Annotated in this window: 54 protein-coding genes, 2 pseudogenes and 1 riboswitch (2 of these 57 only partly in view); of the genes and pseudogenes, 27 read left to right on the forward strand and 29 right to left on the reverse strand. The window is 72.3% G+C overall.

What is annotated here, in order from left to right; all coding sequences use genetic code 11:
• The 4 genes from QQZ14_RS04475 to QQZ14_RS04490 all read right to left on the reverse strand — a co-directional run.
• Positions 1-179, reverse strand: partial view of a PKD domain-containing protein gene (locus QQZ14_RS04475; protein WP_284532977.1) — the 5' portion only. It extends 3445 nt beyond the left edge of the window; only the first 179 of its 3624 coding nucleotides appear in the window; it begins with the start codon at positions 177-179; its stop codon lies beyond the left edge, outside the window.
• Positions 180-330: 151 nt separating this feature from the next.
• On the reverse strand, positions 331-1344 hold the full coding sequence (locus QQZ14_RS04480) for a hypothetical protein (protein WP_284532978.1): 1014 nt from the start codon (positions 1342-1344) through the stop codon (positions 331-333).
• Between the two features lie 168 nt (positions 1345-1512).
• Positions 1513-2598, reverse strand: coding sequence for an inositol-3-phosphate synthase (locus QQZ14_RS04485; RefSeq protein ID WP_284532979.1), 1086 nt, complete (start codon positions 2596-2598; stop codon positions 1513-1515).
• A gap of 59 nt (positions 2599-2657) precedes the next feature.
• Positions 2658-3317, reverse strand: coding sequence for a PadR family transcriptional regulator (locus QQZ14_RS04490; RefSeq protein WP_284532980.1), 660 nt, complete (start codon positions 3315-3317; stop codon positions 2658-2660).
• Between the two features lie 173 nt (positions 3318-3490).
• Between QQZ14_RS04490 and QQZ14_RS04495 the strand changes: the two genes are divergently transcribed.
• Positions 3491-5839, forward strand: a complete 2349-nt coding sequence (locus QQZ14_RS04495) for a transglycosylase domain-containing protein (protein WP_284532981.1) — start codon at positions 3491-3493, stop codon at positions 5837-5839.
• Positions 5839-7299, forward strand: a complete 1461-nt coding sequence (locus tag QQZ14_RS04500) for a glycosyltransferase family 87 protein (protein WP_284532982.1) — start codon at positions 5839-5841, stop codon at positions 7297-7299. The genes QQZ14_RS04495 and QQZ14_RS04500 overlap by 1 nt, the downstream gene beginning before the upstream one ends.
• Here QQZ14_RS04500 and QQZ14_RS04505 read toward each other — a convergent pair.
• Both QQZ14_RS04505 and QQZ14_RS04510 read right to left on the reverse strand, forming a co-directional pair.
• Positions 7260-8330, reverse strand: coding sequence for an alanine racemase (locus QQZ14_RS04505; protein WP_284532983.1), 1071 nt, complete (start codon positions 8328-8330; stop codon positions 7260-7262). The genes QQZ14_RS04500 and QQZ14_RS04505 overlap by 40 nt on opposite strands.
• A complete protein-coding gene (locus QQZ14_RS04510) occupies positions 8327-9442 on the reverse strand; it encodes a lipid II:glycine glycyltransferase FemX (protein WP_284533091.1) in 1116 nt (371 codons plus the stop codon). Before QQZ14_RS04510 ends, QQZ14_RS04505 begins: the two co-directional genes overlap by 4 nt.
• Positions 9443-9636: 194 nt before the next feature.
• Here QQZ14_RS04510 and QQZ14_RS04515 point away from each other — a divergent pair, with 194 nt between their 5' ends.
• The 8 genes from QQZ14_RS04515 (at position 9637) to QQZ14_RS04550 (ending at position 17836) form a co-directional block, all read left to right on the forward strand.
• Entirely contained in the window at positions 9637-10236 is a 600-nt protein-coding gene (locus tag QQZ14_RS04515; RefSeq protein ID WP_284532985.1) for an RNA polymerase sigma factor, read from the forward strand.
• Positions 10233-10694, forward strand: a complete 462-nt coding sequence (locus QQZ14_RS04520; RefSeq protein WP_284532986.1) for a hypothetical protein — start codon at positions 10233-10235, stop codon at positions 10692-10694. Before QQZ14_RS04515 ends, QQZ14_RS04520 begins: the two co-directional genes overlap by 4 nt.
• Positions 10695-10710: 16 nt before the next feature.
• Positions 10711-12279, forward strand: a complete 1569-nt coding sequence (locus tag QQZ14_RS04525; protein ID WP_284532987.1) for a S8 family peptidase — start codon at positions 10711-10713, stop codon at positions 12277-12279.
• Positions 12280-12286: 7 nt separating this feature from the next.
• Complete coding sequence (locus tag QQZ14_RS04530) at positions 12287-14728, forward strand: CHAT domain-containing protein (protein ID WP_284532988.1); 2442 nt, start codon at positions 12287-12289, stop codon at positions 14726-14728.
• 120 nt (positions 14729-14848) lie between these two features.
• The gene (locus QQZ14_RS04535; RefSeq protein WP_284532989.1) at positions 14849-15163 is read left to right on the forward strand and encodes a hypothetical protein; all 315 of its coding nucleotides are present in this window, start codon (positions 14849-14851) and stop codon (positions 15161-15163) included.
• Between the two features lie 75 nt (positions 15164-15238).
• Positions 15239-15931, forward strand: coding sequence for a PadR family transcriptional regulator (locus QQZ14_RS04540; protein WP_284532990.1), 693 nt, complete (start codon positions 15239-15241; stop codon positions 15929-15931).
• A 136-nt stretch (positions 15932-16067) separates the two neighbouring features.
• Entirely contained in the window at positions 16068-17063 is a 996-nt protein-coding gene (locus QQZ14_RS04545; RefSeq protein ID WP_284532991.1) for an ATP-binding cassette domain-containing protein, read from the forward strand.
• Complete coding sequence (locus QQZ14_RS04550; RefSeq protein WP_284532992.1) at positions 17063-17836, forward strand: ABC transporter permease; 774 nt, start codon at positions 17063-17065, stop codon at positions 17834-17836. The genes QQZ14_RS04545 and QQZ14_RS04550 overlap by 1 nt, the downstream gene beginning before the upstream one ends.
• On the opposite strand, the gene QQZ14_RS04555 is transcribed toward QQZ14_RS04550, so the two are convergent.
• From QQZ14_RS04555 to QQZ14_RS04575, 5 genes are all read right to left on the reverse strand, one after another.
• Positions 17821-19029, reverse strand: coding sequence for a bifunctional glycosyltransferase family 2/GtrA family protein (locus QQZ14_RS04555; RefSeq protein ID WP_284532993.1), 1209 nt, complete (start codon positions 19027-19029; stop codon positions 17821-17823). The two genes, QQZ14_RS04550 and QQZ14_RS04555, sit on opposite strands and share 16 nt — an antisense overlap.
• Complete coding sequence (locus QQZ14_RS04560; RefSeq protein ID WP_284532994.1) at positions 19026-21026, reverse strand: ArnT family glycosyltransferase; 2001 nt, start codon at positions 21024-21026, stop codon at positions 19026-19028. The genes QQZ14_RS04555 and QQZ14_RS04560 overlap by 4 nt, the downstream gene beginning before the upstream one ends.
• A gap of 215 nt (positions 21027-21241) precedes the next feature.
• On the reverse strand, positions 21242-21658 hold the full coding sequence (locus QQZ14_RS04565) for a VOC family protein (RefSeq protein WP_284532995.1): 417 nt from the start codon (positions 21656-21658) through the stop codon (positions 21242-21244).
• A complete protein-coding gene (locus tag QQZ14_RS04570) occupies positions 21655-22470 on the reverse strand; it encodes a deoxyribonuclease IV (protein WP_284532996.1) in 816 nt (271 codons plus the stop codon). The genes QQZ14_RS04565 and QQZ14_RS04570 overlap by 4 nt, the downstream gene beginning before the upstream one ends.
• Before the next feature lie 58 nt (positions 22471-22528).
• A complete protein-coding gene (locus QQZ14_RS04575) occupies positions 22529-23119 on the reverse strand; it encodes a TetR/AcrR family transcriptional regulator (protein ID WP_284532997.1) in 591 nt (196 codons plus the stop codon).
• A 39-nt stretch (positions 23120-23158) separates the two neighbouring features.
• Between QQZ14_RS04575 and QQZ14_RS04580 the strand changes: the two genes are divergently transcribed.
• Positions 23159-23566: a nuclear transport factor 2 family protein gene (locus QQZ14_RS04580; RefSeq protein WP_284532998.1), complete on the forward strand. Its 408-nt coding sequence runs from the start codon at positions 23159-23161 to the stop codon at positions 23564-23566.
• Here the strand turns inward: QQZ14_RS04580 and QQZ14_RS04585 are convergent.
• Positions 23563-23952, reverse strand: coding sequence for a DUF4406 domain-containing protein (locus QQZ14_RS04585; RefSeq protein ID WP_284532999.1), 390 nt, complete (start codon positions 23950-23952; stop codon positions 23563-23565). The genes QQZ14_RS04580 and QQZ14_RS04585 overlap by 4 nt on opposite strands.
• 67 nt (positions 23953-24019) lie before the next feature.
• On the opposite strand from QQZ14_RS04585, the gene QQZ14_RS04590 reads away from it, so the two are divergent.
• Positions 24020-24778 (forward strand): DeoR/GlpR family DNA-binding transcription regulator, encoded by a 759-nt coding sequence (locus QQZ14_RS04590; protein WP_284533000.1) that lies wholly within the window; start codon positions 24020-24022, stop codon positions 24776-24778.
• A gap of 76 nt (positions 24779-24854) precedes the next feature.
• Here QQZ14_RS04590 and QQZ14_RS04595 read toward each other — a convergent pair whose 3' ends face one another.
• A complete protein-coding gene (locus QQZ14_RS04595; RefSeq protein WP_284533001.1) occupies positions 24855-25781 on the reverse strand; it encodes a serine/threonine-protein kinase in 927 nt (308 codons plus the stop codon).
• Positions 25782-26105: 324 nt separating this feature from the next.
• On the opposite strand from QQZ14_RS04595, the gene rpsF reads away from it, so the two are divergent.
• The 4 genes from rpsF to rplI all read left to right on the forward strand — a co-directional run bounded on the left by rpsF (position 26106) and on the right by rplI (position 27928).
• Entirely contained in the window at positions 26106-26396 is a 291-nt protein-coding gene (gene rpsF, locus QQZ14_RS04600) for a 30S ribosomal protein S6 (RefSeq protein ID WP_284533092.1), read from the forward strand.
• A 137-nt stretch (positions 26397-26533) separates the two neighbouring features.
• Positions 26534-27094 (forward strand): single-stranded DNA-binding protein, encoded by a 561-nt coding sequence (locus tag QQZ14_RS04605; RefSeq protein ID WP_284533002.1) that lies wholly within the window; start codon positions 26534-26536, stop codon positions 27092-27094.
• 136 nt (positions 27095-27230) lie between these two features.
• Positions 27231-27467, forward strand: coding sequence for a 30S ribosomal protein S18 (rpsR, locus tag QQZ14_RS04610; protein ID WP_011758085.1), 237 nt, complete (start codon positions 27231-27233; stop codon positions 27465-27467).
• A 14-nt stretch (positions 27468-27481) separates the two neighbouring features.
• Positions 27482-27928: a 50S ribosomal protein L9 gene (gene rplI, locus QQZ14_RS04615; RefSeq protein WP_284533003.1), complete on the forward strand. Its 447-nt coding sequence runs from the start codon at positions 27482-27484 to the stop codon at positions 27926-27928.
• 128 nt (positions 27929-28056) lie between these two features.
• Here rplI and QQZ14_RS04620 read toward each other — a convergent pair whose 3' ends face one another.
• The 3 genes from QQZ14_RS04620 to QQZ14_RS04630 all read right to left on the reverse strand — a co-directional run bounded on the left by QQZ14_RS04620 (position 28057) and on the right by QQZ14_RS04630 (position 31212).
• A complete protein-coding gene (locus QQZ14_RS04620) occupies positions 28057-29247 on the reverse strand; it encodes a hypothetical protein (protein ID WP_284533004.1) in 1191 nt (396 codons plus the stop codon).
• Positions 29248-29323: 76 nt separating this feature from the next.
• Positions 29324-29860: a hypothetical protein gene (locus QQZ14_RS04625; protein ID WP_284533005.1), complete on the reverse strand. Its 537-nt coding sequence runs from the start codon at positions 29858-29860 to the stop codon at positions 29324-29326.
• The gene (locus QQZ14_RS04630) at positions 29857-31212 is read right to left on the reverse strand and encodes an MATE family efflux transporter (RefSeq protein ID WP_284533093.1); all 1356 of its coding nucleotides are present in this window, start codon (positions 31210-31212) and stop codon (positions 29857-29859) included. Before QQZ14_RS04630 ends, QQZ14_RS04625 begins: the two co-directional genes overlap by 4 nt.
• Positions 31213-31857: 645 nt before the next feature.
• Between QQZ14_RS04630 and dnaB the strand changes: the two genes are divergently transcribed.
• The gene (dnaB, locus tag QQZ14_RS04635; RefSeq protein ID WP_284533094.1) at positions 31858-34203 is read left to right on the forward strand and encodes a replicative DNA helicase; all 2346 of its coding nucleotides are present in this window, start codon (positions 31858-31860) and stop codon (positions 34201-34203) included.
• A gap of 322 nt (positions 34204-34525) precedes the next feature.
• Here dnaB and abc-f read toward each other — a convergent pair.
• Positions 34526-36159, reverse strand: a pseudogene (gene abc-f / locus QQZ14_RS04645) (ribosomal protection-like ABC-F family protein).
• 339 nt (positions 36160-36498) lie between these two features.
• Between abc-f and QQZ14_RS04650 the strand changes: the two are divergent.
• Both QQZ14_RS04650 and QQZ14_RS04655 read left to right on the forward strand, forming a co-directional pair.
• Positions 36499-37707, forward strand: a complete 1209-nt coding sequence (locus QQZ14_RS04650; protein ID WP_284533008.1) for a uracil-DNA glycosylase — start codon at positions 36499-36501, stop codon at positions 37705-37707.
• A gap of 949 nt (positions 37708-38656) precedes the next feature.
• Positions 38657-39175, forward strand: coding sequence for a hypothetical protein (locus tag QQZ14_RS04655; RefSeq protein ID WP_284533009.1), 519 nt, complete (start codon positions 38657-38659; stop codon positions 39173-39175).
• A gap of 46 nt (positions 39176-39221) precedes the next feature.
• Here QQZ14_RS04655 and QQZ14_RS04660 read toward each other — a convergent pair whose 3' ends face one another.
• Positions 39222-40805, reverse strand: a complete 1584-nt coding sequence (locus QQZ14_RS04660) for an MFS transporter (protein WP_284533010.1) — start codon at positions 40803-40805, stop codon at positions 39222-39224.
• Positions 40806-41021: 216 nt separating this feature from the next.
• On the opposite strand from QQZ14_RS04660, the gene QQZ14_RS04665 reads away from it, so the two are divergent.
• Positions 41022-41933, forward strand: coding sequence for an RNA polymerase sigma-70 factor (locus QQZ14_RS04665; RefSeq protein WP_284533095.1), 912 nt, complete (start codon positions 41022-41024; stop codon positions 41931-41933).
• 78 nt (positions 41934-42011) lie between these two features.
• Positions 42012-42914 (forward strand): arginase family protein, encoded by a 903-nt coding sequence (locus QQZ14_RS04670; protein ID WP_284533011.1) that lies wholly within the window; start codon positions 42012-42014, stop codon positions 42912-42914.
• Between the two features lie 39 nt (positions 42915-42953).
• On the opposite strand, the gene QQZ14_RS04675 is transcribed toward QQZ14_RS04670, so the two are convergent.
• Together QQZ14_RS04675 and qcrB are read right to left on the reverse strand one after the other, a co-directional pair.
• On the reverse strand, positions 42954-43304 hold the full coding sequence (locus QQZ14_RS04675) for a hypothetical protein (RefSeq protein ID WP_284533012.1): 351 nt from the start codon (positions 43302-43304) through the stop codon (positions 42954-42956).
• A 194-nt stretch (positions 43305-43498) separates the two neighbouring features.
• Positions 43499-45253, reverse strand: coding sequence for a cytochrome bc1 complex cytochrome b subunit (qcrB, locus tag QQZ14_RS04680; protein WP_284533013.1), 1755 nt, complete (start codon positions 45251-45253; stop codon positions 43499-43501).
• Between the two features lie 207 nt (positions 45254-45460).
• Between qcrB and QQZ14_RS04685 the strand changes: the two genes are divergently transcribed.
• The 4 genes from QQZ14_RS04685 to QQZ14_RS04700 all read left to right on the forward strand — a co-directional run bounded on the left by QQZ14_RS04685 (position 45461) and on the right by QQZ14_RS04700 (position 48021).
• Positions 45461-45862, forward strand: a complete 402-nt coding sequence (locus QQZ14_RS04685; RefSeq protein WP_284533014.1) for a hypothetical protein — start codon at positions 45461-45463, stop codon at positions 45860-45862.
• A 49-nt stretch (positions 45863-45911) separates the two neighbouring features.
• On the forward strand, positions 45912-46733 hold the full coding sequence (locus QQZ14_RS04690) for an NAD(P)H-binding protein (RefSeq protein WP_284533015.1): 822 nt from the start codon (positions 45912-45914) through the stop codon (positions 46731-46733).
• A 71-nt stretch (positions 46734-46804) separates the two neighbouring features.
• Complete coding sequence (locus tag QQZ14_RS04695; protein WP_284533016.1) at positions 46805-47266, forward strand: GNAT family N-acetyltransferase; 462 nt, start codon at positions 46805-46807, stop codon at positions 47264-47266.
• Between the two features lie 119 nt (positions 47267-47385).
• On the forward strand, positions 47386-48021 hold the full coding sequence (locus QQZ14_RS04700; protein ID WP_284533096.1) for a dihydrofolate reductase family protein: 636 nt from the start codon (positions 47386-47388) through the stop codon (positions 48019-48021).
• A 27-nt stretch (positions 48022-48048) separates the two neighbouring features.
• On the opposite strand, the gene thiD is transcribed toward QQZ14_RS04700, so the two are convergent.
• The 7 genes from thiD to QQZ14_RS04735 form a co-directional block, all read right to left on the reverse strand.
• The gene (thiD, locus tag QQZ14_RS04705) at positions 48049-48858 is read right to left on the reverse strand and encodes a bifunctional hydroxymethylpyrimidine kinase/phosphomethylpyrimidine kinase (protein WP_284533017.1); all 810 of its coding nucleotides are present in this window, start codon (positions 48856-48858) and stop codon (positions 48049-48051) included.
• Positions 48855-49433, reverse strand: coding sequence for a thiamine phosphate synthase (locus tag QQZ14_RS04710; protein ID WP_284533018.1), 579 nt, complete (start codon positions 49431-49433; stop codon positions 48855-48857). The genes thiD and QQZ14_RS04710 overlap by 4 nt, the downstream gene beginning before the upstream one ends.
• On the reverse strand, positions 49430-50203 hold the full coding sequence (locus QQZ14_RS04715) for a thiazole synthase (RefSeq protein ID WP_284533019.1): 774 nt from the start codon (positions 50201-50203) through the stop codon (positions 49430-49432). The genes QQZ14_RS04710 and QQZ14_RS04715 overlap by 4 nt, the downstream gene beginning before the upstream one ends.
• A gap of 4 nt (positions 50204-50207) precedes the next feature.
• A complete protein-coding gene (gene thiS, locus QQZ14_RS04720; RefSeq protein ID WP_284533020.1) occupies positions 50208-50408 on the reverse strand; it encodes a sulfur carrier protein ThiS in 201 nt (66 codons plus the stop codon).
• 6 nt (positions 50409-50414) lie between these two features.
• Positions 50415-51548 carry a glycine oxidase ThiO gene (thiO, locus tag QQZ14_RS04725; RefSeq protein WP_284533021.1) on the reverse strand — a complete coding sequence of 378 codons (1134 nt, stop codon included), beginning with the start codon at positions 51546-51548 and terminating at the stop codon, positions 50415-50417.
• Positions 51545-52171 (reverse strand): thiamine phosphate synthase, encoded by a 627-nt coding sequence (thiE, locus tag QQZ14_RS04730; RefSeq protein WP_284533022.1) that lies wholly within the window; start codon positions 52169-52171, stop codon positions 51545-51547. The genes thiO and thiE overlap by 4 nt, the downstream gene beginning before the upstream one ends.
• Positions 52168-53511 carry a cytosine permease gene (locus tag QQZ14_RS04735; RefSeq protein ID WP_284533023.1) on the reverse strand — a complete coding sequence of 448 codons (1344 nt, stop codon included), beginning with the start codon at positions 53509-53511 and terminating at the stop codon, positions 52168-52170. The genes thiE and QQZ14_RS04735 overlap by 4 nt, the downstream gene beginning before the upstream one ends.
• Positions 53501-53613, reverse strand: a riboswitch (TPP riboswitch). (Overlaps the previous gene by 11 nt.)
• Positions 53614-53682: 69 nt before the next feature.
• Here QQZ14_RS04735 and QQZ14_RS04740 point away from each other — a divergent pair.
• Positions 53683-54315 carry an SCO6745 family protein gene (locus QQZ14_RS04740; RefSeq protein ID WP_284533024.1) on the forward strand — a complete coding sequence of 211 codons (633 nt, stop codon included), beginning with the start codon at positions 53683-53685 and terminating at the stop codon, positions 54313-54315.
• Positions 54287-54574: pseudogene (locus QQZ14_RS04745) on the forward strand (helix-turn-helix domain-containing protein); the annotation flags it as partial. The gene QQZ14_RS04740 and the pseudogene QQZ14_RS04745, both read left to right, overlap by 29 nt.
• Before the next feature lie 22 nt (positions 54575-54596).
• Here QQZ14_RS04745 and QQZ14_RS04750 read toward each other — a convergent pair.
• Together QQZ14_RS04750 and QQZ14_RS04755 are read right to left on the reverse strand one after the other, a co-directional pair.
• Complete coding sequence (locus tag QQZ14_RS04750; RefSeq protein WP_284533026.1) at positions 54597-55253, reverse strand: haloacid dehalogenase-like hydrolase; 657 nt, start codon at positions 55251-55253, stop codon at positions 54597-54599.
• Positions 55250-55285: the 3' portion of a GntR family transcriptional regulator gene (locus QQZ14_RS04755; RefSeq protein WP_284533027.1), read on the reverse strand. The gene runs 705 nt beyond the window's last position; only the last 36 of its 741 coding nucleotides appear in the window; its start codon lies off the right edge, out of view — the gene reads right to left on this strand; the stop codon is at positions 55250-55252. Before QQZ14_RS04755 ends, QQZ14_RS04750 begins: the two co-directional genes overlap by 4 nt.

Here is a 55285-nt window from a genome sequence, read left to right on the forward strand (position 1 = left end):
TCGAGGCCGCCGACCGTCACGGTGCTGACGGCCGGGGCGGCGGGCGGGGCGGCCGCGGCGCGAGCGGCCGGTGCGGCCGAGGCCGCGCTCGGGAGGAGCGCCGCGGAGAGTCCGGTGGTGACGGTGACGGCGAGTGCGGCGGTGATCGCCGCGGTGCGCCAGGTTCGCAGGTGTGTCATGGGTGGACGCAATCTCGGGAGGGGTCGCGGGTTGGCGACGCGGTGCCACCCCAACGACGGCCCGGCCGCAGTGGTTACGAGCCGTGCCCCACGTCCGGTTCGCCGTCGAGACACCAGGAATGGCTGTGACCGGGCTGGGCCCGCAGCCATCTCAGGTGTTTCGACGGGCCCGGGCCGCGTCCCGGCGGTCCAGGATCTCGTCCAGCGACGGGGAGGTGGGCGCACCGACGACCCACCGACGGGTCAGCAGCCGAGCCCGCTCCGCGGCCTGCTGCATGCGCCGGACGACCCGATGCGGCTCGCGCAGGTCGCGGCCGACGACCTCGACGTACTCCAGGCCGACGTCGCGCAGGTCCGCCTCGCGCGCGATGTCGCTCTCGTGGCGGTCGATGTCCCGGTGGTCGGCGCCGGCGTACTCGCCGACGACGCCACGCGCCGGGTCGAGCAGGTCGGGCACGGCGACCGGCCGGCCGTCCAGGTCGAACACAGGCCGGTTGCAGAGCGGCCGGCCCCATCCGGCGTCGCGCTCCCAGATGAGCCGGAACCGGTCCTCCTGCGGTGACCGGCAGCCCTCGACGGCAAGCTCGACCGCCTCGCGGACCATCCGGACGTCGCGGTACCAGCGCCTGGTCGCGGCGTACAGCCGCATCCGCTTCACCGACGTGAGCCGGGCTGCGCAGGCCGAGCCCACCGCGACCGCCATCTCGCGGACCTCCCCGATCCGGCGCATCTCGTCGAACAACGCGCGCTCCACGGTCGCGCAGCGGATGCCGTGGACCACGACGACCTCGTCCGGTGGGATCCGGTCCTCGACCACCTGGATCCCGTCCCGGCTGCGGAGCCGGCCGCCGTTGCCGGCGATCGGGACCGGGAGCCGGGTGCAACCGTCGCGCGCGAGCCCGTCGAAGAACGCCGCGCCGTGCAGCCGCAGCGCCGCCCAGCCGGTCACCACGGCGTGCTCGCCGCCCCTGGCCGCGGCCTCGAGGATGCGCTGCTCGACCAGGTCGTCGCCGACGGTGGCCGGTACGACGAGCCCGGGCGAGGTGATCCGCCAGTGGGGACCGCGCGCCTGGCCACGGGTCGGGCCGGCTCGTCCGGTCGGGTCGATGCGGACCGGCACGACGAGGCCGCTGACCGGCGGCGCGATCGGGTCCCAGCGATGCATGCCGGATGGCCTGCCCGCCGTACCTGTGGAGGAACCACCGGCCGGGGCTGGCTGTGGACGAGTGTCGAGACACCAGAAATGGCTGCCGGGACCGGGGTCCTGACAGCCATTCTGGGTGTCTCGACGGTCTCCGCGTCAGCGGAGGACCGCATCAAGCTGCGGAGAGAGTCACTCCTCGCCCTTGATGAAGGCCTCGACGCGGCGGCGACCCTCGTCGTCGGGGAGCTGCACCGGCGGGGACTTCATCAGGTACGACGACGCCGAGATGATCGGGCCACCGAGGCCGCGGTCCTTGGCGATCTTCGCGGCGCGGATCGCGTCGATGATGATGCCGGCCGAGTTGGGGGAGTCCCAGACCTCGAGCTTGTACTCCATGTTCAGCGGGACGTCGCCGAACGCGCGACCCTCGAGGCGGACGTAGGCCCACTTGCGGTCGTCGAGCCACTGGACGTAGTCCGAGGGGCCGATGTGCACGTTGCGGTCGGAGACCTTGTTGGCCAGCTCGCCCTTGAGGTTGGAGGTGACCGACTGGGTCTTGGAGACCTTCTTGGACTCCAGGCGCTCGCGCTCGAGCATGTTCTTGAAGTCCATGTTGCCGCCGACGTTGAGCTGGTAGGTGCGGTCCAGCGCCACGCCGCGGTCTTCGAAGAGCTTCGCGATCACGCGGTGGGTGATCGTCGCGCCGATCTGGGACTTGATGTCGTCACCGACGATCGGGATGCCGGCGTCCTCGAACTTCTTGGCCCACTCCGGGTCGGAGGCGATGAACACGGGCAGTGCGTTGACGAACGCCACACCGGCGTCGATGCAGCACTGGGCGTAGAACTTGTCGGCCTCCTCGGATCCCACCGGCAGGTAGGAGACGAGCACGTCGGCCTGGGTGTCCTTGAGGACCTGGACGATGTCGACCGGCTCGGCGCCCGACTCCTCGATGGTCTGGCGGTAGTACTTGCCGAGGCCGTCGAGGGTGTGACCGCGCTGGACGTCGATCCCGAGCGTGGGGACCTCGGCGATCTTGATGGTGTTGTTCTCGGAGGCGTTGATGGCCTCGGAGAGGTCCTTGCCGACCTTCTTGTCGTCGACGTCGAACGCCGCGACGAACTCCACGTCGCGCACGTGGTAGTCGCCGAACATCACGTGCATCAGGCCGGGCACCGTTCCCGTCGGGTCGGCGTCCCGGTAGTAGTGCACACCCTGGACCAGGGAGGAGGCGCAGTTGCCCACTCCCACGATTGCTACACGAACCGAACCCATCGGGCTGTTCCTTTCCGTCGTCCGCCACGGTGGTCGGACTGCTCGTCTGAGGCGAGGCGCTACTTCTGGCCGCTGACCTCGGGGGGCTGCACCGCGGCTGGTTCGGCCGCGGCGGTGGTGGCGGGCTCGACGGAGCCGCCGCTGGAGGTGCTGGTGTTGCTGGCTCTGGTGCTGCCGGGGTCGCCGCTGCGCTCGGCATTGATCAGGTCCGAGAGCCACCGGACCTCACGCTCGACCGACTCGACGCCGTGACGCTGGAGCTCGACGGCGTACCGGTCGACCTCCTTCTGGGTCATCGACAGCTGGCTCTGCACGCGCTCGAGCCGCTCCTGGAGGCGGGTACGACGTCCCTCGAGGACGCGCAGCCGGATCTCCATGTCGGTGCGGCTGAAGAACGCGAACCGGATGTCGAAGTTGTCGTCCTCCCACGCGGTGGGACCGACCTCGGTCATCAGGCGCTCGAACTCACGCTGCCCGGACTCCGTGAGCTGGTAGACGATCCGCGGGCGCCGGGTCACCGGCGTCAGCGTGGTGGTGGCCTCCTCGATGAGGGCGCCGCGAAGCATCTTCTTCAAGGTGGGGTAGAGCGACCCGTAGGAGAGAACCCGACCCCATCCGAGCATGAGGTTCAGCCTCTTGCGGAGCTCGTAGCCGTGCATGGGTCCCTCGTGCAGCAGTCCGAGGACTGCGAGCTCGATGGTCTCCGCACGACGTGCCATGCGACCTATCGTAGCGATATATCCACGCGTTGCGAATCCGCTATCGGTACGACGTGCGCATGAGACCTCGCTCACGCCCTTCCCCGTGGCATCTTGGGCGGCGCGGGCGCCACCCGTACGCTGACCGGGATCATCTGCACCGATCTCGACCCCGACCCGCGGAGCCAACGACTGTGAGTGGTAAGCGCAAGGCCGCGGGCTCGCCCGCCAGCACGACGAGCGCGAAGCCCGGCCAGAAGCCCAAGCCACCCCGCACGCGCAAGCAGAAGGTGCTGCGGGTCGGGAAGTGGCTCTCGATCGTCGGCCTGGTGTGCCTGCTGCTGATGGTCGGGGCGTTCGTGGTCCTGTACCGGGCCATCGACATCCCCGACCCGAACAAGGACTTCGAGGCCGAGACGTCGTTCGTCTACTACTCCGACGGCAAGGGCGAGGTCGGCAACTTCGCGACCCAGAACCGCGAGTCGATCTCGATCAAGCAGATGCCGCAGACGCTCCAGGACGCGGTGGTCGCCGCCGAGAACCGCTCGTTCTGGACCGACAAGGGCATCGACCCCCGAGGCATCATCCGGGCGGCCTTCAGCAACGCCAAGGGCAACGCCACCCAGGGTGCCTCGACGATCACCCAGCAGTACGTGAAGATCCTCTACCTCAACCAGGAGCGCTCCTACACCCGCAAGGCGAAGGAGGCGATCCTCTCGCTCAAGGTGCAGCGCACCCAGAGCAAGACCGAGATCCTCGAGGGCTACCTCAACACGATCTACTTCGGACGCGGCGCGTACGGCGTCCAGGCGGCTGCGCGCGCGTTCTTCGCCAAGGACGCCAAGGACCTGACGCTGAGGGAGTCGGCCGTCCTCGCCAGCGTGCTGAACAACCCCACGCACTTCGACCCGGCCAACGGCAAGGAGAACAAGCGGGCGCTCAAGGAGCGCTACGTCTACGTGCTCGAAGGGATGGCCGCCGCGGGCAACATCACCGCCGACGAGGCCGCGAAGGCCGAGAAGTCGCTGCCGAAGTTCCCGGAGATCAAGGCCCAGAGCAAGAACGGCGGCCAGCGCGGTCACATGCTCAAGCTGGTCCGCGACGAGATGCACGAGCTCGGCTACACCGACGACCAGATCGACAGCCAGGGCTACCGGATCACCACGACGTTCACCAAGAAGGCCATGGACGCCGCGGAGGCCGGGGTGCTCGAGCAGCGGCCGGAGGGCTTCAAGGACAAGGAGCTGCACATCGGGGTGGCCAGCGTCGAGCCCGGCACCGGTGCGCTCCGCGGGTTCTACGGCGGTCAGGACTTCCTCGACTCGCAGATCAACTGGGCCGCCACCGGCGGCATGGTCGGCTCGACGCTCAAGCCCCTGACCGTCGCGACCGCCCTGGAGAACGGCTTCTCGCTGAAGGACACGTTCGAGGGCAACTCGCCGTACGTGTTCCCCGACGGCCTCGACGTCGTGAACGAGGGGCCGTACGGCGGCACCGACTACGGCGACAAGGTGAACCTCGTCTACGCCACCGAGCAGTCGATCAACACGGCGTTCGTCGACATGTCGAACTCCATCCCCGACGGCCCGGAGAAGATCCTCGAGACCGCGAACAAGGTCGGCATCCCGCCCGCCAAGCCCACCCAGAAGTACCCGGGCATTCCCGACAAGAGCATCGACCTCGAGGCCGACGCGCTCATCACGCTCGGCAAGGCCCGGATCAGCCCGATCAACATGGCCAACGCCTACGCGACGATCGCCAACGGCGGTGAGCGCGCCGACGTGCACGTGATCGACAAGATCGTCAGCAAGAAGGGCAAGGTGCTCTACCAGTTCAAGCAGCACACGTCCCAGGCGTTCGACGACTTCGCCGACGGGGTCGACGTCACCACCGCGGCGGGGGAGAAGGCGACCGGCGAGGACATCGCCGCCGACACCTCCTACGCCCTGCAGCAGGTGGTCCTCAACGGCACCGGCAAGAACGCCCAGGCGATCGGCCGGCCGGCCGCGGGCAAGACCGGCACGGCCACCAACGACAACGACAACGTCTCCTCGTCCTGGTTCGTCGGCTACACCCCCCAGCTCGCCACCGCGGTGATGTACGTCCGCGGCGACGGCGACAACGCCCTGGACGGGTGGCTGCCGTCGTACTTCGGCGCGGAGTACCCGACGCGCACCTGGGCCGCGGTGATGAGCCGGGCCCTCGAGGGCACCGACGTCGAGGACTTCCCCGAGCCGGCCAACGTCGACGGCGAGGCGCCGGCCGAGGGCCACGACCCCTACACGCCCCCGCCGAAGCCGACCAAGACGCCGAAGCCGACCAAGACGCCCTCGGAGACACCCACCCCGAGCGAGACGGCGACGCCGTCGGAGACGCCCACCCCGACCGAGTCGCCGAGCAACAGCTGCGGCGTGCTCGGCTGCCCGCCCTCCGAGTCGCCGACCCCGTCGGGGAGCCCGAGTACGCCGCCCGGCGGCGGCGCGTCCCAGAGCGGCCGGGGCCACCACCGCCGGAGCCGGGGTCGCCGGGTGCGGCTCGGCTGATGCCGCCGAGCCGGCGCGGGGTCCAGGGGGACTGGGTCGACCCCACGACCGACGACCCGGTCGTCGCCGCGCTCAGTGACCGGATCGGCGGGCCCGTCGGCCCGCGAGCCGGCCGGCACTCGTGGTGGACCCCGGTGCGGGTGGTGCTCGCGCTGACCGCGATCGTGCTCGCCCTCGGGATGGTGCAGAAGAACAACTGCTACCAGGACACCTGGCAGGACGGGCAGGCCCGCTACACCCACATGTGCTACTCCGACCTGCCCTACCTCTACACCGGGCGCGGCTTCGCCGAGCTCAACTGGCCCTACAGCGACGACGCCCAGGTGCGCGCCCGCTACCCCGAGGTCATGGAGTACCCGGTCGGCATCTCCTACTGGGCGTGGGGCGCGGCGCACGTCACGCACTGGCTCAACGGCTCCCCCGACCTGACCCCCCGCTACGGGAAGTCGGTCGGTGACATGTCGGCCGAGCCTGAGGTGCACCGGGAGATGCGGATCTTCGTGATCGTCAACGCGCTCGGGTTCGCGGTGCTGACGCTGCTCGCGGCCTGGCTGCTGGCCGGCGTCTCCCCGCGCCGGCCGTGGGACGCCGCGGCCTTCGCCCTCTCGCCGGCGCTGTTGCTCACCGGCCTGGTCAACTGGGACCTGCTCGCCGTGGTCCTGGTCGCCGGGGCGCTGTGGGCCTGGGCCCGGGAGCGCCCCGTGCTGACCGGGGTCCTGATCGGCCTGGGGACGGCGGTCAAGCTGTTCCCGCTCTTCCTGCTCGGCGGGATCCTGGTGATCTGCCTGCGCCGGCGGCAGCTGCGGACGCTCGCGGTCACCAGCCTGGCCGCCGCGTCAGCGTGGGTGCTGGCCAACCTGCCGGCGTACCTGTCCGGGCCCGACGAGTGGAAGGTGTTCTGGACGTTCAACTCCGAGCGGGGTGCCGACCTCGGCTCGATCTGGCTGGTCGTCCAGCAGGCGCTCGACCGGACCGCCGACCCGTCCGCGTTCGACCCGCACACGATCAACGTCGGGTCCTGGCTGTTCTTCGGGCTGTGGTGCGTGGGCGTGCTGCTGCTCGGGCTCGCCTCGCCCGCGACGCCGCGCCTCGCCCAGCTCGGCTTCCTGGTGGTCGCCGGGTTCCTGCTGGTCAACAAGGTCTACTCGCCGCAGTACGTGCTCTGGCTGCTGCCGCTCGCCGTGCTCGCGCGGCCGCGGTGGCGCGACCTGATCATCTGGCAGGCCGGCGAGGTCCTCTACTTCGCCGCCGTGTGGTGGTACCTCGGCGGCTTCCTGGCCCCGGCCGCCGGCGGCGACGCGGGCTTCTACTGGGCCGCGATCCTGGTGCGCCTGGCCGCCGAGCTCTACCTGGTGGCCGTCGTCGTCCGCGACATCTGGGTGCCCCGGCACGACCCGGTGCGCAGCGCCGATGTGGTCGGTCAGCTCACGACGACGCGGTCGAAGGCCGTGGCGGTGTAGCGCACCCGCACGTCCACCTCGTCGCCGATGGCCGGCACGCGGGCGCCGTGGGGCAGGAAGAGCATCGACGCCTGCATGTGCGGCGGCTCGGCGAACAGCCGCTGCTTGCCATCGATCGAGAACGGCGAGCGCACGAACCCCGCCGCGTCGAGGCCGCCGCGGGCCAGCGTGGCCGCGCGGGAGCGCAGGCTCGCGTCGCCGGTGGGGGCCTCGAGCCCGATGCCGTGGGCGGTGCCACCGCTGACCACGAGGATGTGGCCGGCCTTGGGGGCGGTGCGGTGCCGGTAGCCGAACGCGTCGCCGCGCTCGACCGCGTGCACGTCGAGCACGGTCGCGGTCACCCGGAGGGCCCCACGGTCGCCGAGCCACAGGTCGGTGCCGACCCGCGGCCGGAACGTGAAGTCGGGGTACGCCGCGCGCAGCACGGCGAGCTCGTCGGCGGCCAGGTGGCTGACCCACACGGTGTCCAGCGGCAGCTCGGTCGCGACCACGTCGTTCATCAGGCGCTGCACCTCGGAGAGGTGGGCGCCGTGGGCGAGCGGCAGGTGCAGGGCCACGCCGCGCACCCGGGCCTTCGGGTGGTCGGCCAGGATCCGCGGCGTGCTCCACAGCTCGCGGGCGGTCATCCCGTGGCGCAGCATGCTGGTGGTGCGCTCCAGCACCACCCGGGCGTCGGGCTGGCGGCCGAGCAGGTCGCCGAGGTCCTCGGGCCGGCTCACCGTGTGGACGACCCGGTCGGCGAGCCGGGGGTCCAGTTCGATCGCCGCGCCGAACGGCCGCCAGGGGGTGAGCACGAGGAGGTCGCCGGCGTACCGGCTCGCGACCTCGGGCAGCTCGTCGTACGTCCCGACGGCGAGGGTGTCGACCCCGAGACCCTGGTCGGCCAGCCACTGCGCCTTGCGGGCCAGCCGGCCGAGCGTGAAGCCGTAGCCGTTGCCCTTGGCCACCGGGACCAGGCCGGGGGTCGCCTCGGTGAGGCTCCGCAGGTGGGACCGCCAGCGCTCGCCGTCGACGGTCAGGTTGAGGCTCATGCCCGCCTCTTCATGTACATGGCGAAGGCGGCGTACAGCGCGCGGTTGAGCGGGAGATCCCACTCGCCGACGTACTCGACGGCCTCGCCGCCGGTGCCGACCTTGAACTGGATCAGACCCTGGTGCGGGTCGTCCTCGTCGAGCGTGTCGGTGATGCCGCGCAGGTCGTAGACGTCGGCGCCGGCGGCGATCGCGTCGCGGATCATCTGCCACTGGATCGCGTTGGAGCCGCGCACCTCGCGCTTCTCGGTGGAGGAGGCGCCGTAGGAGTACCACGCGTGGGCGCCGACGCGGATGCCGATCGTGGCGGCGACGAGCGTGCCCTCGTGGCGGGCGGTGTAGAGGCGGATCCGGTCGGGGTCCTCGGCGCCGAGCGCCTCGACCATCGTGCGGAAGTACGCCAGCGGCCGGGGCGTGAAGTGGTCGCGCTCGGCGGTGTGCATGTAGAGCTCGTGGAAGGCCTTCAGCTCCTCGTCCCCGGACGCGGTCGAGACCACCTCGACGCCCTCCTTGGCGGCCTTCTTGATGTTGCGCCGCCAGAGCTGGTTCATGCCGGCGAGCACGTCCTCCTCGGTGCGGCCGGCCAGCGGGATCTGGAACACGTACTGCGGCTGGCCCGCGGCGAAGCCGCCCTCGACGGTCTGCGCGCGCCAGCCGAGGTCGAGCAGCTGGGAGGTGACCCGTGCCCCGGAGTGGGTGCGTTCGGTGGGCGGCAGGTCGCCGAGCCGGCGTACGGCGTCGTCGGCGATGCCGGCCTTGATCGTCGCGGCGTCCCAGCGCCGGGTCACGACCGGCGGGCCCATCCGCACGCCGAAGGCGCCGCGTCCCGACAGGTGTGCGGCCATCGGCGAGAGCCAGGCGCCCAGGTCGTCGGCCTCCCAGTCGATCACCGGCCCCTCGGGGAGATAGGCGAGGAACCGCTTGACCTTCGGCAGCTGGCGGTAGAGCACCAGGGCGGCACCCACCAGCTCGTCTCCGCGAAACCAGCCGATGGACTCGCGCCGCCACTCGGACTTGACCCGGCCCCAGGCCGGGGTCTGGAGGAAGCTCGCGGAGCGTTGGCTGCGCAGGAGCTCCAGATGGTCGTTCTCGGAGATCTCACGGACGCTCAGCACCCGGGCCACGCTACCCGGCGCCGATCGGCCGTCCGCGACGTACCCGTCCGGGCCATGGCGCCGCGGCCCCGCAAGCGCCACGATGTGCGCAACAGGTACAAACCAGGTATCTGCGCGCGGCTCCTCGACTCCTGGGAGACGTGATCCTGATCGAGCGACTAGCCGAGCGACACAAGGGAGCGACGCGATCGATGACCGGCATCGGGGCGGTCCGGCCGGCCGGACCGGCGAATGAGGTGTGGCAGCGCGCGACGGACGGGTTCAATCGCTGGGTCGCAGGGGAGTCCAGCGGTCTCGACGACCTCGTCGCGGTGATGACGCCGGTGCTGTGGCACGTGGTCCGGTCCTACCGGCTCTCGGAGTCCGCCGCCGAGGACGTCGTGCAGACGACCTGGCTGGCGCTGGTACGCCGGCGCTCGGCGATCCTGGACGCGACCGCCATCGGCGGCTGGCTGACCACGACCGCGCGCCGGGAGGCCTGGCGGGTCGCGAACGCGACCGCTGCGGCGACGCCGGCCGACGAGGAGGAGCTGGCGCCGATGCTGCCGCGGCAGCGGTCTGCCGAGGACGCCGTCGTCCAGCAGGACGAGGGTGACCGGCTCTGGGCCGCGGTCGACGGGCTGCCCGAGCGGTGCCGCCGCCTGCTGCGGATCGTCGCGTTCGAGAACCGGCCTGACTACCGCGAGCTGGCGGCCGACCTGGACATGCCGGTGGGGAGCATCGGCCCGACCCGGGGCCGGTGCCTGGCGAAGTTGCGCGTCGCGCTGATGCAGACGGGGGAGTACCGATGAGTGAGCTGAGCCGCGAGGATCTGCTGGGCGTGGTCCGCGACGTGTGGGAGCGCCACGACCCGGTGCCTGAGCACCTCGTGGCCTCGATGCAGGCGGCGGCGGCGATCGCCGCCAGCGACCTGGACGCCGAGCTGATGGAGCTCGTCGAGCGGTCCACCGAGTTGGTCGGCGCCCGCGGCGCCGGCGCGTACACGCTGCGCTTCGTGCACGGCGACACCGACCTGCTGCTGCGGATCGCGGTCGACGGCGACCGCTCCCGCGTCGACGGCTGGGTGGTGCCGCCGGAGCCGATGACCATCCGCGCGCTGCCCGGTGAGGTGCCGGCGTCGCACGCCGCCGTCGTCACCGAGTCCGGTCGCTTCGAGCTGACCGGCCTGCCGCTCGGGCTGCTGCGCCTGCGGCTCGAGCCCCACGACGCCACCCGCCCCGCGTTCGCCACCCCCACCTTCGAGATCTGACGGAGACAGAAGAACCATGGAGCAGCAGCCCGAGGAGAAGCGCCCGACCCGCAAGCCCCTGGACCGCGACCCGGCACCACCGCGGCCGTCGTCGATCGCGACGGTCGAGGGCCGGGTCCTGGACCCCGCGACGGCGATCAGCGTCAAGGGCGTCCGCCCGCGGCCCACGGTGTACGTCGGCCCGCGGCTGGTGGTCTCGAAGTCCGTCGACTTCGAGGGTGCGCTCGCGGTGCTCCGCGCGGTCGCCGAGCCGCTCGGCTGGGTGGTCGTCCCCGAGCGGGAGGACCCGCGGACTGCGAACCTGAAGTTCGGCGTGCGCCCGGTGCGGATCGACATCGGCTCCAACCGGGCCACGATCGCCCCCGACGGCTGGACGCTGCTGCAGCAGACGCGGGCGCAGTTCGGCGTCGAGGCGGTGCGCGGGGTCGGTCTCGAGCACGTGCTGGCGAGCACGACCGTGGTGGCGAACCCCATCGAGATGTCGCACCCGATCGAAATGTCCCACCCGATCGAGATGTCGCACCCGATCGAGATGTCGCACCCGGCGGCGACGTACGGGCTGCCGGGTCGCGGGGGGCGGCAGCCGGTGGCGTTCATCGGCGCCCGGCCCCGGCGGTGCGCGCCGAAGGAGCTCAACGGGCGGCGGCGGCCCGTGGTCGCCGTCCTCGACACCGGGTGCGGCGAGCACCCGTGGCTCGACGGGGTGGTGCGGACCGACGTCCGGCTCGCGGGCACGCCGATCGGCTACGTCGACGACGCCACCAACCCGGAGCTGCACCCGGACCAGAACGGACCGATGGACGGGTCGATCGACCCGACCTCGGGGCACGGGACCTTCATCGCCGGCCTGATCCACCAGGCCTGCCCCGACGCCGACATCCTCTCCTGGCGGGTCGTGCCGTCCGAGGGGCCGCTGGTCGAGTCGGACTGGATCGTCGCGATCGCCCAGGTGCTGGAGCTCGTCCGGCGCTTCACCGCCGGCGAGCCCGGCGGGCGGAGGATCGACGTCCTGAGCCTGTCGATGGGCTACTACCACGAGACACCCGACGACCACCTGTTCGATCCCGAACTCCAGAACATCCTCACCGAGCTGGGCCGGCTCGGCACGATCGTCGTCTGTTCGGCGGGCAACGACGCCACGAGCCGACCCTCGTTCCCGGCGGCCTTCGCGCCGTGGGAGGGCACGATCCCGCCCCGCGACGTCGTGCCCGTGGTTTCGGTGGGCGCCCAGAACCCGAACCTGCGGACCGACGCGCTCTTTAGCAACGCGGGCCAGTGGGTGCGGGCCTGGGCCCCCGGCGCCGCGCTGGTCAGCACCGTGCCGCCGTTCGAGGGCGGGCTCCTGCCGCTGGCCAGGACGACGGACGACGAGGGCCGGGTGCGCGAGTGCATCGATCCCGACGACTTCCGGGGCGGCTTCGCCGTGTGGAGCGGGACCTCCTTCGCCGCGCCGCTCCTGGCCGGTCGACTCGCCGCCGCGCTCGCGCCCCGGCTGCCGAAGAAGGCCGCCGAGCCCCAGCCGGTCGCCACCGTCGTCAACCGCGCGTGGAAGGTCGTGGAGGAACTGACGCCGATCAGGCGATGATGGGCTGGTGCCCACCGCGCCCGAGCTGCACCGACGTGCCGTCGAGGCGCTGAACGCTCGGCAGTTCGGGGTCGCGGGTCGGCTACTCGCCCGAGCCAGCCGGGCGACTTCTGACTTCGACCTCCTCGCCCGGATCGAGGCAAGCCTGGCGTTCCTCGAGTACGAGACCGGTAACCCCGCAGTCGGGATCGAGCGGTGTGAGCGGGCGCTGGCGAGCGAGCTCATCACTGCCGACACGCGGGGGGTCGTCCAGTGCCAGCGGGCCCTGCTCCTGCTGCGGCAGGGACAGGCGGCGCGGGCTCTCACCGCGTTCGACGAGGCGATCGGGAGCCTCGCGGACCACCAGGAGCTCGGGATCGCCCACGTGAACCGGGGCGGCGTGTACCTCGCCCAGGGTCAACCCGACCGCGCGTGCCACGACTTCCGCTCGGCTCGCGACCACTGGCACCGGCTCGGTCGCACCCACGACGTCGCGATCGCCACGCACAACCTTGGGTACGCCTGCTTCCTGCTCGGCGACCTCGTCGGCGCCCTGCACCACATGCGGGAGAGCGGCCCCGTGCTTGAGGCCTCCTCCCCCGTCATGGCCGCAACCGTCAACCAGGATCGCGCCGAGGTCTTGATGGCGACCGGACAGGTCGAGGAGGGAATGGCGGCCTTGCGCGCCGCCGCGGCGGCGTATGGGTCCCGGCGCATGCACCAGCGACAGGGCGAGGCCGAGCTCGCGCTCGCCCTCACCGTGCTGGAGACCGACACTACGGAGTCCGGAGCAGCCGCACGCCGGGCTATGCGGTGCTTCGGGAAGGCCGGGGCCGAGGCTTGGAGCGTGCGTGCAGAGGCGGCGTGGATATCTGCCGAGATCGAGCGCGGTCGGCGGCGTGGCGCGCTCCTCGCCCGCGGCGAGGAGCTGGCGTCCGAGCTCGAGGCGCAGGGTCTGCGCTGGCGCGCTGCCGGGCTGCGACGGGAGCTGGCTAGGGCCGAGCTGCGCAGCGGCGGGCCCGAGCTGGCCCGGGCCCGGCTGCAACAACCGGTGGCCGCTCGGGCGCCCCTCGCGCTGCGGCTGCTCGACCGCGACGTGCGCGCCGAGCTGGCGGCCGTCGAGGGGCGCCGTGCGCATGCGCTCCATCACCTGCGCGCGGGCCTCGCCGACCTGCACACGTGGCAGAGCTCCTTCGGCTCGCTCGACCTCCAGACCGGGGTTGCGGGCCATGGGGTCCGGCTCGGCACCCGAGGCCTCGCGCTGGCGGTCGAGTCCCGCAAGCCCGCGGTGCTGTTCGAGTGGTCGGAGCGGGCGCGGATGCTGGCCAGCCGGGTGCAGCCGGTGCGCGCGCCCGAGGACGAGCAGATCGTCGCGGACCTGACCGAGCTGCGCGAGATGGCCGCCGAGGGTGGCCGCCGCGATCCCGAGCGCGAGGTGGAGCTGCGCCAGCGGATCCGCGAGCGGGCCTGGCAGCACCGTGGTTCCGGCGCGGTGGCCGATCCGGTCACGCTCCCCGAGCTGCAGGCCGCGTTGGACGCAGCCACCGCGCTGGTGGCGTACGTCGTCGCGGGCGATCAGGTGGTGGCCCTCGTGGTCACCACCGACGCCGCGACCTGGGTCGACCTCGGTGAGCGCACGCAGATCGATGGGCTGCTCGGCGGGCTGCTGCCGGACCTCGACGTGGCCGCGGCCGAGCTGCCGGGCGCGATGGCGGGGTTCGTCCGCACCGAGCTGGCGAGCCGGCTCGCGTCTCTCGCGGAGGCCCTCGTCGAGCCGGTGCTCAAGGCCGTGGGCGAGCGGTCGGTCGTGCTGACGCCGTCCGGCGTGCTCGCCGGTGTGCCGTGGACGCTGCTGCCCGGGTTCGTCGGGCGTCCGGTCACGGTCGCGCAGTCGGCGACGTCCTGGCTGGCCCGGCGCACGACGCCGCTGCGGCTGGGCTCGGCCGGGTTCGTGGCCGGTCCGCGCGTGGCCCGAGCCGAGGACGAGGTCGTCGCCGCCGCGAAGGAGTGGCCGGACGCGACCGTGCTCGTCGGCGACCGCGCCAACGCCGCCGCGGTCTCCGAGCTCGCCGCGAGCGTGGACGTGCTGCACGTCGCGGCCCACGGCCGACACGCCGCCGAGAACGCCATGTTCTCCGGCCTCCAGCTCGCCGACGGGCCGTGGTTCGGCTACGACATCGACCAGCTCCGGCAGGTGCCCGACGTCGTGGTGCTCTCCGCGTGCGAGGTCGGCCGCTCGACGGTGCGCTGGGGCGACGAGCTGATCGGCATGGCGACCGCCTGGCTGCACGCCGGCGCCCGGTGCGTGGTCGCGTCGGCGGCCGCGGTCAACGACCGGGCGGCGTACGACGTCCTCGTCGCCGTCCACCAGCAACTCGCCGCCGGGGTCGAGCCCGCCGCCGCCCTGGCCGCGGCGGTGCCGGCCGTCACCGCCGTCACCGCCCCGGTGCCGCTGGTCCGCTTCGGCTGACCGCTGTCCGAGGTGGTTTCGAGACGGTTGCTGCGCAACCTCCTCAACCACCGTCATCTGCGCGTATCAGGCGTCCCGCGGGCCGCTCCTCATCGTCACCAGCCCGACGAGGAGACCACCATGGCGCACCGCACCGCTCGCAGCGTCGATCAAGGCATCGACCGCAGGGTCGTCGAGGACCCCCGCCCCGGGGATGTGCTCCGGGTGCCGGCCGGGTCGCGGCTGCACGTGCGGTTCCGCCGATCACTGAGCAGCTGGCGGGTCGAGGACCGGCCCGGGCACCTGGTCACGCTCGAGGAGGGCGACCACGGCTTCGAGTTCCTGGTCTTCGGTACGCCGGACGAGTCGGCGAGGCCGCTCCGGCTGGTCCGGCTGCGGGCGGACCGGAGCGGGCCCGGCGAGGTGCGGGACGTGACGGTCCTGGTCACGAACTGACCGAGCACCACCGCTTGACGCCACCCGCTCCGAGGCGAATACTCCGATCAGAGTATTCGTGATGGAGGGACACCCGTGGCCCGGAGGCGGTTCAGCAACCTGCTGGCGCTCGCCGTGCTGTCGTGTCTCTCCGAGCGCCCGATGCACCCCTACGAGATCTCCCAGACCCTCCGCGAGCGCGGCAAGGACCAGAGCATCAAGCTCAACTACGGCGCGCTGTACGCCGTGGTCGAGTCGCTCGCCAAGGCCGGTCTGATCGAGGCCCGCGAGACCGTGCGGCAGGGCCGCCGTCCCGAGCGGACGATCTACGCGATCACCGAGCGCGGCGTCGAGGAGCACGACGAGTGGCTCAGCGAGCTGATCGGCCGCCCGCTGCGCGAGTACCACTCCCTCGAGGCCGGGCTCTCCCTGGCCGCCGGGCTCCGCCCCGACGACGTCGCCCGGCTGCTGGTCGAGCGGGCCGTGCACCTGCGCGGCGAGATCGGCGCCGCCGAGGAGATGCTCAAGGCCGGGCGCGAGATGGGCCTGCCCGAGCTGCTGCTCATCGAGGGCGAGTTCCGGCTGACGATGCTCCGCGCCGAGCACGACCACGTGGTCGACCTGGCCGCCCGCATCCGCGAGCGCCGCCTCGGTGGCGTCGAGATGTGGCACAAGATCTACGAGGCCCAGGACCGTGGCATCAGCCTGGAGGAGGTCTTCGCCGACCCGGTCGCCCACCTCGGGAAGGAGGGGGAGGCCCTGGCGGCCCTCGCCGACCCCGACGCCTGACGCGACAGGAACCCGACAGAGCAAGAAACCCCGACCGGTGCGGCAACACCGGCCGGGGTCACCGCAAGCCGCCCGATGGACCGCTCACAGCGCACCCGCGAGTCTACGGCCGGCTCCTCCACCGAAGGAGTCCTCCATGCCCACACCCGACCTCGCCGTGCAGGTCCACGACCTGCACAAGACCTACCCCGGCGGCCGTGGCCACGACCCTGTGCCCGCCCTGGCCGGCCTCGGCTTCGCCGTCGAGCGCGGCACCGTCTACGGCCTGCTCGGCCCCAACGGCGCCGGCAAGTCCACCACCGTCCGCATCCTCACCACGCTCTCGCGGGCCGACTCCGGGGTCGCCCGGGTCGCCGGGCTCGACGTGGCCGTCGACCCCGCCGCCGTACGACGGCGCATCGGGCTGGTCTCGCAGCGCCCGTCGAGCGACCCCATGGCCACCGGCCGCGAGAACCTCGTGCTCGCGGGCCGGCTGCAGGGCCTGACCCGCACCGACGCCACCGCCCGTGCGGCCCGGCTGCTCGACCGGTTCCGCCTCACCGACGCCGCGGACCGGCTGGTCCGCACCTGGTCGGGCGGGATGAGCCGCAAGCTCGACGTCGCGATCGGGCTCGTGCACCGGCCCGACGTGCTGTTCCTCGACGAGCCGACCACGGGGCTCGACCCGGAGGCCCGCGCGGACATGTGGGCCGAGATCGCCCGGCTGTCCGTCGACGACGAGATGACCGTGCTGCTGACCACCCACTACCTCGACGAGGCCGACCGGCTCGCGTCGCGGCTGGCGATCGTCGACCGCGGCCGGGTCCGGGTCGAGGGCTCGCCCGAGGAGCTCAAGAGCGAGCTGCGCGGCGACACCCTCCAGGTCGAGCTGCCCGACAGCGACCAGGCCGCGCGGGCGTGCGCGGTCCTGGCCGGGGTCGCCGGCGTGACCGGTCCGGTCGCCGACGGCGCCGTCGTACGGGCCCGCGCCGAGTCCGGCGCCCGATCGATCCCGGCGCTGATGGCCGGGCTCGACGCCGCCGGGCTCTCGCCGGTCAGCGCGTCGGTGTCCCGCCCCTCGCTGGACGACGTCTACCTCCAGCACGTCGGCCGCGCCCACCGATCGACCGAGCGGGACGAGGAGGTCGCCTGATGTCCACGCTCGTCACCCACTCCGTGCTGCTGACCCAGCGGTCGCTGCGGGGCTTCGCGCGCCAGCCGATCTTCCTGGTGGTCACGCTGATCCAGCCGATGGTCTGGCTGATCCTGTTCGGCCGGCTCTTCGAGTCGGTGACCGACATCCCCGGCTTCGAGTCCGGGAGCAGCTACCTGGAGTTCCTGACCCCGGGCGTGGTCGCGATGACCGCGCTGTTCTCAGCCGCGTGGGCCGGGACCGTCTACATCGAGGACATGGACCGCGGCGTGATGGACCGGCTGCTCGCGGCGCCGGTCTCGCGCGGCGCGATGATGAACGGCACGCTGGCCTACCAGTCGGTGACCTCGGTGATCCAGACCCTGATCGTGCTGGGCGTGGCCTGGCTGATCGGCGCCCGGTTCGCATGGGTGGGCGTCCCGTTCACGATCCTGGCCGCCGTGCTGCTGACCGTCGTGTTCGCCGCGCTCTCGAACGCCGTCGCCCTGCTGGTCCGCCAGCAGGAGGCGCTGATCGGGATCAGCCAGTTCACCGCCCTGCCGCTGACGTTCCTCTCCTCGGCGGTGATGGATCCCCAGCTCGCGCCGGGGTGGATCCGGGCCACGGCGCGGTTCAACCCGCTCGACTGGGCCGTCGTGGTCGCGCGGGAGCCGCTGCTCGGGTCACCCGACTGGGACGCGGTCTGGCCACGCCTCGGCGCGCTGACGGTGCTGGCCGTGGTCATGGCCGCGGTGGCGACCCGGACGTTCGGGGCCTATCAGCGGTCCCGGTGAAAGACCCAGGCGCGCATCGCGACGAAGCGCATCACGGTGACCACCAGATTGGCGACGGTCAACACGACGACCTCGGCGCCGTGGTGGGTGTGACCTCCTGCGTGCAGCAGCCACAGCGCGCCGCTGGTCACCCCCAGCCCGATGCCGAACACCACGAGGCCACGGACCTGGTGGCGCACGGCGTGCCGCCGCCCCCGCACCCCGAACGTCAGCCGCCGGTTGGCCGCGGTGTTCGCGAGCGTGGTGACGACCAGCGCGAGCAGGTTCGCGGTGAACGCCGAGAACGGTCCGCGGAGCAGCAGGTAGAGGACGGCGTACGCCACCGTCGAGGCGACCCCGACCAGGGCGAACATCGCCAGCTGCAGCCCGAGCCGCCCGCCGCCGGCATCGGCCGACGCCCGCCCCAGGCGCTCGGCGACGTCGGCGACGGGCAGGCGGCCCGACACCAGGCCGCGACCCAGGCGGGCGATGCCGCGCAGGTCGTCGACGGCGGTGCGGACGATGTCGACGGTGCTGTCCGGGTCGTCGACCCAGTCGACCGGCACCTCGTGGATGCGCAGGCCCGCGCGCTCGGCGAGCACCAGCAGCTCGGTGTCGAAGAACCACGCGTCGTCCTCGACCAGGGGCAGCACCTCGCGGGCCACGTCGGCGCGGATCGCCTTGAACCCGCACTGGGCGTCGGAGAATCGCGCGCGGAGGGCGCCGCGGAGCAGCAGGTTGTAGCACCGCGAGATCAGCTCGCGCTTGGGCCCGCGGTCCACCCGCGACCCGTGCCCGAGCCGGCTGCCGATCGCCAGGTCGGAGTGCCCGCTGATCAGCGGGGCCACCAGCGGCAGCAGCGCGTTGAGGTCGGTGGACAGGTCCACGTCCATGTAGACCAGCACCGCGGCGTCCGACCCGAGCCAGGCCTTCTTCAGCGCCCGGCCCCGGCCCTTCTCGGCAAGGTGGACGACGCGTACGTCGGCGTACGTGTGCGCCAGCCGTCTCGCCACCACCGCCGTGCCGTCGGTGCTGGCGTTGTCCGCGATCGTCACCCGGGAGCTCCACGGCATCCGCCCCAGGTGGTCGAGCACCCGCTCGACCGAGGCCTCCAGGTCGCGCTCCTCGTTGTAGACCGGGATCACCACCTCCAGCATCGTGACCTCGGTGCCGACCTCCGCCCGCGGGCCCTCCCAGGGCTGGGCCGCGGTCACGACGTCGCCCCCGCGTCGGCACCGGACAGGTCGTAGAGCGTGACGCCGTCGACCGTGGTGGCGGTGAAGCTCTCCTCCACCCAGGTGGCGATCTCGGAGCTGGCGTTGCTGCCGCCCATCGACTGGCCGAGCCCGGAGCCGTCGATGAACCAGTGGATCTCGCCGTTCGCGACGTACTCCTGGAACTCCGCCAGCGTCGGGCTCGGGTCGGAGCCGTTGAAGCCGCCGATCGCCATCACCGGCTCCTCGGTGGCCAGCTGGTAGCCCGAGGCCGAGTTGGAGCCGACCGCGGCCGCGACCCAGGTGTAGGAGTCGGCGTCCTCGAGCAGCTGCGCGGTGAGCTCGTCGCTCGGGTCGCTTCCCTGGAGCAGCCCGCCGGCGCCGCCGCCGGTGGGCCCACCGGTCGGGCGTTGACCCTGCGCCATCCCGGGGGGCGTCTGACCCTGCGTCATCCCGGGAGGCCCGCCGAACCCGCCGCGACCGCCGGGCCCGCCGCCGGAGCCGCTGGTGACCGTCGGGCCGGCCGTGGGGATCGAGCCGGTGTGCGCGGTCGACGCGGTCTGCACGGCGTACGACGCCGGGCCGGCCAGCGAGGCGACGACCGCGAGCGCGGCGGCGCCGAGCGCCACCCGCCGCGGGAGCCGGTGCAGGCCGAGCATCACGACGGCCGCGAAGAGGCCGCCCACCAGCAGCGGGACCCGTAGCCACGGCACGAAGTCGGCGCTGCGGCCGAGCAGCACGAAGGCGGTGCCGGCTGCGAGCGCCGTCGCGGCGGCGCCGAAGCCGCAGGCGAGCGGCGAGCGGCGGTGCTGCCAGACGAGGGCCGCGCCGATGCCGACCAGCGCCGCGATCGCGGGGGCCAGGGCGACGGTGTAGTAGGAGTGGAAGATGCCCGCCATGAAGCTGAACGTGAGGCCGGTGACCAGCAGCCAGCCGCCCCACAGCACGAGCGCGGCGCGGGTGAGGTCGGTGCGCGGCCGGCGCCGGGTCAGCCACAGACCGGCGACGAGCAGCAGCAGCGCGCTCGGCAGCAGCCAGGCGATCTGGCCGCCGACCTCACCGTCGAAGAGCCGGGTGATCCCGGTCTGGCCCCACATGGAGCCGCCGCCACCGCCCGTCCCGCCACCGACCGAGCCGGTCTCGTCGCCGGTGAGGCGGCCGAAGCCGTTGTAGCCCAGGGTCAGCTCGAGGATCGAGTCGTCCTGCGAGCCGCCGATGTAGGGGCGGCTCGACGCCGGCCAGAGCGAGACGATCGCGACCCACCAGCCCGCGGCCGCGATCATCGAGCCGAACGCCACGAGCAGGTGGCCGAGCCGCTTGAGCACGCCGGTGTTCGCCGTGAGCAGGTAGACCAGCGCCAGCGGCGGGAGCACCAGGAACGCCTGCAGCATCTTGGCCAGGAACGCCAACCCCACCAGGGCTCCGGCCAGCGCCAGCCAGCGCACCGGGTGGCGCACGCCGGACTCGAGCGCGCGCAGCGTCGCGTACGCCGAGGCGACCAGCAGCAGCACCAGCATCGCGTCGGGGTTGTTGAAGCGGAACATCAGCACCGCGACCGGCGTCAGCGCGAGCACGGCCCCGGCGAGCAGGCCGGCCGCGGCCGAGCATGTCGTACGCCGGACGGTGGCGACCAGCAGCCACACGGCGAGCACGCCCTCGATCGCCTGCGGCACCAGGATCGACCAGGACGACAGCCCGAACACCCGCACGGCCAGCCCCATCGGCCACAGCGCCAGCGGGGTCTTGTCGACGGTGATCGAGCTCGCGGCGTCGGAGGAGCCGAAGAAGAACGCCTTCCACGACTCCGACCCGGCCTGCGCGGCCGCGGAGTAGAAGCTGTTGGCCCACCCCGACTCGCCCAGACCCCAGAGGTACAGCACCCCGGTGGCCAGCAGCAGCCCGGCCAGCGCCGGTCGGTACCACCGCTCCGGCTCGCGCGGCGGCGGCTCTGGGCCGGGGGAGGTCGTCGTCGGGTCGTCGAGGGTCGCGGTGCTCATGGACCCAACGTCCGTCGCCGGCTTGGCGGGACGGTGTGGGTCGTCTGTGCGTCGTCTGTGAGGGGGCGGCCAGTTTCGTCGGCCGGCCGACAGATCTCGCGCCTGGACGACGCAACTTCATCGTCCAGGGTCCAGTTTNTTCGTCGGCCGGCCGACGAAACTCGCGCGGAGCCCGCTCGGGGTGAGCGCCCAGAGCCGCTCCTAGCTCCTCGCGGTCACCCCAGCGAGAACTCCCCGGGCGCGAGGCTGCGCAGCACGCAGAACTCGTTGCCCTCGGGGTCGAGCATCACCACCCAGGTCGCGTCCGGTGGCGCCAGGTCGGTGCGCCGGGCGCCGAGCGCCTCGAGCCGCGCGATCTCGCTGTCGCGGTCGGTGTCGATCGGGGAGAGGTCGAGGTGGAGGCGGTTCTTGACCGCCTTGTCCTCCGGGACCCGCGCGAAGAAGACCGTGGGGGCGACCGGACCGGAGCGGACGTCGGCGAGCAGCCGTTCGTCGGACCGCCCGGCCGGGCCGATCTCCACGAGGTCGGGCTCCTCGTCGAGCACGACGTAGTCGAGCGCGGCGGCCCAGAACCGGGCGAGCGCGGCCGGGTCGGCGCAGTCGACGCTGATCTCGGTGATCCGCGAGGTCATCCGATCCGCTCCGTGAGCCAGGCGGCGTCGGCGCGGTGCTCGGCGGCACCGCCGGGGGTCTCCAGGATCACCGGGGCGCCGGCGTCGCGGACGACGGCCGCCAGCAGGTCGGGGTCGACCTTGCCGGCGCCGAGGCTGGCGTGCCGATCGGCACCCGAGTCGAACTCGTCGCGGGAGTCGTTGCAGTGCACGAGGTCGATGCGGCCGGTGATGCGGCGTACGTCGTCGACGATCGTCTCGAGCGAGTTGCCGCCCGCGTGGGCGTGGCAGGTGTCGAGGCAGAACCCGACCAGGTCGGCCTGCTCGGTCGAGGCGATCGCGTCCCACACGCGCTCGATGCGCTCGAGGTAGCGGGTCATCGCGTTGTCGCCGCCGGCGGTGTTCTCGATGAGCAGCGGCAGCTTGAGGTCGACTGCCTCGACCGCCTTGCGCCAGTTGTCGAAGCCCTTCGCCGGATCGTCGTCCTTGTTGACGTGCCCGCCGTGCACGATCAGCCCGCGCGCGCCGATCGCCGCCGCCGCGTCGACGTGCTGCTGGAGCAGCTTGCGGCTGGGGATGCGGATGCGGTTGTTGGTCGTGGCGACGTTGACGATGTACGGCGCGTGCACGTAGAGCCCGACGCCCGCGGCCTCGGCGTCGGCCTTGAGCGCCTCGGCCCCGCCGGCGTAGCGGAACTCGGGGCCTTTGTAACCCTGCGGATCGCCCAGGAAGAACTGCACGTGCGGCATCTCCCGGGCCTGGGCCTCCGCGATGGGGTCGGCCTGGTCGACGTGGGCACCGATGGCAGGGAGCTGGGGGCTCGTGGGGCTCATGTCAGCGAGCCTAGGACGCGGCGGCGACAGCCGTCAGGGGTGGCGTGGAGGCGGCGCGTCAGGGTGGCCCGAGCAGCAGGCCGCGCACCCCGTGCCGGAACGCGATGCCGGCGGCCCGGGGCGTCATGCGGCCGGCAGCCACCTCCCCGCCGACCGCGTGCCCCTGGGCGAGCACGGCCCGGACCAGCCAGTCGGTCGTCAGCTCCCGCGGCAGCGCGTGCTCCCGACGGGACCGGCGCACCAGTCTGCGCAGCTCACCGACGATCAGCTCGTGGGTGTCGAGCGGGTCGTCGTCCTGGCCGGTCACCGCCATGAGCGCCGGGTTCAAGAGCGCAGGTCGCCGGTCGAGCATCCCCCACACGGCCGTGCACCAGCGGTCGACCGCCTCCGGGAGCGGTCCGCGGCCGGGATCGGTGGTCGCGAGTCCCTCGGCGACCTCCTGGGTGAGCACACGCACCGCGGTGCGGAGCAGGTCATCCCGCGAGTCGAAGTGGGCGTAGACGGTCTGTCGGGTGACGCCGGCGGTGTCGGCGATCCGCCCGAGGGAGGGATCCTCGCCACGGTCGAGCAGCAGCAGGCACGCATCGAGGATCGCCGTCCGGCTGCGTACGGCGTCCGCGCGCCGCTGTGGCCGCTTCTCCTCTGACATGGTTGTCAAATCTAGCTCAGCGTGCTTACTCTGACTGGCATGTCAAAGTTAAGCGAAGCGGAGGCGGCTGCCCGGATCACCGCCTACCTGCAGAACTACCCACGAGAGGTCATCGCCGCCGACCACCCCGAGGAGGTCCTGGATCGCTACCACACGCCCGACTACGCCGTGATCACCGACGGCATCACCTTGGATCGCGAGCGGCTCCTCGCTCACGTCACCCCGGCCCGGCGTCGCGCGTCGGACGCGCGGGTCGAGGTGCACGACGTGATCTGCGCGGGCGACCGGTTCGCCGCGCGGTACACGCTCGAGGCGACGATGCGGAAGGGCGGAGTGATCTCCACCGAGATCCACGTGCTCGGCGAGCTGGCCGACGACGGTCGGGTGTGCCGCGCCCGTCAGCTCACCCGCGACGTGACGACGCGGGATCGGTCCGCGGGATCCTAGGACGCGGCTCCGACGCTCTCGACGTACCCGGGCACGTCCTCGACCCGGTGCCAAACGGGGATCCCGCGCTCCCGAGCGATCGCCACGTCCTGGTCGGCGCCGGTGGACGCGCCCGGCAGCCGCAGCACGCCGTCGCAGTGCTGCAGCAGCCGCTCGGCGGTCGGGTACATCACCTGCTCGGCCAGCGGGTCGAGCGGACCGCTCGCGCCGGCGCTGCTCAGCACCGGCAGCGCCACCCACTCCCCGATCATCGGGACGTGGCCGGCCCGGAAGAGCGGCCAGGCGGCGGTCTCGAGCGCGGCGAGGTTGGCGGCCATCCGGTCGGGGTCGTCGCCGGTGCCGGAGCGGTAGGGGCCGGCGATCAGGATCATCAGGGGCTGGGTCATGGCCCGACAATAACGTGCAGAAACATGCAGAAGCAAGATAGTTCGTGCACGGCGCTAGGGTGTGCGCGTGCTCGCCGCCCAACGCAAGGACCTGATCCTCGCGACCCTCCGCTCCGAGGGCCGCGTGGTCGCCAAGGACCTCGCGGCCGAGCTCGAGCTGTCCGAGGACACGATCCGCCGCGACCTGCGCGAGCTCGCCGCCGACGGACTGCTGCACCGCGTGCACGGGGGCGCGCTGCCCGCCTCGCCCGCGGTCGCCGACTTCACCGCCCGCAGCAGGATCGGCACCGGCGCCAAGGCCGAGGTCGCCGGCGCCGCGGCCGCGCTGGTGCGGCCCGGCCAGACCGTGGCGATCGACGGCGGTACGACGGCCCGCGAGCTCGCCCGCCGCCTGCCCGCCGACCTGCGCGCGACCGTCGTCACCCACAGCCCGACCGTCGCGATCGAGCTCGCGACCCACCCGAGCGTCGAGGTGATCATCGTCGGCGGCCGGCTCTTCAAGCACTCGGTGGTCGCGTACGGCGCGATCGCGCACGAGGCGATCGGCCGGGTCAGCGCGGACCTGTTCTTCCTGGGCGTGACCGGCATCCACCCGGTCGCGGGCCTCACCACCGGCGACGCCGAGGAGGCCGCGATCAAGCGCGCCTGGACCGAGCGGTCCGCCGAGACCTACGTGCTGGGCAGCGGGGAGAAGATCGGCGCGGCCTCGGCGTTCGAGGTGGTGCCTCTCGCGGCGGTCACCGCGGTGCTCACCGACGCGGCGGCCCCGGAGCGCGGCGTCGCCGAGCTGCGGGCCGCCGGCGTCGACGTACGGGTGGCGTCGTGACCACGGCCCCGCTGGTGCTGCTCGCGATCTCCGCGGTGCTGCTCGCCGTCGGCCTGATCTCGCTGTGGCGGGCCCGTCAGGACAGCAACAGGTAGACCGCCACCGCGCAGAGGACGATCGCGCCGAGGAAGCACGCGATGGCCAGGTCCACCCACCGGCTCGGGCGGGTGGCCGGCAGGTCGGGCAGCCGGTCGGGCACGAACGGCCAGGGCCTCTCCCCGGGTCCGCCGTGCGGCAGGTCGAGCAGGCGCAGCCGCTCCAGCGCGGCCGCGGCCGACGGCGGCCGCAGGTCCGGGTCGGCGCTGGTCATCGCCGCCAGCAGCGGGCCGAGCGGGCCGTCGGGCGGCGGCGCGCCCAGCCGGCCGGTGAGCAGCTCGGTGGCGACCATCCCGGCGGCGTACACGTCCTGGCGCGGGTCCGGCGCGGCGCCCGCGGCCTGCTCGGGCGCCATGTAGCCGTCGGTGCCGACGCCGCCCGGTACCCGGGTGAGCCGCACGTCCTCCACCGGCACCGCGACCCCGAAGTCCCCGAGCCGCAGGAACGGCCGGCCCGACCCGCTCGGCTCGAGCAGCAGGTTCGCGGGCTTCACGTCGCGGTGCACCACCCCGGCCGCGTGCACCGCCGCCAGCGCCTGGAGCGTCTGGTCGAGCAGGAGCGCGACGTACGCCGTGGGCAGCGGGCCGTGCTCGGCCAGCAGCCGCTCCACGGACCCGCCGCGCACCAGGTCCATCGCGAACACCACCCGGTGGTCCTCGGCGGCCCACCCGGTCGGCGCGACCACGTGCGGGTGGGCGATCCGCACCGACTGCTCCCGCACGAACCGCAGCAGCGTGGTGCTGTCGTGCGCGCGCAGCACCTTGGCCGCCACCACCTGCCCGGTGCGCAGGTCGCGGGCCCGCCACACCGAGCCCATGGCGCCGGCGCCGACCTGGTCGAGCAGGACGTAGCGGCCGGCGAGCGGGCCGTCGGGGCGATCGGGACGAGGTGGCGTCGTACGTGGCATCGTCCGCCTTCTACCCGCGGCCGCCGGTTCTCAGACCCCGTCGTCCCCAGCCGGGCTCCGCGGAGGATCCCCGGTGTACCGGGGAAACTCCCGCTTGTCGGGGGTTGCAACGGCCGAGAAGCGGAAGAACCACCCGACCAGTCCCTGGCCGGCGAGAGGACGACCACCGCCATTTGGGGCGGTGGCGGGCCCCGCTGCTAGCCTGGGGCGTTCTCTGCGCACGCCCACCGACGGGACCGGGCGCCGGGACGATGCAGTACCAACGCAAGCCCTCCTGCCACGGAGAGTCCGTGGCCGCCTAGTCCAGAGGAGGTGGAGACCGCTGTGCGTGCCTACGAAGTAATGGTCATCCTCGACCCCAGCCTCGAAGAGCGAACCGTCGAGCCGTCGCTCGACAAGTACCTCAACGTCATTCGCAAGGATGGCGGCACCGTCGAGTCCGTCGACGTGTGGGGCCGGCGTCGCCTGGCCTACGAGGTCAAGAAGAACGCCGAGGGCATCTACGCCGTCATCTCGCTCAACGCCGAGCCGGCCACGGTCAAGGAGTTCGACCGCCAGCTCACCCTCAACGAGTCCGTCCTCCGCACGAAGGTCATGCGTCCCGACGCTCACTGACCTGGGCACGGACCGGTCCACCGACCGGTCCTGTGGACGGCCACTTCCGCCTGTCGGCGCCAGCCGCGACGATGGGCTCACGTGGTCGGACGACCCCGGACTGACACTTTTCAGTTCCAACGCATAGGGAGACCCGCATGGCAGGCGAGACCGTCATCACGGTGGTCGGCAACCTCGTCGACGACCCGGAGCTGCGCTTCACCCCCTCGGGGGCGGCCGTGGCCAACTTCCGGATCGCGTCGACGCCGCGCACCTTCGACCGCCAGACCAACGAGTGGAAGGACGGCGACGCGCTGTTCCTGTCCTGCTCGGTGTGGCGACAGGCCGCGGAGAACGTCGCCGAGTCCCTGCAGCGCGGCATGCGCGTGATCGTGCAGGGCCGCCTCAAGCAGCGCTCGTACGAGACCCGCGAGGGCGAGAAGCGCACGGTCGTGGAGCTCGAGGTCGACGAGGTCGGCCCCGCGCTCGCCTTCGCGACCGCCAAGGTCACCCGCGCCTCCCGCTCCGGCGGTGGGGGCGGTGGCGGCTACTCCGGCGGCGGCGGGCAGTCCCGTCCGCAGTCGGGTGGCGGCAACGACCCGTGGGCCACCCCTGCTCCGCAGGGTGGCGGCGCTCCGGCCGGCGGCGGCCAGTCCGCACCGGCCGGCAACGACCCCTGGGGTGCCCCGGGCGTCGGCTCCGACGAGCCGCCGTTCTGAGCGCCCGTGGGCTCATCGCGAAGCGATGGGACCACGACCCAGCAGGTTCTGAAGCAACATCACCATCCGAACACCCTCAACCATTCCGGCACTCAACCCAGTCATGGGGCCGGGCTTCTAGAAAGGAAGCACCACAATGGCCAAGGCAGTGATTCGCAAGCCCAAGAAGAAGGTTTGCCAGTTCTGCAAGGAGAAGGCGACCGGTGTCGACTACAAGGACACCGCGCTGCTCCGCAAGTTCATCTCCGACCGTGGCAAGATCCGCGCGCGTCGGGTGACCGGCAACTGCGTCCAGCACCAGCGGGACGTGGCGATCGCGGTCAAGAACGCCCGCGAGGTCGCCCTGCTGCCCTACACCTCCACCGGTCGCTGAGAGGAGCCGAGGACATGAAGCTCATCCTGACCCAGGAAGTCACCGGTCTCGGTGCCCCCGGCGACATCGTCGAGGTGAAGGACGGCTACGGCCGCAACTACCTCGTCCCGCGTGGCCTCGCCATGCGGTGGAGCCGCGGCGCGGAGAAGACCGTCGACTCGATCAAGTCCGCCCGCGCCTCGCGCGCGGTGCGCGACCACGACCACGCGGAGCAGATCAAGACCAAGCTCGAGGCCCAGCCGGTCGCCGTCAAGGTGCGCTCCGGTGCGGGCGGTCGCCTGTTCGGCGCCGTCACGGTCTCCGAGATCGCCGGCGCCCTCGCCGACGCCTCGGGCGAGCAGGTCGACAAGCGCACGATCGTGGTCACCAACCCGATCAAGTCGCTCGGCTCCCACGAGGTGTCGGTCAAGCTGCACGACGAGGTGTCCGCCGTGGTGGCCCTCAACGTCATCCCGGCCTGACCGGTCCTCACGGACCGACTCAACAGCGCTGGTCACAGCGCAGCGGCAATGTCATACCGACAGGGCCCGCACCTCCCCCGGGGGTGCGGGCCCTGTCGTGTCCGGGCAGGCGCGGCGTCGAGGCGCGGTCAGCGCGCCATCACGGCGTCGATCCGGACCGGCTTGTTCTTCGACGCGACCCGGATCTGCAGCGGTCCGGCCACCAGGCTGGAGAGCTCCTCGCGGACCTGGTAGATCTTCATCCGCTGCGCCTCCTTCGCGGCGAGGCGCACCGTCTGCCAGGCGCCGCGGCCGACCCGCACCTGCACCTTCCCGAGTCCGGGTCCGGCCGGCGCGAGCAGGCGGATCGCCTTGATGTTGCGGACCGGGAAGCTCACGGTGGCGCCGTACGCCCGGGCCTCGAGGTAGTCGCTCGCGAACGTCCCGGCGCTGCGCACCCGGCGCCAGTCGCCGCGCGAGGCACGGGTGGCGTCGGCGACGGTGAGGTTGCGGGGCATGAAGAAGTCCTGGACGAACGGCGTGGGGTCGACGTTGCCGGCGGGGTCGACCGCGGCCGCGGTGAAGTGCTGCAGCCCGGCGGTGGCGGGGCGCAGGGTGGTGATGCCGTCGGTGCAGGCCACCGGCTGGTCGTTGAGCCGGCAGCGGTAGGTGGGGGTGCCGCCGCGTACGGCGTCCGCACCCTGCAGGCGGATCTGCACGCTCGTCGAGGTGACCATCGGGGCGTCCTGCCGGTCCTCGTCGTAGTAGTTCGTGCGCACGAAGCCGTAGGTGTCCGGCGGTTCCACGTCGGCGCGGAAGGCGAGCTCGGCCGGGGTCTGGTCCACGTCGGGCAGGTCGGTGGGCGCGGCGAAGAACGGGTCGGCCGTGATGTCGTGGGCCGCGTCCGGGGTGTCGACCGCACGGACCTGGAACGTGTACGGCGTGCCCTGGTCGAGCTTGTCGTACGTCACCGGCGACGTGCAGCTCTGCCAGCGGTCCGGAGCGGTCGCGGTGGTGAACAGCTGGCACTCGAAGGAGATCGGGTCGGTGTCGGCGTCGGTGTGCTTGCCGGTGAACGCGATTGCGACCGAGGTCGCTCGGACCCACCCGTTCGTCACGGCGGGGGTCGCCGCGCCGAGCGTGGTGACCGGCGGGACGGTGTCGTCGCAGGCGGCCCCGGTGACGATGGGGATCGGCAGGCCGGGCAGGGTTGGCTGCACCTCGCTCGTGCAGGGGTCGGCGGCGACCGCCGGTGCCGCTCCGACGACCAGCGGCAGGCCCGCCGTCGTGAGGACGGCGGCCAACGCGACGACGGCGCGTCGGGTCGAGATGTGGCGCATGGTTCCCTCCGGTCCGGTGCTCGTGCTCCCAGCCCCCCAACGTCCACCGTGCCCCGGGGCTACGAGGAGACCCCGGTCACGTCGCAGCGGTCTGGTCCACCTCCGGCTGGGCCCAGGGGCGCGAGGAGTAGCGGAAGAACAGCACGATCACCAGCAGCAGCACAAGAGAGGCGCCGACGACCATCACCACGAGCAGCGAGTCGGCCCCGGCGCCCAGCACCACCGGGGGCAGTACGGCGGCCACGCCGGTGAGCACCGCCGCCGTGTGCAGCCAGCGGGCGCGGGGCGGCTCGGCGGCCGCGGCCCGGGAGAGCGCGAGGCAGAGGAGGCCGACGAACGCGAGCTGCGGGAGGTTGGCCGCCCAGAGCAGCGACTCGTCGGTGTCCTCCAGCGCGTCGCGGACCTCGGGGAACCACAGCGCGACGCTCATGACGAGGGCGACGACCCCGAGGGTGCGCAGCGCCGACCGGCGCTCGAGCGCCGCTGGCAGCCCGCCGAGGCCGTGGAGCACCAGGACCCACCCGACCGGGTCGGCGAGGACGTCGTACTGGCCCACCCTGGCGAGGGCCGCGATGATCAGCAGCCCCATCGCGATCGACTGGAGCGGCTTCACGGCGCCACCCTACGGCCGGTCACCAGCCCGGTGACCAGCCACGTGTCGCCCCGCGCGCGGTGCAGGAGCACGACCAGCCGCGCGCCCATGAACACGGCCGTGAAGGCGACCCAGAGGACGGCCAGCCCGGCCGACACGACCGCGCACAGCAGGGCGACGGGCGCGTACGCGAGCAGGGTGACCAGTCCGGCCCGAGCGAGGTAGCGGCCGTCGCCGGCCCCGATGAGCACGCCGTCGAGCACGAAGACCACGCCCGCGACGGGCTGCCCCACGGCGGCGATCAGCAGCACCGGCACCAGCAGGTCGCGGACGTCGCGGTCGCCGGTGAACAGCGCGCCGAGGAACGGGCTGCCGGCCGCGAGCAGGAGCCCGGTGACCACCCCGCTGAGGGCGCCCCAGCGGATCATCCGGGTCGTGGTCTCGCGGACCGCGACGACGTCGCCGGCGCCGAGCGCCCGGCCGGTGAGCGCCTGCGCGGCGATCGCGATCGCGTCGAGGGCGAAGGCCAGGAACCCCCACAGGGTCAGCGCGAGCTGGTGGGTCGCCAGGTCGACCTCCTGCTCGCGCGGCCCGGTCGCGCCCAGGGTCACGGCGTACGTCGTGAGCAGGAACCCGGCCCGCAGGGTGAGCGTGCGGATCACCAGCGGCACGCCGGCGCGGCCCGCGGACCGGATGCCGGGCAGGTCGGGTCGCAGCGAGGCGCCCTGCGCCCGGGCCGCCCGCGCGACCACGACGAGGAGCGCGGCGGCGCTCGCGACCTGGGCGAGCACCGAGCCGAGGGCGGAGCCCGCGAGGCCGAGGCCGGCGGGGTAGACGAGCAGCAGGTTGAGCGCCACGTTGAGCGCGTTGCCGCCGACGGCGACGACCAGCGGGGAGCGGGTGTCCTGGAGGCCGCGGAGCACGCCCGTGGCGGCGAGCATGAGCAGCAGCGGCGTGGTGCCGAGGAACGCGATCCGCAGGTACGTCGCCGCCGGGTCGGTGACCTCCGCCGAGGCGCCGAAGACATGGACGAGCGGGCCGGTGAGCAGCACCCCGAGCACGGTGACGACCAGGCCGATGCCGACGGCGAGCCACAGGCCGTCGACCCCCTGGGTGAGCGCCCCCCGCAGGTCGCCGGCGCCGAGGTGCCGGGCGACCCCCGCGGTGGTGCCGTAGGCGAGGAAGATGCACAGCCCGACCACCGTCTGGAGCACCACCGCCGCGATCCCCAGACCGGCCAGCGGGGCGGTGCCGAGGTGGCCGACGATCGCGGCGTCCGCGAGCAGGAACAGCGGCTCGGCGACCAGGGCGAGGAAGGCGGGGACGGCGAGCCGGAGGATCTCGCGGTCCCGGGCGTCGGTCACCACGACGATCCTGGCGGCCTAGTCACTGTAAGGACCATTCGGCGCGTTGACTCCCAACCGGACTAGTTATCAACACCTGTGGATGACCTCTGGAAAACCTGCCTCCAGCGCTATGTCGACAAAGCGCTCGGGTGGCCGGCGGGTGACCATCCCGTGAACGACATTCGCGTCGAAGTATTTTCCCATGCACACCTGTGGGTAACTGTTTGCGCAGGTCAGCGGCGTGTGAGGCGGTTTCGGCCGGGTGCTGTCCACAGGCCGCTCCCCAAGCTGTGCACACCTCACCGCGTGTCGTCCACGGGCCGGCCCCAGGTTATCCCCAGGGCGGCCCGGGGGGTGTGGATAGGCCACTGTCGCGGAGGGGCCCCGGGCGCGTACGGTCCCGAGGGTCATCGGGGGACCACACCGCCCACCAGCGGGCTTCGGAGGCCGGCCGCCGCGCCGATGTCGGTGGTCGCTCGTAGCGTCAGTGTCGACATCAGGGTCGTCAGTAGGGGTCGATCGGGTGCGATCAGGAGGGACACGTTGAGCGTCACCGAGCAGGGCCCGCGAGGGCTGCCGGAGCTGCCGATCGACGACTGGGGCGACGGCCCCGCGGCGTACGCCCCGGGCGAGCGGCCCACGTCGCCGGGCGACCGCACGCCGCCGCAGGACATGGCGGCCGAGCAGTCCGTCCTGGGCGCGATGCTGATCTCCAAGGACGCGATCGCCGACGTCACCGAGACGCTGCGCGGCGTCGACTTCTACCGGCCCTCCCACGAGACGATCCACGACGCGATCATCGACCTCTACGGCCGGGGCGAGCCCGTCGACATGGTGACGGTCGCGGCCGAGCTCCAGCGCCGCGGCGAGCTCCAGCGCATCGGGGGCGCGCCGTACCTCCACACGCTCTCGGCCAACGTGCCGATCGCCGCCAACGCCGGCTACTACGCCGAGATCGTGCGGGAGAAGGCGATCCTGCGCCGCCTCGTCGACGCCGGCACCAAGATCGTCCAGATCGGCTACGCCGGCGAGGGCCAGGTCGACGACATCGTCGACACCGCTCAGGCGGAGGTCTACAAGATCACCGACCGCCGCTCGGCGGAGGACTACGCCCCGCTGAGCGACATCATGGACGGCGTCCTCGACGAGATCGAGGCGATCGGCAACCGCGAGGCGGGTCTGTACGGCGTGCCCACCGGCTTCGCCGACCTCGACGACCTCACCAATGGTCTGCACTCCGGCCAGATGATCATCGTCGCGGCGCGTCCCGCCATGGGGAAGGCGCTTGCTCTCGACACTCCGCTCCCGACACCCGCCGGGTGGACCACGATGGGCGAGGTCCAGGTCGGCGATCAGCTGTACGACGCCCGGGGTCGGCCGACCACGGTGGTCGCCGTGACCGACGTCATGGACGGGCGACCCTGCTACGAGGTGATGTTCTCCGACGGCTCCCGCATCGTCGCCGATGGGGAGCACCAGTGGCTCACCGAGACGCGGGCGGCGCGCAAGTCGAAGTGGGCCGCTGACCGCAACTACAACCGGGCCTGCAACCAACACGTCTTCGCCGCGGTGGTAACCACGGAGCAGATCGCGGAGACACTCCGGGTCGGAGCAGACCAGCGTGCCAACCACGCCGTGCTGACGGCAGCCGCGCTGGTGGGGGATGACGCGGACCTGCCGGTTCCGCCGTACGCCCTGGGTGCCTGGCTGGGCGACGGGCACAGTGCGTCGGCTCGGATCACGTGCGAGACCCCAGAGATCCCGATGTATCTCGAGGGGTCGGGCCTGCGTGTCGATCACCACGGCGCGATGCTCTACAGCCTCAAGCTGCCCGACGGCGACGCACGTGGGAGCCTCCAGGCCGTGCTCCGCACGATGGGAGTCCTGAACAACAAGCACATCCCGGTCGAGTACCTGCGCGCATCAGAATCGCAGCGTCGCGACCTGCTCGCTGGCCTGATGGACACCGACGGCACGGTCGTCAAGGGCGTCGGATCATGCCAGTTCGCCGTCACCAGCAAGCGCTTGGCCGACGACGTGCACGAGCTGGTCGTGAGTCTCGGCTACAAGTGCGGGCGCACGACGCGGCAGGTTCAAGGGCGGACACCGGAGACCTCGACCTGCTACATCCTCAACTTCTCCACCGTCGACGATGTCTTCCGACTCGAGCGTAAGCACCTGCTGCACAAGCTGGAGCGACCGGCGACCACGGCGAGGATCGGACGGCGTTACGTAACGGACGTTCGCCGGATCGAGAGCGTCCCCGTTCGCTGCGTCCAGGTCGACAACGCCGAGCACCTCTATCTCGCCGGCAAGTCGATGATCCCAACGCACAACTCGACCCTGGCGCTCGACCTGTGCCGTGCGGCCTCGATCCACAACAACCTCACCAGCGTGTTCTTCAGCCTGGAGATGACGCGCTCCGAGATCACCATGCGCCTGCTCTCGGCCGAGGCGAAGGTGCCGCTCAACCACATCCGCAACGGCAACATGAACGACGACGACTGGGCCAAGCTCGCCCGCAAGATGGGCGAGGTCTCCTCGGCGCCGATGTTCATCGACGACTCGCCGAACATGACGATGATGGAGATCCGGGCCAAGGCCCGCCGGCTCAAGCAGCGCCACGACCTGCGCCTGATCGTCATCGACTACATGCAGCTGATGACCTCGGGCAAGAAGGTCGAGTCCCGCCAGCTGGAGGTCTCGGAGTTCTCCCGCCAGATCAAGCTGCTCGCCAAGGAGCTCAGCGTCCCGATCATCGCGCTCTCCCAGCTCAACCGTGGCCCCGAGCAGCGCGGCGATAAGAGACCTATGATGAGTGACTTACGCGAGTCTGGCAGCCTCGAACAGGACGCCGACATGGTGATCCTCCTGCACCGCGACGACGTCTACGAGAAGGAGTCGACCCGCCCCGGCGAGGCCGACCTGATCGTCGCCAAGCACCGCAACGGCCCCACCCGCGACATCACCGTCGCCTTCCAGGGCCACTACTCCCGCTTCGTCGACATGGCGCATTGACGCCTGCAGTGTCGAGATGCAGCGAACATCGACTTCTCCGACGGGCAAGGTCAACTTGTCTGGTGATGTCAATCCGCGAGGACGGACGTGAGTGACGGTCGGCGTGAGCGGGCGCTCGGGTCGCGGCAGATGAGGATGGCACAAGCGCAGGCATAGGTCCCGGGCTCGCCGGACTGGCCGCGGTGGCCTCGACGATGGACGAACACGCAGGTTATGGGTGTGTTGGCGAGACGCGGATGAGATCGACGCACCCTCACCCGATCACCGGGCGCGGCCGGTGATCGGGGACGGTGGCCCGGCGTGCTCGGCGACTCCGTGCCAGCTACCCGGCCTCCGGGAGTCGCAGCTCGCGTGGACGCAGGCGCTCGTGGAGGCACGGGTCGTGGGTCACCACGACGAGCGTGCCGGGGTAGTCGTCGAGGGCCTTCTCGAGCTCTTCGACCAGCACGGGTGAGAGGTGGTTGGTGGGCTCATCGAGAAGCAGGAGGTCGCAGGGACGGGCCACGAGGCGGGCCAGATCGACCCGGCGGCGCTGTCCGACCGAGAGGCTGCTCACCGGGCGGCGGAGCTCGTCGGCGTGGAGCAACCCGCTGGCGATGAGCTCCTCGGCGAGATCCTCCGGGTGCACCCCCGCCCGTGGGCGTACGCCGCGAGCACGGTGGTCCCCGCGGGCCAACGTGTCAGCTCCTGGGCCAGGTAGCCGACCTGTCCGGGGGTCCGCACCGTCCCGGCCGTCGGCGCCAGGTGGCCGGCCAGCACCTGGAGCAGGGTGCTCTTGCCCGCGCCGTTCGGCCCACTGACCAGCACCCTCTCGCCACGGCGCAGGGTCAGGCCGGAGAGCGCGAGGCGGCCGTCGACGACAAGGCCCTCCACGATCACCGCCACGTCCTGGGGCGGGGCATCGGGGAGGGCGGCGAACCCGGCACTGAGAGAGAGTGGCTCCGGCGTTGCCGGGACGGGATTGGCGAGCAGTCGACGGATCTGCTCCTTGGAGCGGCGGATCCGTCGCATCGACCCGTGATCACGGCTCCGGGCCCGGAACGCGCCGTGTCCGAACCCGTCGAGCTCGTGCTTGCGCGGGATCGCCTCCACCCGGGCGGCGCTGGTCACCACGAGTGCTCGGTGACGCTCGAGGTCGCTCTGCCAGCGCTCGTGCTCGAGCCGCCAGCGCTCGCGCTCCACAGTCTTGGCGGCGAGGTAGCCGCGGTAGCCCACGCCGTACCGCCGCACCCGCCCACGATCGACCTCGATCACCGTCGAGCTGAACCGGTCCAGGAAGGACCGGTCGTGGGTGGCAACCACGACGGTGCCGCGGTGGCGGGCGACCCGGTCCTGCAGCCACGCCGAGGCGCTCGTGTCGAGGTCATTGGTCGGCTCGTCGAGCAGGAGCAACTCGGCAGGTGACGCGAGGGCGACGGCGAGGCCGAGCCGTGCCTGCTGGCCGCCGGACAGGGTGCCGATCGGGCGACCCCGGTCGAGCCCGCCGAGCCCGAGCACGGTGAGGCCGGCCTCGATCCGCACGTCGGTCGTGTGCCCGTCGCGCGCCTCGTAGGCCTCCGTCAGCGCGGCGTACCGGCACAGAAGTGCCGCGAGATCGGCCTCGGACGCACCGCCGAGATCCGCTTCGGTGGCGCGCAGACTCGCTTCGAGCGACCGCAGGTCGGCGAGCAGGTGGTCGACAGCCTCCTGGACGGTCGAGTCGGGTGGGAGGTCCAGGGTCTGACCCACGTGAACCAGACCGCCGGGCACGGTGCCCGACCGCTGGCCGGCGGTGGGCGTGAGCTGTCCGGCGAGGACGGCGAGGAGCGTCGACTTCCCGGATCCGTTGTCGCCCACCACCCCGATCCGTTCGCCGGGGCGGATGGTGAGGTCGATGCGGTCGAGCACGAGGCGCTCGGCGTAGCGCACGGAGGCGCCGGCGAGCGTGATCTGGGTCGGTGAAGAGGCAGGGGTCATCGGAATCTCCGATCCCGGCCGCGCACGCGGCCGAACGATGAGGGCGAACGTGGTCGCTCGCGCCGACCCGGAGAGGGCGGGCGCGCTCAGGACCCGCAGCGGCGTACGCCGACCGGTGCCGTCAAAGTGGCGGCGTCAGCGGTGGCGAGGGGCGCGCAGCGTCCCGTTCGCGCTCAACAGAGTTCCCATCGCGTCCACCGTAGAGCGCCGGTACCACGCCGGCCACCGCATTTCCGGCTCCAGCGACCTACAGACGCCCGCCTTGGACCTCAAACCCCATCACTCCACGGGACGCTCCTAGCCCATGCGGTCGGTCGGCTGCCCGCGTAGCCTCTCGCCATGAGCGAGGAACGACTGCGCTGCGCCGAGGCGGCTCTTCGGCAGGTGCCCGAGGACTACCGGACGGTCGATGCAGCCGCAGTCGCCGGTCAGGAGCACGGCCACAGCTTCCACAACGGCATGCACATCGGCTGGGCATGGGGCGAGGACGAGCGTCGCCGGCCCTACCTCGACTTCCTCTCGGAGCACCGGCACCCCGGCATGCACGCCGAGCGCTACTTCACCGACGGCAGTACGGAACCGATCCCAACCCCCGCATCGATGCGCCGAGTGTCGCCGGACCCCGCCGAAGACGCCGAGCTCGAGCGGAGGTTCTTCGAGGACAACCGCGCTGCGTACGCCGACCTGCGTAACCGAGGCCTCCTGCCCCCCGAAGGGGAGGACGTCGGATCCCACGTCATCGACGAGTACCTACTCAAGGGCGCCTCACCGAACAGTGGGAGCGCGCCTGAGGAGCCCGAACTCGCACGCTACGACCGAGGAGAGGACCTCCTCGGCGGCAGCTGGGACAAGGTCCTCCGCACAGAGCTGGTGAAGCCGTACTGGCGCAAGCTGCTCGAGTTCGTAGCTGGCGAGCGAAACGAGCACCCGGTCTACCCGCCACCATCGCAGACCTTCCGGGCGTTCGAACTGACGTCGTACGACGACGTCAGAGTCGTGATCCTCGGACAGGATCCGTACCCCAACGAGGGTGAAGCCCACGGGCTCGCCTTCTCGGTGCCCGCCGAAGTCGAGCAGAAGCCGGCGTCGCTGAAGAACATCCACAAGGTCCTGGAGTCAGACCTCTCCGAGACCTTCGGCAGGACGGTGACCGCGCCCGACCACGGAAGCCTGGAGGCGTGGGCCGAACAGGGGGTCCTCCTCCTGAACAGCGCGCTGACGGTGCGTGCCGGCACCAAGGAGGATCGCGAGACTCACCGCCGGTGGCGGTGGGAGAAACAGGGGTGGACGACGTTCACCGACGCGGTCATCCGGGCCATCAACGACAAGTCCGATCACGTCGTCTTCATCCTGTGGGGCAATGACGCCAAGAAGAAGCAGCACCTGATCGACACGAGCCGACACGCAGTGATCACGTCCTCGCATCCGTCGCCGCTCTCCGTGGGGCTCGGCTTCATGGACAGTCGGCCGTTCTCGGAGACGAACCAGCGGCTGAGCGCCGCACGCCGAGGGGAGATCGACTGGCTCCGAGCCGGGCGCGAGGGCTGATCGAGGCGAGCCCCGCACGTTGACGAGGTCAGGGGCGTTTCGACAAGGTTCGCCGCGGCAGGTGCGGCGAACGTCGACCTTTCGACGGCAAGCTCGACATGGCTGGCGAGGTCAACCGGCCATAGGTAGTCGAGCTGACGACGTCGATGAGGGCCGTACTACGCCGTGTGGTGTTCACCGCCGGCGACAGCTCCTGTGGGGCCCTGTGTGCTCCCGGCATGCGCGCATCCGTCGCGGCACTGGCCCGAGAGCGGGTGGCGGGGGGACCGTCTCGTACCTGCATCGTGATCGATTGCCCTGAGCCGCGCCGCAGCCTGCTGCGCAGACCTCGATGCCGCACACAGTGACGACCCGCTGTCACGGCCGAGAGCCACCGGTGCTGTAGACATTGCGCACGGCGACGAACCGAAGGTCTATGTCGCTGCCTCGACGAATGACGTCTCGCTTCGTGCACGAGGCGAAGAAACGCGAGCATGGGTCTGGACAACGGCGGCTACAACACGCCCTACATCGACGTCGACGTCACGTCGATGCGTGACGCCGCACAGGAGCTTGCGGGCACGGCGAACCGGCTGGTCGACGACATCGACGCGCTGACGGACAAGGCGGCGCTCCCGCTGGGGACCTTCGCCCCTGACGCTGACGTCCACCGCGCGTATGCCTTCTGGTGGGGCCGCTGGTCGGCGCTCGTCGAGACGGCGGAGCCGGCGATCCGCGGCGCCGCGACCACGACCGCCGAGGGCCCCCCTGTCCGTCACCGACTCGGACATCGACGCCCTGCTGCAGGACTTCCTCGACTCCGAGCGCGCTCGCCGCCGGGGGTGCCGTTGGGCGTCGACCTGCTCGACGTGGCACCCCTCGGGCTCGCCGCAGCGACCTACGAGGCCTGGACCGGTGAAGCCGCCGACCTCGAGCCGCCAGCGGGCGACGTCGACGACGTGAACCCCCCGTGCTCTGGTGCTGGACCGACGACGATCCGACCCGGCTGGCCGCCGCTGTCGCCGCCGAGCTGCCCGACCACGAGGCCGACGCCGAGCAGGAGTACGGCACGCTGTCGCCGGTCGTCGTCCGACCGCCGGAGGGCGTCGTCGACCAGGCCGACCTCCTGAACGACCTGCGGACGGTGGCCGCCACCGGTGCGCCCGCGTGGGTGGGGCTGCTGCCGCGCGGTGGCGTCCTTCCGCCAGGGGTCGCGCCGGAGCTCCCCGAGTCGGGCGTCGTCGACCACCTCTGGCTTCGCCGCGACTGGGCCGGCGACCTGCTCCCGGCCGTCGCCGACGCCCTGGCGGACGCGTCGACCGAGGAGGTCGCCGGCGTGCTGTTCATCACCGGACCCGACCCGCGCAGACCCGGGCCCGCCGACCTCGTCTGGACTCCGATGGTGCGCTACCAGCGCCTGGTCGCGGCGGCCGCGCTGCTCGGCGAACGACTGCGTGCCGATACCGCGGGGCCGGAGATCGTGATCTGACCATCGTGGGTCACGACGTGCCGACGATCTGGTGGCGTCGGGTACGTCACTTGCGACCGTCCACATCGTGGCCGTCCGCCCGCGGGGCGGTGTGCCTCGGCCCGCGCAGTGCTGTGTAGACGGCGAGCACGCCCATGACGGCGACGCCGACCCACATGGATTGCTGCCAACCCTCGATGTAGGACTCCCTCGCCGCGTCGAGAAGATACTGAGCCTGGGGGCCGGCACCGCCCGAGGCCTGCACCGCGGTGGCGATGCCCTCCCGGGCCGTGTCGGCCGTCTCGTCGGGGACGCCCGTGAACCTCTCGTCGATGGCCTGGCGGTAGCCCGCCGTGAGGATGGCGCCCAGCATGGCGATGCCGAGCGCGGTGCCGAACTCTCGGGTCACGTCGTTGAGGGCCGAGGCGACGCCTTGCTTCTCTCGCGGAAGGGAGCGGGTGATGGCTTCGGTGGAGGGCACCATGGCCAGGCCCATTCCGACGCCCATGACGACGATGCCGGGCAGGATCGACAGGTAGCCGTGCTCGACCGAGACGGTCGTCGCCATGAGGGCGAGCCCGGCGCCGGTCAGGGCGATTCCGGCGGTCATCGTCCGGCCTGGGGTGATCCGGGAGGTGAGGCGAGGCGCCAGGCCGGACGCCGCCATCATCGCGGCAGCCATCGGCATCAGCGCCGCCGCCGACAGGAGCGCCGACCAGTCGAGCACCGCCTGGAAGAACGGGAACAGGACCACGAACGTCCCCGACTGGACACCGAAGACGACGAGCAGCGTGATCGAGCCGCCGGACAGGCCGCGCTCGCGGAACAGTCGGATGTCCAGCAGGGAGGCGTCGCGGCGACGCAGCTCCCACAGGACGAAGCCGGCCGTTGCGATCAGCCCGACCGCGAGGACGGCCAGCGTCTCCGGCTCGGTCCAGCCGCGCTCGGGCCCCTCCTGCAGGACGAAGACCAGGCCGCTCACGGCGACGACGGACACCAGCGCTCCGACGGAGTCGAAGGTGTGGGCGGGCCGCTCGCGGGAGTTCGGTACCGTCACCATGGTCATGGCCAGGGCCACGACGACCAGGACGATGGGCAGCGTGAACAGCCAGCGCCAATCGGCGATGTCGACGAGCAGGGCGGCCAGGAACATCCCGAGGATTCCTCCGCCACCAGCGACGCCGGTCCAGACCCCGATGGCCTTCCCCCGCTGATCCTCCGGGAAGGTCGACGTGATCACGGCCAGGGTGACGGGCATGATGATGGCAGCGCCGACACCGCCGGCCACGCGCGCGGTCAGCATCACCTCGGCGCTCGGGGCCAGGCTCGCCACGACGCTGGCGGCGCCGAAGATGCCCAGCCCCGCGATCAGCATCGGCCTGCGTCCCAATCGGTCACCGATCGCGCCGAGCGGCAGCAACAGGGCCGACAGCGAGAGCGTGTAGATGTTGATGATCCACAGCACCGTGGACTGGGAGGTCTCCAGGTCGACGGCGATCTCGGTCTGGGCGACGTTCAAGCCTGAGACGGAGGCGATGACGGCCATCAACGCCATCGAGACGGTGATCAGGATCCAGCGCAATCGGCGGGCATCCGGTGCGTCCTCGACGGCTCCATCCGTCGGCGCCACCTGTGCACGGTCGGTACTCATGGCTTCCTCTCAGTTGCTCGTGGAGTCGAATGCAGTGGCAGACGACGGACAGAAGAAGCCGATGAGCCATCCGGTGTGACAGTCGGCCGCTGTGGGCATCACGACGGCGCGCCGATGTCACACGGCGGCCGTGGTCGACGTCATATGCCTGGAACGGTCGACCATGAGCAACCAGGAGGTCCCGTGAACGAGCCGCTCGAGCCCGGTGGGCGAGCCATGGACGGCGAGGACCGCCGCCCGGAGGCCCGGATCGGCTCAGCCACGCAGGCCTTCGTGACCCACCGCAACCTGCTGTTCACCGTCGCCTACGAGATGCTCGGCTCGGCCGCCGACGCCGAGGACGTGCTGCAGGAGACCTGGTTGCGATGGGTACGCGTCGATCTCGACGCCGTGCGTGACCAGCGCGCCTACCTGATCCGGATCACCACCCGCGAGGCCTTGACCCGTCTGCGCACCCTCCGCCGACGCAAGGAGTCGTACGTCGGCCCCTGGCTGCCGGAGCCCCTGCTGACGGCCCCCGACGTGGCGCACGACGTCGAACTCGCCGACAGCGTCTCGATGGCGATGCTGATGGTGCTGGAGACCCTCACGCCGACCGAGCGGGCGGTGTTCGTGCTCCGCGAGGTGTTCGACCTGAACTACGACGACATCGCGGCGGCCGTCGGCAAGAACGCCGCCGCAGTCCGCCAGACCGCGCACCGGGCACGAGCGCATGTCGCGGCGAGGCGACCGCGCGGGGACGCGTCTCCGGCAGAGATCCGACGAGCGCTCGAGGCGTTCCAGCTGGCGATCGAGACCGGCGACCTGCAAGGACTGATGAACATCCTCGCCCCGGACGTCGTCGCCCTGGGCGATGGTGGTGGACTCGCCAAGGCGGCGCTGCGACCCATGGTGGGTGCTGACCGAGTCGCTCGCATGCTCGAGGTCGGCCTGCCCAGGGTCGGCGGCGAGCTGGCTGCGCAGCCCGCCCAGATCAACGGTGGGCCGGCACTGATCATCCGGCTCGACGGACGGATCGACCACGTGCTCTCCATCAGGATCGACGACGGGATGATCGGCGGCATCTACATCGTGCGCAATCCCGAGAAGCTCTCGCGCGTCGAGCGGGAGACCGTCGTCAGTCGCTGACCCGCGCCGCAGGCGACGGGTGCCAGTGAGCACGAGCCGCTCGGCCGAACGGTCGACCGGAGCGGGCCGGGAGGACCAATGCACCTGATATCGGCACCGACCAACCTCGGCCTGCGGCCTCCCGAGCCCGGGGCAGTGCCCGGCACGGCGAAGGCGCCCGAGGCGCTCCGAGAAGCGGGCTTGTACACCCGCCTCTCCTCGCTGGGCGCCGTCGACAAGGGGGTGGTCCTCCCGGGTCGGTACGTCGACGCGGCCGTGCCGCCGGGACGAGTCCGCAACCAGGAGGCGATCGTCGATCACACCAAGCGCACCGCTGACCGTGTCGGCGCGGCGCTCCGGGAAGGCGTGCCGTGCCTCGTGCTCGGCGGCGACTGCAGCGTCCTGCTGGGCGTCGGGCTCGCCCTCGCTCGCGCGGGTGCGGGCGAGTACGGGCTCGTGCACATCGACGGACACACCGACTTCCGCGGCCCGCACAACAGCGACGCCTACGGAGCCGTCGCCGGCGAAGACCTGGCCGTGGTCACCGGCCGCCACCTCGACGAGCTCTCGAACATCGAGGAGCGCGGCCCCTACTTCGACGTTCGGCGCACCGTCCACGTCGGTCATCGCGACGACGACGAGCACGCGGAGCAGCTCCGGGACCTGCTTGCCCACGTCATCTCCAGCCGGACGGTCGTCGCGGAGGGAGCCGCCACCGTCGGTGACCGGATCGCCGCTCACTTCGCGCAGAGTTCGGCGGGCTACTGGCTGCACATCGACCTGGACGTGCTGGATCCGAAGCTGATGCCGGCTGTCGACAGCCCTGACCCGGGCGGCCTCGATGCCGGCGCGCTCACCGAGCTGCTGGCTGCGCTCGCCCGGGACGCCGTCGGCGCGTCTGTCTGCATCTTCGACCCGGACCTGGATCCGAGCGGCCACCTCGCCCACCTGGTCTCCGACATCGTGGTGGCCGGACTCGCGGACCTGGGGTTGAGCCACTGACCCTGGCGCATGCCAGGCGCGGCCGACGGCCGCGAACCGTCACGATGGCGCGCGGCGATCCTCGACGCGGACCAACGTCGTGTACGTGGTGGCGTCGACCTCGGCGAGGTGGAAGGGCCCCGGCGGGGCCTGGCCCGCGAAGGAAGCGAAGACGGCCGCCAGCGCGGGGCGGCGGCGGTCTCGCAGGCTCCGCTCGAGCAGGGAGATCCATCGCCGGTCGAACGGGACGGGGGAGCGGACGACGAACCTCCAGTGGTCGGCGTGCTCCACGGTCACCAGGTCGTCGCGCCACAACCTGAGGACGCGCTCGGCCGGCGGCAGGTGGTGATGGCCGGGGAACCCCAGCTCCGGGTGGGCGAAGTCGATCGATCGGCCGGGCTCGACGACCATCCGAAGGAGCGGGACCCTGGCGGGTCCCCGCCGTCTCCGCGCCCCCCGCCCACGCGTCAGGTAGCCGAGCTGGTGGGCGGTGATCTCCTCGCTGTGCGCGACTCGCGGCCGCCTGCCGTCGACCAGGGTGAGCGGCGGCGCACCGGTCGTACCCCTGGGCACGCGCAACGCGCCGGCGCCGCGCCCCCGCCGGGTCAGCACTCGTCCTCCAGATGCGGGTGCGCGTGCCGCTCGCCGGCCTCCCGGGACCCGACGGTGTGCTCGGCGGGTTCCCGGTCGTCGCCCTCCGGGTGGCGCCGAGCGGCCAGGACCTCCTCGGCGGCGGGCTCGTCGACGTTGTCGGCGAACATCAGCTCGGACAGCCTGTGTCGCAGCCGATCCGTCGGGTGGCCGCGTCGGGGAATGCCGTGCAGGTCCGTCTTCGGCGGCGGGTCGATCGGCTTCGGCCGCCCATGTGCAGTGAGGATGTAGGCCCGGTCCCTCGGCAAGGGGCGATGCGCCTCGCTGTAGCCACCGCTCGGTGAGCGGACGATGACGCCGGTCTCGACGCCGTGGACGAGGCGGTCCCGGTCGGCACGCTGCAGCGCGATGCACCAGCGTTTGGTGATGGCGAAGGCGATGGGCGGCCCTACGACGATCAGGACCCGGAGGGCGTAGGTGATCTCGTTGATCGACAGGTGCAGCTTGATCGCGATGATGTCGTTGCCGCCGGCGGCCCAGGCGATCCCGTAGAAGGTCATCAGTGACACCACGAACGCCGTCCTCGTGGCGGCGTCCCGAGGCCTCTGCAACAGGTGGTGCTCCTGCTTGTCGCCCGTGACCCACGCCTCGACGAACGGCAGCATCGTCACCACCAGAAGCAGGGCGGGAGGCGCGACGAGGATCGGGAGCAGGATGTTCCACGAGATCGTGTACTCGCCGAACAGGTGCGTCTCGAGTCCGGGCATGATCCGCAGCAGGCCGTCCGGCCACCCCATGTACCAGTCGGGCTGGACGCCTGCGGTGATCTTGCTGGGGTCGTACGGCCCGTACTTCCACACCGGGTTGATGGAGACGAGGGCACCGAGAACGGTGAGGACGCCGAACACGATGAGGAAGAAGCCGCCGGCCTTGGCCATGTAGACCGGGAAGAACGGGTAGCCGACCACATTGCCGTTCGTCCTGCCGGGACCTGGCCACTGCGTGTGCTTGTGGTAGACGACCAGGATGAGGTGAACCGCCACGAGCGCGAGCAACAGCCCCGGGATCAGCAGCACGTGGAAGATGTAGAGCCGGGAGATGATCGCGTCACCTGGGAACTCGCCGCCGAAGGTGAGGAACGACAGGTACGTGCCGACGACCGGGGTCGCCTTCAGGAACCCGTCGAGCGCGCGCAGCCCCGTGCCCGAGAGCAGGTCGTCGGGCAGCGAGTAGCCGAAGAATCCCTCGAGCGTGCCGAGGAGCAACATCGTGCACCCGACCACCCAGTTGACCTCGCGCGGCTTGCGGAAGCTGCCGGTCAGGGCGTGGCGCACCAGGTGGATCAGCATCGCCGCGATGAAGATGTGCGCGGACCAGTGGTGGATCTGCCGGATCAGCAGCCCACCCCGGACGTCGAAGGAGATCTCCAGCGTCGAGGCGAACGCACGTGACATCTCGATCCCACGCAACGGCTCGTAGGAGCCTTGGTAGCGGGTCTCGGCCATGCTCGGGTCGAACCAGAACGTCAGGAAGATGCCGGTGACCAGCAGGACCGTGAAGCTCCACAGCGCGAGCTCGCCGAAGAGGAACGACCAGTGGTCGGGAAAGACCTTCCGCAACGAGAAGATGCGCCGGTTGAACTTGGCCAGCCCGAGGCGCTCGTCGGCCCAGGTGCCGACGGTCCCGGCGCGGCTGTGGGCGCTTGGCGTGGCAGGTTCGGTCCCATTGGTCGAGGCGACCCGGGCTGTGGCATCTGCCGCCGATGGCATGTGTGACTCCTCGCGTGAGAACTTCCCGCCACACACGAGACGACCGATTCCGCGAGTTTGTGACATCCCTGGACGGGTCGTCGCAGCCGGGTGTGGCCGCCCGAAGGCCGGCCGAGCCCGCCGAGATGTCACAAACGGGACGGTTGCAGCGTCTTCTGCAGCGCGAGCCTCGACCACCGATGCCCGCTGCCCAGGACGGAGGCCCCGATGTCGGACCACTCGCGCGTGCTCGCCGGAGTCTTGCTGCTGTCCCTGGTCACCGTCGAGCTCGGCGGGCTCTACGTGTTCTCGATCCTCAGCAGGAGGGTGCCGGCAACGCCGTTCCAGGAGCGGTTCGCGCGCGCCGGGCACGCCCACGCCGGCGTGTTGCTGATCCTCAGCCTGGTCAACCTCCTCTACGTCGAGCTGATCGATCTGGGCGGTCCTTGGGTCTGGCTTGCGCGCGCCGGGATCCCGAGCGCCGCCCTCCTGATGCCCGCGGGATTCTTCCTCGCCGCCGCCGGGGCGGGTCGCACGCGACCCAATGGCTTCGTCGTGCTGCTGCCCGTCGGCGGTGTCGTGCTCGCCGTCGGCCTGCTGACGACCGGTGTCGGGCTGCTGACCGCATAGCGACCGACGGGGTCGCGCCAGGGAGGAACCACGAGAGAGGACTCAGGAGATGTACTTGGTGACCGGTGCCACCGGGAACGTCGGATCAGAGGTGGTCAAGGCGCTCGCAGCCGCAGGTGAGCCCGTGCGCGGCCTGGTGCGCCGGCCGGGAGGGATCCCTGGCGCCCAGGTGGTCGTCGGCGACCTCGCCGATCCGGACTCGATGTCCGAGGCGCTGGCCGGCGTCCGCGCCGTGTTCCTCCTGCCAGGGTTCGCCGGCCTCCCGCGGACCCTCCGGCTCGCCGGGGAGGCCGGGGTCGAACGCGTCGTGCTGCTGTCGGGAGGATCGGCGGCGAGCGGGGACACGACCAATGCCGTGGCCCGCTACATGATCGAGTCCGAGCGTGCGGTCGAGGAGTCGGGACTCCGCTGGACATTCGTCCGCTCCGGGGCGTTCATGTCGAACGCGCTGCGATGGCGTCCACAGCTGGCGGCCGGCGACGAGGTGCGGGTCTCGTTCCCCACGGTGCCCGCAGCGGTCATCGATCCCTTCGACGTCGCCGCCGTCGTCACGGAGGCACTTCTGGGTGATGGGCATGCAGGAGCCGTCTACCGGGTCTCTGGGCCGGAGTCGATGCTGCCCGAGGCTCAGGTGGCCGTGCTCGGCCAGGTGCTGGGCAGAGACCTGCGGTGCGTGGGGCTCAGCAACGGAGCGGCTCGGGTGGAGATGGAGGCATCGATGCCGCGCGAGTACGTCGAGGCGTTCTTCAGCTTCTACGTCGACGGGACGCTCGACGAGTCCGAGGTGCTGCCCACGGTTGAGGAGGTGACCGGCCGGCGGCCGCGCACGTTCGAGCAGTGGGCACGCGCGCACGCCGCGGAGTTCGCCTGAGCCGACGAGAGACACCGGCTCAGCCGCCGAGAGGCGAGGGCAGCACCGCGGTCGCGGGTTAGGTTGTCGAGGTGCTGCCAGCGCCCACCCGCCGACTCCGCTTCCGTGAGATGACCCGGGCCGACCAGGCCGACATCGCCAGGCTGGACACCGGCGGATCCCGTGGCCCGGCGGACTGGATCGAGTGGAACCTGGGCAACTACGCCGAGCACGGCTTCGGGCTCTGGGTGGTCGAGACCCACGACGGCGACTTCATCGGCGACTGCGGACTGACGATGCAGGAGGTCGACGGCGACTGGCTCGTCGAGGCCGGGTGGCACGTCCGGCCGGATGCGCGCCGGATGGGGTACGCCTCGGAGTCCGCAGCAGCCGTCCGTGACGCAGCCGCCGAGTCCGGGATCTCGCACCTGATCGCGATCATCCGGCCCCACAACATCGCCTCTCAGGGAGTCGCCGCGAAGATCGGCCTCCGGCTCGAACGCGAGGTGCACAAGAACGGCGGACCCGCACTGGTGTTCGGCGCCGACCTCTGACCACGACGGCGGTGGCCACCTCATGAAGGACGGGCCCGTGGCGTTGCGGCGATGAGTTCCGTCGTCTCAGGAGGTCCAGTCACCACACGAATGCGTCGGAAGGAACAGCAGTGCCCCAGATGGTGAGGGTCCACAACTTCAACGTGTCGAGCGACGGGTACGCCGCCGGGGAGGGTCAGAGCCTGGAGCGCCCGTTCGGCCATGCCGACCCCGCCGCGCTGTTCTCGTGGACCGGCGCGACGGCGAGCTGGCCGACGCGCACGGACCCCGGCGGCACCCGCGGCCTCGACGACTACCTGGTGCGCGACTTCCACCGCAACATCGGCGCAGAGATCATGGGCCGCAACAAGTTCGACCCGCACCGTGGTCCGTGGCGCGACCTCGACTGGCAGGGCTGGTGGGGTGACGAGCCGCCGTTCCACACCCCGGTCTTCGTCATGACCCACCACGAGCGTCCGTCGTTCACGCTCTCCGACACCACGTTCCACTTCGTCAACGGCGACGCCCAGGATGTGCTGGAGCTCGCGCTGGCAGCCGCCGACGGCAAGGACGTCCGCCTCGGGGGTGGCGCGGACACCATCCGGCAGTTCCTCGACGCCGATCTCGTCGACACGTTGCACGTGGCCGTCGCCCCGGTGGAGCTCGGCGCCGGATCCCGGCTGTGGAGCTCTCCCGAGGAGCTCCTCGACCGCTACCACCGCGACGTCGTGCCCAGCGACAGCGGTGTCGTCCACCACCTCTTCTGGCGGAAGTGACCGGGCGACATCGATCGCGCTGACGTCTCAGCGGTGACTGTCGGCGAAGTGGTCCAGGGGGCCGTGGCCGTGACCGAGCTGCCAGGACGCTCCGCTGCTGAGCGCCCGGAAGACGTAGTCCTTGGCCGTCCGGAGCGCCTCGGCCGGCGTCGCTCCTGCGGCGAGCATCGCGGCCACCGCCGCCGCGAAGGTGCAGCCGGTGCCGTGGTTGTTGGCCGTCGGCACGCGAGGCGCCGAGAGGTCGTAGACCGACGTACCGTCCCAGACGACGTCGACGGCCTGGTCCGTGCTGTCGGCGACGGGGTGGCCGCCCTTGACGACGACGGCGGCCGGGCCGAGAGCTCCCAGGGCCCGAGCCGCCTCGCGCTGCTCGGCGAGACAACGGATCGGTACGCCGAGCAGCACCTCCGCCTCGCGCAGGTTGGGCGTCACCAGGGCCGCGTGCGGCAGCAGCTCCTCGACGTAGCGCGACTCGGCCGCGGGATCGAGCAGGTGGTCGCCGCTGGAGGCGACCATCACGGGGTCGACGACCAGGTGCGGCAGTCGGCCCGCCGCGGCGAGCTCGGCGACCGCGGAGACGATGAGGGGGGTGCCGAGCATGCCGGTCTTCACCGCGGCGACGGCGAAGTCGTCGAGGACCGCCTCGACCTGCGCGACGACGAACTCCGCCGGCACCGGGTGGATGCCGGCGACGCCGCGGGTGTTCTGGGCGGTCAGGGCGGTCACCGCACAGGTGCCGTAGACGCCGAGCGCCGCGAACGTCTTCAGGTCGGCCTGGAGGCCCGCGCCCCCACCCGAGTCGGAGCCGGCGATCGTCAGTGCGACGGCCGGCGTCATGCGGCCGCCCGCGAGAGCGCGGCGAGGTAGGTGGCCACGAGCTGGGGGGTCCGCATGACCGGCCCCATCACCGCGACCCCGGAGGCCCCCGCCGCGAGGCAGTCCGCGACGTCCGGCGGCTGGACGCCGCCCAGCGCATACACCGGTGTCGTGGCGACCGGGGTGAGCGCGGCGAGCCCCTCGACGCCGAGCACGGGCCCGTAGCCGGGCTTCGACGCCGTCGCGAACACCGGCGACAGCGTCACGTAGTCGCTGCCCTCCGCGCCGGCGGCCGCCAGCTCGGCCGCGTCGTGGCAGGAGCGGCCGACCAGCGCCGGCCGCGGCGACGGGAACGCATCGCACGCGGCGAGGTGGACGGCGTCACCGCAGGCGCCGGCGAGGATCAACAGCCCTCCGGCGGGCGCCAGGACGAGGCGGAGCTGCTCGGCCAGCTCCGCTCGGGGGGTCTTGGCCAGGTCCTTCTCCCGGAGCACGACGGCCCGGGCGCCGGCGTCGACCGCCGCCGCGACGACCTCGACCAGCGATCCGGAGCACTGGGTGCGGTCGGTGAGGACCAGCAACGACGGCAAGCTCACAGGTCGGGCCGCCCCTCCATCGCGGTGGACGCGAGGGCGTGCCAGCGGCGCGGGATCCGGCCGGCGCGGGCCGCCAGCCGCCCTGCCTCGACGCCGTGCCGCATCGCCAGCGCCATGCGTTCCGGGTCCCGGGCACGGGTCACGGCCGAGGCGAGCAGCACCGCGTCGCACCCGAGCTCCATCGCCGCCGCGGCGTCCGAGGCGGTGCCGATGCCGGCGTCGAGGATCACCGGCACCGACACCAGCTCCCGGATCAGCGCGATGTTGTGCGGGTTGCGGATCCCGAGCCCGCTGCCGATCGGCGACCCCAGCGGCATCACCGCCGCGCATCCGGCGTCGGCGAGCCGGCGGGCCAGGATCGGGTCGTCGCTGGTGTAGGGCAGCACGGTGAACCCGTCGGCGACCAGCTGCTCGGCGGCGTCGAGCAGCTCGATCGGCTCGGGCAGCAGGGTCTGCTCGTCGGCGATGACCTCGAGCTTGACCCACGCGGTGCCGAAGACCTCGCGGGCGAGGTGCGCGGTCCGCACCGCCTCCCGTGCCGTCATGCACCCGGCGGTGTTGGGCAGCAGCTGCACCCCGCAGCGGTCGAGGACCTCCAGCAGGCCGGTGCCGGTGGACGCGTCGACCCGGCGCAGGGCGAGCGTGACCAGCTGCGTCCCCGAGGCCAGGACCGCGCGCTCGAGCACCTCCAGGCTCGGTACGCCGCCCGTCCCGAGCAGCAGCCGGGAGGTGTACGTCGTCCCCGCGAGCAGGAACGGGTCGTCGGTCATCGCGTCACCCTCCTGCCGTCGCCGCGAGCAGCTCGATCCGGTCGCCGGGGCCGAGCCGGGTCGTGTCCCACTGGCTGCGCGGCACCACGCAGGCGTTGACGGCGACCGCGACCCGCCGGTCCCCGTCGACCCGGTTGCGGACCAGGGCGGCCACCGTGATGCGATCGGGGACGTCGGTGGCGCTGCCGTTGATGGTGATCTGCACTCTCGTTCACCTTTCGAGTCGGTCGAGCGTGAAGGGCCTCGCGACCTCGGGCAGCGCACCGGTCACCACCAGCTCGGTGATCGCGTCGGCGGTCACCGGGGTGAGCAGGACGCCGTTGCGGTGGTGGCCGCACGCGAGCACCAGACCGGGCAGCGGCGACGTGCCGAGGATCGGGGCGTTGTCGGGCGTCCCGGGTCTCGGGCGCGCGAGCGCCTCGACCAGCTCCAGCTCGGCCACCCCGGGCACGACCTCGATCGCGTCGCGCAGCAGGTCGTGCACCCCGCCGGCGGTGACCGTGTCGCCGAACCCCTGCTCCTCGACCGTGGCGCCCACGATCAGCCGGTCGCCGGCGCACGGAACCAGGTAGACGTGGCGACCCCGGACCAGGGCCCGCACCGTCCCCTCGAGGAGTCCCGAGGCGTCCCGGAGTCGCAGGACCTGCCCCTTGACCGGTCGGACCGGCAGCGGTGGCACTCCCGGCAGGCCCGCGCTGCGTGCGCCGAGGGCCAGCACCACCGTGCCCGCCGTGACGACGTCGCCCCCGGCGAGCTCGAGACCGGCCGCGCGCCCGTCCCGGACCTCCAGGGCAGTCGCCTCCGCCCGCACCACCCGGACCCCGGCCGACATCGCCGCCGCCAGCAGCGCGGCGTGCAGCGCCCGGGCATCCACCGAGTGGTCGCCCCCGACGTGCAACGCGCCGCGCAGGCGCGGGGTGAGGGCCGGCTCCCGGCGTCGCACCTCGCGGGCGGTGATCCGCTCGGAGCTCAGCCCGAGCTCGCGCTGGAACGCGTGCAGCAGGTCGAGGGCCGCCATGTCGTCGGCGTCGAACCCGACCACGCATGTGCCGGCCGTGCGCAGGCCGACCTCGAGCCCGGTCTCGCGCTCCAGCTCGGCCACGAATGCCGGAAAGGACGCCAACGACGCCCGGCACAGCTCGAGGAGCCGCTCCTCCCCGTAGCCGGCCTCGGCGACCGGCGCCAGCATCCCGGCCGCGGCGTACGAGGCGCCGGACCCCGGGGCCACGTCGACGACCGTCACCGACAGGCCACGCTGGGCGCAGCGCCAGGCGATCCCGAGGCCGATCAGCCCGCCGCCGGCGACGGCGACGTCCACCCGGTCGACGGCCACGTCGCGGCTCATCGTGCTCCCGCCAACGAGCGCAGGAGCTCGCGCGTCGCCTCGGCCGGGTCGGCCGCCTCCGAGATCGCGCTCACCACCGCCACCCCGTGCGCGCCGGCGGCCAGCAGCTCGGGGACCTGCCGGGCCGTGACACCGCCGATCGCGACGACCGGGACACCCACCGCCCGGGCGACCGCGCCGACGGCAGCCGGACCGAGCGGCGCCGGCAGTCCGGCCTTCGTCTCCGTGGCGTACGCCGGCCCCACGCCCAGGTAGTCGGCCCCCTCCGCGACCAGGGCGGCGGCCCGCTCGGGATCCCGGACCGTGGCCCCGACCAGGTGGCCGGGCCCCGCGATCCGGCGTACCGCCGCGACCGGCAGGTCCTCGAGACCCACGTGCGTCCCCGCGGCACCGGCGGCGAGCGCCACGTCGACGCGGTCGTCGACGATGCAGGTCGTCCCCGCGGGGGTGCAGATCTCCACCGCACGACGCGCCAGCTCGTAGAGCGCGCGGTCGGTGCCGTCCTTGGCGCGGACCTGCACCACGGGCGCGCCCGCGGCGACGGCGCGGGCGATCACCCCGAGCGCGTCCCGACCGGTGCGCGCATCGGTGACCACGTGCAGGCGGCCCACCCCGGGGCTCATCGCAGGCTCCGGGCGCGCACCGCGGCCGGCAGCGTGAGCAGCGCGGTGAGGACCATCGCGAGCCCGAGGCTGACCAGCGACGCCGACATCCCGTTGGCGGGGTCGATGCCGAGGTCGCCCTGACGGGCCGACCACCACGTGGTCCACCCCGCCCCCGGACCGGCGAAGAAGGTCGGCAGCGTGAGCTGGTAGGCGACGAAGCCGGCGACCCACGGCACCGCCAGCAGCGGCCGCGCCGGCGCCGTCTCCGAGACGTCCCACGCCCCGCGAGGCACCAGGTAGTAGACCACGACGAGCACGCCGACCAGCGGGACGAAGACCGAGCCGATCAGGAACAGGAACGGCTCGTAGGCCACGATGTCGAAGCCCAGCGCCAGCAGCGTCGCCGCCGACCCCACGCCCACCGCGAGGACCCGGCGGTCCCACCGGGCCACGATGTTCTGGCTCGACACGGCGGTCGAGTAGATGTTGGCGAAGGCCTCGTCCAGCTCCACGACCACCAGGACCAGGAGCGCGAGCCCGCCGAGCGGCGCCGCCAGGAGCGCGTCGACGACGTCCAGCCCGCCGGCGCCGTACGCCGCCAGCGCGAGCATGCCCAGGGTGAAGAAGACGACGGTCGCCGCGCCGTAGCCAACGGCCGCGCCCACCCCCGCCGACCGGGTGCTGCGCACGTGCCGGGTGTAGTCGGCGGCCAGCGGAGCCCACGAGACGGGCAGCGCGATCACCACGTCGACCGCGGACCAGAACGAGGTCGCGCTCCCCACCTCAGCCCGGGCGGGCAGGGGCTGGCGGAGCACCTGGACGAACAGGTACACCACCGCCGCGAGGGCGACCCAGACCGCGTACCGCGCCAGCAGCCGCACGACCCCCAGTGGGCGCAGGGCCATCACGGTCGCCGCCAGCCCGGCGAGGACGACGTACGGCCACTGCGGCCCGCCGACGATGCGCGAGGCCGACTCGGCGATCACCACGATCTCGAACGTCGCCCACCCCACGCACTGGGCCAGGTTCGCCACCGTGGGCACGTACGACGCCCGGCCGCCGAGCAGGCCCCGCAGCAGCACCATCGCGGGGACGCCCTCGCGGGCCCCCGGCGCGGCCGCCAGCCCCAGGAGCGCTCCGCCGATGACCGCGCCGACCACGATCGCGAGCAGGCTCGTCCAGAGGGGGCGGCCCGGCAGCACGACGTACACGGCGGCCACCGGCAGCAGGAGACTGATGCCCAGGTTCCACCAGAACGCGGTGCTCGCGACGAGTCCCAGCGACCGCGGTGGAGGCTCCGCCAGCGTCAGCGGTGCGTCCGGTGTCCCGCTGGGACGAGGCTCGACAGACGTGTCCATGCGCGCTCCCTACGCCGGCATTACCCGGTCAGGTTCAAGCGGTCAGCGGCACATCCAGCCGCAATCTCAGCCCGGTTCCTCCGAGCACCCGCACACAACGACCCGCACCATACACGCCGGTCGAGCGCCCGCGGGACGACGACCGACGCCGGGCGGTGTAGGACTGCGGGCATGACCAACCACGGACCCCAGACGGCCCGACGGCTCTGGCAGCTGCTCGAGCCGATCCACGCCGTCACCTACTTCTCGCCCGAGCCGCTGGCCGCGCTGCGGGCCGCGGGCTACCGCGGGTTCTGGATGGGCTACTTCGCCGGGCGCGCCGCGCCGCTGGGCCCGGCGTCGGCCGAGCTCACCCACGCGGTCTTCTACAACTTCGCGTTCGAGCACGTGGCGCGGGCGCTCCCGGACGCCTGGGGGTACGCCGCCCCCGAGGCAGCCCTCGCCGCCCGGCTGGAAGGGTCGGTCGCCGCCCTGAATCGACACCTCGGGGGCCGCCACCTCGGGGGAGGTACGCCGGACGCCGCGGTCGGCCGGGCCGCGGAGCTCGCCGAGCGCGCCGCCGGGGCCGCGCCGCTCGAGGGGCGCCCGCTGTTCGCGGCCAACCGCGCCCTGGCCCAGCCCGACGAGCCGCTCGCCCGGCTGTGGCAGGCCGCCACCCTGCTGCGCGAGCACCGCGGCGACGGGCACGTCGCGGCCCTGGTCACCGCCGGGATCGGGGGGGCGGGAGTCGCACGTCCTCCACGCGCTCGCGACGGGGACCCCCGCCGAGGTCTACGCGATGGCCCGCAGGCTCGGACCGGGTGAGTGGGACCGGCTCCGCGCCGGGCTCGAGGGGCGGGGCCTCATCGACCCCGACGGATCGCTCACCCCCGCCGGCCGGGAGCTCAAGCAGTCGGTGGAGGACCAGACCGACCGGGCGGCGGCGACGGCGTACGCCGGCCTCGACGAGCACGAGATCGACCAGCTGGTGGCGGACCTTCGACCGATCACCGCCGCGGTCGTGGCCACCGGTGAGATCCCGGCCCGGACCCCGATCGGCCTCGACCTGGACGACGCTCGGTGACGCCCGGTAGGCCGGCGGCGGCTCAGCCGACGGCGGTGACCTTGCCCGGCCAGGTCCGGCGGGCGCGCTCGAGCAGCCGCGGCGACGGGCCGACCAGCACCACCTGCTCCACCGCCGCGAGCGCCGGGCTGTCGGCCCAGGAGTCGGTGTACATCACGGTCCAGGGTCGAGGTACGTCGGCGGCCTGGAGGGCCGCGAGCTTGCGGGCACCGTAGTTGTGCGGGCGCATCCGGACGCCGCCGGGAGCGGGCGCCAGCTCGGAGGCGATCAGCTCGGCGTCCCGGAGGCCGACCTCGTCGAGCAACGTGCGCGCCAGGGTCTGCTCGGTGGCGGTGAGGACGACGACGCGGTCGCCTGCGGCGAGGTGTCGTCGTGCGGCGTCGAGACCCGCGGGGCGCAGCCAGGCCGGGGTGCGCGCGAACTCCAGCGCCAGCCGGCGCGTCCCCTCCCTGGCCCGGTCGACGTCCCGCCCCAGCAGGGCGAGCCGGACGAGGTAGCGCGAGACCGGTGCCCGCCACTGCGGCCACGGGCCGGTGGCGGCCATCAGGGGCAGCGCGGGCAGCGCCAGCACCAGCCGCCACGGGGCGCGCACCAGGCGGCGGCTCACCAGCGTCGCGAACGTGTCCCGGGTCGTGATCACGCCGTCGAGGTCGAAGACGACGGTGGCGCGGCCGCTCACCCGGCGACCGAGGCGCTGACCTCGAACGCCGC

Source organism: Nocardioides sp. T2.26MG-1 (assembly GCF_950101795.1).
Taxonomy (GTDB): domain Bacteria; phylum Actinomycetota; class Actinomycetes; order Propionibacteriales; family Nocardioidaceae; genus Nocardioides.

Excerpts from the sequence above, each read along its gene's own strand:
- QQZ14_RS04480 (WP_284532978.1), bottom strand. The coding sequence starts at position 1,344 with ATGCATCGCTGGGACCCGATCGCGCCGCCGGTCAGCGGCCTCGTCGTG.
- QQZ14_RS04485 (WP_284532979.1), bottom strand. The coding sequence starts at position 2,598 with ATGGGTTCGGTTCGTGTAGCAATCGTGGGAGTGGGCAACTGCGCCTCC.
- QQZ14_RS04490 (WP_284532980.1), bottom strand. The coding sequence starts at position 3,317 with ATGGCACGTCGTGCGGAGACCATCGAGCTCGCAGTCCTCGGACTGCTG.
- QQZ14_RS04500 (WP_284532982.1), top strand. The coding sequence starts at position 5,839 with ATGCCGCCGAGCCGGCGCGGGGTCCAGGGGGACTGGGTCGACCCCACG.
- QQZ14_RS04505 (WP_284532983.1), bottom strand. The coding sequence starts at position 8,330 with ATGAGCCTCAACCTGACCGTCGACGGCGAGCGCTGGCGGTCCCACCTG.
- QQZ14_RS04515 (WP_284532985.1), top strand. The coding sequence starts at position 9,637 with ATGACCGGCATCGGGGCGGTCCGGCCGGCCGGACCGGCGAATGAGGTG.
- QQZ14_RS04520 (WP_284532986.1), top strand. The coding sequence starts at position 10,233 with ATGAGTGAGCTGAGCCGCGAGGATCTGCTGGGCGTGGTCCGCGACGTG.
- QQZ14_RS04525 (WP_284532987.1), top strand. The coding sequence starts at position 10,711 with ATGGAGCAGCAGCCCGAGGAGAAGCGCCCGACCCGCAAGCCCCTGGAC.
- QQZ14_RS04535 (WP_284532989.1), top strand. The coding sequence starts at position 14,849 with ATGGCGCACCGCACCGCTCGCAGCGTCGATCAAGGCATCGACCGCAGG.
- QQZ14_RS04545 (WP_284532991.1), top strand. The coding sequence starts at position 16,068 with ATGCCCACACCCGACCTCGCCGTGCAGGTCCACGACCTGCACAAGACC.
- QQZ14_RS04550 (WP_284532992.1), top strand. The coding sequence starts at position 17,063 with ATGTCCACGCTCGTCACCCACTCCGTGCTGCTGACCCAGCGGTCGCTG.
- QQZ14_RS04560 (WP_284532994.1), bottom strand. The coding sequence starts at position 21,026 with ATGAGCACCGCGACCCTCGACGACCCGACGACGACCTCCCCCGGCCCA.
- QQZ14_RS04565 (WP_284532995.1), bottom strand. The coding sequence starts at position 21,658 with ATGACCTCGCGGATCACCGAGATCAGCGTCGACTGCGCCGACCCGGCC.
- QQZ14_RS04570 (WP_284532996.1), bottom strand. The coding sequence starts at position 22,470 with ATGAGCCCCACGAGCCCCCAGCTCCCTGCCATCGGTGCCCACGTCGAC.
- QQZ14_RS04575 (WP_284532997.1), bottom strand. The coding sequence starts at position 23,119 with ATGTCAGAGGAGAAGCGGCCACAGCGGCGCGCGGACGCCGTACGCAGC.
- QQZ14_RS04580 (WP_284532998.1), top strand. The coding sequence starts at position 23,159 with ATGTCAAAGTTAAGCGAAGCGGAGGCGGCTGCCCGGATCACCGCCTAC.
- QQZ14_RS04585 (WP_284532999.1), bottom strand. The coding sequence starts at position 23,952 with ATGACCCAGCCCCTGATGATCCTGATCGCCGGCCCCTACCGCTCCGGC.
- QQZ14_RS04595 (WP_284533001.1), bottom strand. The coding sequence starts at position 25,781 with ATGCCACGTACGACGCCACCTCGTCCCGATCGCCCCGACGGCCCGCTC.
- QQZ14_RS04605 (WP_284533002.1), top strand. The coding sequence starts at position 26,534 with ATGGCAGGCGAGACCGTCATCACGGTGGTCGGCAACCTCGTCGACGAC.
- rpsR (WP_011758085.1), top strand. The coding sequence starts at position 27,231 with ATGGCCAAGGCAGTGATTCGCAAGCCCAAGAAGAAGGTTTGCCAGTTC.
- rplI (WP_284533003.1), top strand. The coding sequence starts at position 27,482 with ATGAAGCTCATCCTGACCCAGGAAGTCACCGGTCTCGGTGCCCCCGGC.
- QQZ14_RS04620 (WP_284533004.1), bottom strand. The coding sequence starts at position 29,247 with ATGCGCCACATCTCGACCCGACGCGCCGTCGTCGCGTTGGCCGCCGTC.
- dnaB (WP_284533094.1), top strand. The coding sequence starts at position 31,858 with ATGGCGGCCGAGCAGTCCGTCCTGGGCGCGATGCTGATCTCCAAGGAC.
- QQZ14_RS04650 (WP_284533008.1), top strand. The coding sequence starts at position 36,499 with ATGAGCGAGGAACGACTGCGCTGCGCCGAGGCGGCTCTTCGGCAGGTG.
- QQZ14_RS04660 (WP_284533010.1), bottom strand. The coding sequence starts at position 40,805 with ATGAGTACCGACCGTGCACAGGTGGCGCCGACGGATGGAGCCGTCGAG.
- QQZ14_RS04665 (WP_284533095.1), top strand. The coding sequence starts at position 41,022 with ATGGACGGCGAGGACCGCCGCCCGGAGGCCCGGATCGGCTCAGCCACG.
- QQZ14_RS04670 (WP_284533011.1), top strand. The coding sequence starts at position 42,012 with ATGCACCTGATATCGGCACCGACCAACCTCGGCCTGCGGCCTCCCGAG.
- QQZ14_RS04675 (WP_284533012.1), bottom strand. The coding sequence starts at position 43,304 with ATGGTCGTCGAGCCCGGCCGATCGATCGACTTCGCCCACCCGGAGCTG.
- qcrB (WP_284533013.1), bottom strand. The coding sequence starts at position 45,253 with ATGCCATCGGCGGCAGATGCCACAGCCCGGGTCGCCTCGACCAATGGG.
- QQZ14_RS04685 (WP_284533014.1), top strand. The coding sequence starts at position 45,461 with ATGTCGGACCACTCGCGCGTGCTCGCCGGAGTCTTGCTGCTGTCCCTG.
- QQZ14_RS04690 (WP_284533015.1), top strand. The coding sequence starts at position 45,912 with ATGTACTTGGTGACCGGTGCCACCGGGAACGTCGGATCAGAGGTGGTC.
- QQZ14_RS04700 (WP_284533096.1), top strand. The coding sequence starts at position 47,386 with ATGGTGAGGGTCCACAACTTCAACGTGTCGAGCGACGGGTACGCCGCC.
- thiD (WP_284533017.1), bottom strand. The coding sequence starts at position 48,858 with ATGACGCCGGCCGTCGCACTGACGATCGCCGGCTCCGACTCGGGTGGG.
- QQZ14_RS04715 (WP_284533019.1), bottom strand. The coding sequence starts at position 50,203 with ATGACCGACGACCCGTTCCTGCTCGCGGGGACGACGTACACCTCCCGG.
- thiO (WP_284533021.1), bottom strand. The coding sequence starts at position 51,548 with ATGAGCCGCGACGTGGCCGTCGACCGGGTGGACGTCGCCGTCGCCGGC.
- thiE (WP_284533022.1), bottom strand. The coding sequence starts at position 52,171 with ATGAGCCCCGGGGTGGGCCGCCTGCACGTGGTCACCGATGCGCGCACC.
- QQZ14_RS04735 (WP_284533023.1), bottom strand. The coding sequence starts at position 53,511 with ATGGACACGTCTGTCGAGCCTCGTCCCAGCGGGACACCGGACGCACCG.
- QQZ14_RS04740 (WP_284533024.1), top strand. The coding sequence starts at position 53,683 with ATGACCAACCACGGACCCCAGACGGCCCGACGGCTCTGGCAGCTGCTC.